Origin of the sequence: Pseudomonas sp. JQ170C (genome assembly GCF_035581345.1) — a bacterium.
Lineage (GTDB): Bacteria > Pseudomonadota > Gammaproteobacteria > Pseudomonadales > Pseudomonadaceae > Aquipseudomonas.
In genome coordinates, this window is sequence record NZ_CP141608.1 from 924763 (window position 1) to 979148 (window position 54386).

Sequence of the window (54386 nt, forward strand, 5' to 3'; positions counted from 1 at the left end):
GTCGAGGGCGCCTACAAGGTGACCCGTGCGGCCTGGCCGCACCTGCGCGAGCAGAATGGCGGACGGGTGATTTTCACCTCGTCGACCTCGGGCATCTACGGCAACTTCGGCCAGGCCAACTACGGCATGGCCAAACTCGGCCTGTACGGCTTGACCCGGACCCTGGCCATCGAAGGACGCAAGCACGGCATCCTGGTCAACGCCATTGCGCCTACCGGCGGCACACGCATGACCGAAGGCCTGTTGCCGCCCCAGGTATTCGAGCAGCTCAAGCCTGAGCTGGTCAGCCCGTTGGTGGTGTACCTGGGCAGCGAGCAGTGCCAGGACAGCGGCGGCCTTTATGAGGTAGGGGGTGGTTGGATCGGAAAGGTGCGCTGGGAGCGCAGCCTGGGGGTAGGGTTCAACCCCCATGAAGGCTTCACCCCGGAGGATGTGGCCGCGAACTGGGAGCGAATCAGCGATTTTGCCGACGCGGTGCATCCCCATGACAGCCTGGAGGCATTGCAACAGATGATGGCCAACTTGCAGAAGTATCAATAGGGCCGATCGCCTGTGGTTGTGGTCGCCGGATGAAGTTGCCTATGCTGGACGGCCACGATCGATACAGGAGTACAGGGAATGTACGAGTCCAGGAACGACGCCGTCATTTCGCCCCGCCAGTTTCGCTCGCGCCTGATCTGGCATGCCCTGGCGGCTTGCCTGCTGCTGATCGGCTCGATCCTGTTCGGGGTGGTGGGGCATCTGTACTTCGAGCCGCACATTCCCCTGCATGACGCCATCTTCAACGCCACCTTGCTGCTGGGCGGGGTGGGGCCGGTGATCTTGCCGGAGAGTATCGGCGGCAAGCTGTTCTTTGCCGGTTACGGCCTGTATGTGGGGTTGGTGTTCGTTGCCAGTATCGGCCTGATCCTGGCGCCCATCGCGCACCGGCTGCTGCACCGGTTTCATTTCGATGACAGTGACGACGACTGACGTGGCGGCATAAAAAAGGCCGCTACAAACGTAGCGGCCAAGTAAGACGCAGATCAAGGAGCTTCAAAATCAACGTCGGTGAACCTGTTGCCGGAGGGGCGGGGTGTACACGCCTTGAATGTCCGGTCTAGAGGGCTTGCTGTTGCAGCGCCGTCCTGGTGCAAACAGAATAAGTCGCTGACCCTCAAGGAAAAATAGCAGTTGGTGACAATCACTGTTACACACTTGGCAACAGTCCCGTATCACCCACGTTAGCCCAGGCACCTGTTAATGACTGTGATCCTTTGTAATGAGTTCACGGGGTTTCTTCGTAGCCCATGCGCCAGCTGATTTGCCTGGCCGCTGCCAGCAACTGCTGTGCGGCCGGGCCTTGCTCGTCGGCATGGAAGATCGAGGTCGGGCCGACCACGGTGAGCACGGCGGCAATCTTGCCGACCGCATTGAACACCGGAGCCGAGAGTGCATCGACACCCGGCATCAACAAACCGTGAACATGGTGCAGGCCACGCTCACGGATGCTGGCGAACAGCGCCTCGTATTCGCTGGCGCTGTGGTCCAGGGCAGACAGCTCCTGATCACGCAGCTCGATGGTTTCGCGCTCCGGCAGGTAGGCGCCAAACACCAGCCCCGTCGATGAACTGAGCAGCGGCAGCACCGAACCGATCTGAGTCACCACGGTCACGGCGCGGACCGCAGGCTCGATGTTGACCACGGTCGCGCCCTGGTTGCCCCACACGGCGATAAAGCAGCTTTCGTTCAGGTCGTCGCGCAACTGCGACAGCGGCATCGCCGCGACTTTCAGCACATCCATCCCCCCCAGGGCCGCAAGCCCCACGCGCAGGGCTTCGCGGCCCAGGCCGTAGTGGTTGGTGGCCGGGTTCTGCTCGGCAAAGCCACTGGCGATCAAGGCTTGCAGGTAGCGATGGACCTTGCTGGCCGGCATGTCGACATGCTCGGCCAAGCGTGAAAGGGAGGTGGAAGGCGACAACTGGGCCAGGGCCTTGAGGATGTCGGTGCCGACTTCGGCCGAGCGGACCTTCTGTTTGCCGGCGCTGTCGGCGGTGGAGCTGGCTTTGGCCATGGTGCGTTCGATCCGGGTTGTCGAGGTGGGCGTCTTTATAGCTTGACGGTCTTCGCCAATCAAATTACGTTATGCGTAATGTAATTACGATAAAAATAACGCAGAAGCGCTGCCACGGTGAACGACTCGCAGCCAACTGCCTTCAACCGGCCTGCATTGGGCCCGGAGGCTCGATGAACCTCGATAGCACCCCCGTCCTCGACTACCTGAGTGGATTTGGCAACGAATTCGCCAGCGAAGCCTTGCCTGGCGCCTTGCCGGTGGGGCAGAACTCGCCGCAAAAAGCGCCCTACGGCCTGTATGCCGAGTTGTTCTCCGGTACCGCCTTCACCATGACCCGCAGCGAGATGCGCCGCACCTGGATGTACCGTATCCGGCCGTCGGCCCTGCATCCGCGCTTCGAGCGCCTGGAACGCCAACTGGCCGGTGGCCCGCTGGGGCAGGTAACGCCGAACCGCTTGCGCTGGAACCCGCAGGAACTGCCGAGCGAGCCGACCGACTTCATCGACGGCTGGGTGGCCATGGCGGCGAACTCGGCGAGCGAGAAGCCCGCCGGTATCAGCATCTACACCTACAGCGCCAACCGCTCCATGGAGCGGGTGTTCTTCAATGCCGACGGTGAGCTGCTGCTGGTGCCGGAACTGGGGCGCCTGCGCATCGTCACCGAACTGGGCATCCTGGACGTCGAACCGCTGGAAATCGCCGTGCTGCCGCGTGGCCTGAAGTTCCGCGTCGAGCTGCTCGACAAACAGGCCCGTGGTTACCTCGCCGAGAACCATGGCGCGCCGTTGCGCATTCCGGACCTGGGCCCGATCGGCAGCAACGGCCTGGCCAACCCGCGGGATTTCCTCGCGCCGGTAGCGCACTACGAGGACCATCAGGGGCCGGTGCAACTGGTGCAGAAGTTCCTGGGCGAACTGTGGGGCTGTCAGCTCAATCATTCGCCGCTGGACGTGGTGGCCTGGCATGGCAACAACGTGCCGTACAAGTACGACCTGCGTCGCTTCAACACCATCGGCACGGTCAGTTTCGATCACCCGGACCCCTCGATCTTCACCGTGCTCACCTCGCCGACCAGCGTGCCGGGCATGGCCAACCTTGATTTCGTCATCTTCCCGCCGCGCTGGATGGTGGCCGAGAACACCTTCCGTCCACCCTGGTTCCACCGCAACCTGATGAACGAGTTCATGGGCCTGATCCAGGGCGCCTACGATGCCAAGGCCGAAGGCTTCCTGCCCGGCGGCGCGTCCCTGCACAGCTGCATGAGCGCCCACGGCCCGGATGCAGAGACCTGCGCCAAGGCCATCGCCGTCGACCTTGCGCCGAGCAAGATCGACAACACCATGGCCTTCATGTTCGAGACCAGCCAGGTGCTGCGTCCGAGCCGCCATGCTCTTGAGTGCCCGCAACTGCAGGCCGACTACGATAGTTGCTGGGCCACGTTGCCGAGCACCTTCACCCCGAATCGGAGATAACCCATGAATCAGTCCGCCATTGCCCGCAGTTGGGTCGAACACGCCAACGGGCATCGCGATTTTCCGCTGCAGAACCTGCCGCTGGGGATCTTCACCCACAAGGGCCAGGCCAAACGCTGCGGCGTGGCCATTGGCGACGCCATTCTGGACCTGGAAGGCGCCCTGGCTGCCGGCGTGTTCGAGGGTCAGGCCCGCGCTGCGGTAGAGGCTACCCGTGGCGGTTCGCTGAACGCCTTCTTCGCCCTGGGCCGTGATGCCCGTGTGGCCCTGCGCGAGCGTCTGCTGGAACTGCTGGGCGAGCACAGCGAACATCAGGCTGCGCTCAAGCCACTGCTGCTGGCCAGCGCTGACTGCCAACTGCACCTGCCGGCGCAGATCGGCGACTACACCGACTTTTATGTGGGAATCGAGCACGCCAAGAACGTTGGCAAGCTGTTCCGTCCCGACAATCCGCTGCTGCCCAACTACAAGTATGTGCCGATCGGTTACCACGGCCGTGCCTCGACCATTCGCCCGTCGGGCACCGACGTGCGCCGTCCCAAGGGCCAGACCCTGCCGGCCGGGCAGGCCGAGCCGAGCTTCGGCCCGTGCGCGCGCCTGGACTATGAGCTGGAGTTGGGGATCTGGATTGGCCAGGGCAACGAGATGGGCGAGTCGATCCCTGTGTCGGAGGCTGCCGAGCATATCGCCGGTTTCTGCCTGCTCAACGACTGGTCGGCCCGTGACATCCAGGCCTGGGAATACCAGCCGCTGGGTCCGTTCCTGTCCAAGAGCTTCATCTCGACCGTTTCCCCCTGGGTGGTGACCGCCGAGGCGCTGGAGCCGTTCCGTTGTGCGCAGCCTGCGCGTCCGGAAGGTGATCCGCAGCCGTTGTCGTACCTGCTGGACAAGCGTGACCAGGCTGGCGGCGCCTTCGATATCGAACTGGAAGTGCTGCTGCTGACCGAACGCATGCGCGAGCAAAACCTGCCCGCCCATCGTCTGACCTTGAGCAATACTCTAAGCATGTACTGGACTGTGGCGCAGATGGTTGCCCACCACAGTGTCAACGGTTGCCAGCTGCAGCCAGGCGACCTGTTCGGCTCGGGTACGCTTTCGGGTGCCCAGCCTGGCCAGTTCGGCAGCCTGCTGGAGATCACTCAGGGCGGCAAGGAGCCTGTGCAATTGGCGTCTGGCGAGGTGCGCAAGTTCCTCGAAGACGGCGACGAAATCATTCTGCGTGCCCGTTGCGTGCGCGACGGCGTGGCGTCGATCGGTTTCGGCGAATGCCGCGGCAAGATCCTTCCGGCACATTGAGAGGGCAGGGCCATGGATCTGTTCAACTATTACCGCTCGACCTCTTCCTACCGGGTGCGCATCGCCCTGGCGCTCAAGCAGCTTGAGTACCAGTACGTGCCGGTCAACCTGCTCAAGGGCGAGCAAGGGCAGCCTGACTTCCTGGCGCTCAACCCCCAGGGGCGGGTGCCGGCCCTGCGGATCGACTCCGGTGAGCTGCTGGTGCAGTCACCGGCGATCATCGAGTACCTGGAGGAGGTTTATCCACAGCCGGCGCTGTTGCCCGAGGACCCTGTAGTGCGTGCCCAGGTGAGAGGCGTGGCAGCGCTGATCGGTTGCGATGTGCATCCGCTGCATAACGTCAGCGTGCTCAAGCAACTGCGCGAACTGGGGCATGAGGAAGAGCAGGTCAACCAATGGATTGCCCACTGGATCAGCCAGGGCCTGGCGGCGGTGGAGCAGTTGATCGGCGACGAAGGCTTCTGCTTTGGCGAGGAACCGGGGCTGGCGGATGTCTACCTGATTCCTCAGCTGTATGCTGCCGAGCGCTTCAACATCGGCCTGGGTGACTATCCGCGGATTCGCCGTGTGGCGGCGCTGGCCGAGCAACACTCGGCGTTCATTCAGGCCCATCCCTCCCGCCAGCCTGACAACCCTTGAGTTAGTGCAGCGATGATGTCAGCGGCGGCAGTTGGCCAAGGCGCTCGGTCAGGCGCAGGCGCTGGATCGGGTCATCGCTGAGCAGCAGGGCGTACTCCAGGTCGAAGCGTTCGGCCTGGGGGCAGTCCAGGTGCTGGTACAGGGTGGCGCGGGCCAGGTAGTCGCTGGCGGTCGCCGGCCCCAGTTGCAGGACGCGTTCGGCATCCTTGAGGGCCGCCAGGTCATCGTCGTGGGTGGAGTGCAGTTGGCGCAGGTTGCGTGACAGGCGCTGCAGCATCTGCTGCGGGCTGGCGGTCAGCATATGCTCGGCATTGAGCTGCATCTGCGGGCCGAACTGGCGCCCCAGCAACTCGCGGCAGTCTGCGGGGTAGAGCCTGCGACCCCCGCAGGGGTCGAGCAGGTGATCGGCACCGGGTACGCGCAACAGGAAATGCCCGGGAAAATTCACCCCTTCCAAGGGGATCGACAGGCCTCGGGCCAGTTCCAGGGTCAGTAGCGCCAATGCCAGCGGTTGGCCGCGACGACGCTCCAGTACTTTATCGAGCAGGGCCGCCTGCGGGCGCAGCGGGTGATACTCATCCTGCTGGAAGCCCATCGCATTGAGCTCACGCAGCAAGGGCTGTGCAAGCTCGCCAAGCGGCAACATGGGCAGGTGGTTGCTGACTTCGATCTGCAGCTCGCGGACCTTGCGCATTTGCTGGGCGGGGTCGACGCCGCCATCGTGTTCGACAGCTATCCACAACGCCGCTTCCAACACGGCGACAGGGTCACGTTCGAGGCAGGCCATACAGGCTTGGCGTGGGGTCATGACAATCTCCGCTCAAGCTTCTGTTGTAGCGCTGGCTAACGCGTTCGTCCAGTGGTCCGGGCATTGTCATCATTCGGCAAACGGCGACCTATACTGGGATCAGCACCTCACTGAGGAGCCCGCTGATGTTCGCACTCATGCAAAGCACCCGTACGCAATCGCTGCACCTGTGCATTGACCCGCCGACAGGCCTGAAGGCTGTGGTCGCCATTCACAGCGAGCACCTGGGACCGGCGATGGGCGGGTGTCGTTACCTGGCTTATCCGGACGACGACAGCGCCATGATCGATGCAATTCGCCTGGCCCAAGGCATGAGCTACAAGGCGGCGCTGGCCGGCCTGCCGCTCGGGGGCGGCAAGGCCGTGATCATTCGCAACCCGCATGTGGAAAACCGCGCGGCGCTGTTCGAGGCTTTCGGTCGCTTCGTCGATACCCTGCAAGGGCGCTTTATCACTGCCGTGGACAGCGGCACTTCGACCCTGGACATGGACTGCATCGCCCAGACTACCCAGCACGTCACCAGTACCACGTCAGCGGGCGATCCTTCGCCCCATGCAGCCATGGGGGTGTTCGCCGGTATCCGCGCCACGTCCATGGCCCGCCTGGGCAGCGACAACCTGGAAGGCTTGCGGGTGGCAGTGCAGGGGCTGGGCAATGTCGGCTATGCCCTGGCCGAACAACTGCATGCCGCCGGTGCCGAACTGTTGGTCAGCGACCATGATCCGGGACGGGTGCAGTTGGCAATCGAACAGTTCAATGCGCGGCCGGTGGCCAACGAGATGCTGATCAGCACACCGTGCGACATTTTCGCGCCATGCGGGGTAGGGCCGGTGCTCAATGGCCAGAGTGTGATGCAACTGCGTTGTGCCGCCGTGGCGGGGGCGGCGAACAACCAGCTGACCACCTTGCAGGTGGCCGATCAACTGGAGAGCCGCGGGATACTTTATGCACCCGACTATGTGATCAACGCTGGTGGCCTGATCTACGTGGCGCTCAAGCACCGTGGCGAAGACCTGGGCACCATCACCGGCCATCTGGCGCGCATACCTTCGCGCCTGACCGAGGTGTTCGCCCACGCCCAGGCGGAAAAGCGCTCGCCGGCGCGGGTGGCACAAATGCTGGCCGAACGCTTGATCTATGGCTGAGCGTTATTCGGCCGGGGTGTCCGAAAGCAGCTCGGACAGGGCATCGGGCTGGCTCTTGAACGCCTTGGCAAAGACGTCACGGTTTTTTGCCATATAGATGCCGGCATCCTCGACCTGCTGTTCGCTGAGCGACGGCACGGCTTTTTTCAGGACCTCGGCAAGCAGCTCGGCCAGTTCGAGCATTTTGCTTTCTACAGCAGAGTGAGGCTAAATCCTGTCAATGATCGATTCTTCTTGAAGGCAGATGTGACACCTCCTTATCCACGTTCAGCAACGGGTAAGCTAGCGCCGGGATGTTTGGTTACTCATTTGTCTGGGCGAGTTGGGGACCGCAACGACCCCGTATCGGTCGGCGACTGGGCCGGTGGATCCTACCAATAGAAGATGAGCGTCGAGATTGAAATTGCCACTGGAGCAGCGAGTGAACTCATTTTTTTTTTCAGAGTTAAGCTTCGGAATCCCACATCTCTCGAAATTTAGCGCAGACAGCGTCAATGTCAGTCTTTAGAGATGGCGCATCTGTAACGTCCAGCTAGCAAGAGAACTAGAAGGTCGCTGATCCCACAGGCATTGGCTCTTACGGGAGTAGGGTTTTCTCGACCGCTTCTGCGTTGGTCTTCGGACGTTCATGGGGAGGCAGCCCCAGCGCCTGTACAGCAGGCTACTTTCACGGCAATAGGGTTCGTGGATGACAGCCTAACTGCTGGGCGATTCTATAGAGCTTTTCGACAGTGACGTTCATTTCACCTCGCTCGATGCGGCCCATATAGCTCCGGTCCAATTGGCAGGCTAGCGCCAGAGCCTCTTGGGACAATTCTATGGCCTTTCTCCGTTCCCGGATTCGTCTGCCCAACTCCTTCGCCAACTCTTGCATGACCGCCTCGAACAATTCAAGGCGGAACTTTCCGTCGTTTACGGATGCAGAGGCCACGGTTTATAATCCGCATTTCACTGCTGTTTGAACCTTTCAGGTGCCTGTATGAAATCGGCTACGTTTAGGCTCGACAGGCGCATCTTTGAGTTATTTCAGGACGAAGCACTCTTGCGTTTCACGACGCGTGAGTTACGAGATGCCTACGTTCGAGAGCTCGCTTCACCTCCCAAGTCCATGGTCGAGTGCTGGCGATACATCCATGATCAGATACGCCGTCTGATTCGTGTCGGATGGGTGCGCGCAGAGGATAGTCGTGCGGGTCGTGGTAAAACCTATCGAGTACTCACCCAACCCGAACATCTCACTCTCGACTTGGTGGATCGGTGTAGCTCGGAGCAGCCCGCTCGGGCCGATACGGCATATGGGGAGGAGCCAGTAGAGGAGTCGGCTGTACGCCGCCTACAAGAATTGGCCAAGGAGATACGGCTGGATCTGCTGTCATCCATGGGCGAAGCCGAACGATATAAGCAGTTGATGCAAGAGATGCCGCAGTTGAAAGAGCAGGTAGAAGACGAATTCCTTGAAGCACGCGACCGCGGCTCCCGACTTCTCGGGCATCTAAAGGCCGTAGAGAAAACACTCAAATTTTTGAGCATTGTATGAGTTCGCTTCGAAAATGGCAGAGTGATTGCGTAGACGCGGCCTTGGAGCACTACGCAAAATTCCCACATTTCTTTTGCCAGGCGACACCTGGGGCGGGTAAGACGCGGATGGCGGCTGAGGTCGCTCGGCGTCTCTTGCTCAGCGATAAAATTGACTTGATCCTTTGCTTCGCGCCGTCTTGTCAGACCGTAGAGGGCTTCAGGGGCACGTTCGAATCTCACCTAGGACTCCGTTTCGATGGCCGTATTGGCGCTGTCGGTGCGGTTTCGACCTATCAAGGGATGGATTATCAAGATCAAAGCTTCTGGGCTCTCCTTGATCAGTATCGTGTTTTTGCGGTGTTCGATGAGATACATCACTGCGCTGGAGCGGAACTTTCGCTCGGGAACACTTGGGGGCAGCTGATTATTGAGAGAGTTCAAGGGCGGGCTACGTATACTCTTGCCTTGTCAGGCACTCCCTGGCGTTCTGATGAAAGGTCGATTGTGCTCGCCAGATACTCCAATCCGGATGGGCGCATACTCTGTGACTTCAAATATGGACTCAAGGCAGCTATAAACGATCTTGTATGCCGATCCCCCCGGATTGTCCTCATCGATAACGGTGCGGTGAAGGTAACGACTCGGAGCGGGAAAAGCTCCACGGTCAACACTTATTCGAGTATCGCTGAACTGCTCGGCGATTCGCCGGTGACGTTTGAATATTTGCTGTCGCAACGAGAGTTGGTCAGTCAAATTCTCGAGCTTGGGTGCAGAAAACTGGATGAGATCCGACTAGAAACTCTTGATGCCGGTGGCCTTATTGTAGCTGCCAGTATCAGACATGCTCATCTCATAGCTGATGAACTAAGTCGGTTAGGGGAAAGTTGTCAAGTGGTAACCAATCAAACACCAGATGCTCAGGAAGCTATCGACGAGTTCCGAATCGGGACGGGACGCTGGATTGTGGCGGTGGGAATGATCAGCGAAGGGACAGATATTCCTCGTCTGCAGGTATGCTGTTACCTCAGTCGTATCCGTACGGAGTTGCACTATCGCCAAGTTTTGGGACGAATTCTTCGCCGAATCGGTCCTCAGGATGCCATGGCCTGGCTTTACGTCCTTGCAGAGCCCTCATTGAAAGCGTTCTCGGAGCGCCTATCGTTAGATCTTCCGGAAGATCTAGCGGTGATTCATCATGTTCATCGCGGGCGTATCGAGGTCGAGTTAACCCCTGAGTATTGCGGTTTTGAGTGCCTCGAAGACCAAGCCACAATCAGCGTTTCGTCGCCTTTACCGACTACAGCAGCGAGAGACGTAGGGGTTGAGTGGTCGACTATTGAAGACTCGTGCAGCCTACACTTCTTGCCGACGTTTCGTACGGAGTTGCTAGAAATCTACTAAGCCTTTTGACGATGTTATTCATAGGCTCTGAGTAGGAGGCGAAAACTGAGCATTGTTTTTAGATAGTTAAAACGTAAGCGTCCGGGCAATACGTCTTGCTTAATAAAAAAGCTGATAATTTCAACGCTTGGGTCGTTCACGCTTCCTTGACGCAGTCACGCGAGCCCTCTTGGAAAACTTCAAGTTTTCTGAGTCACGCCAGTAAGATTGGCGCGTCTGTTCGCGATTAGATGCCATATGATCGCCAACGCAGCGCAACCCAACCACGGCAGCAAAAACGCATTCAACACTTGCCATCCAAAATTATTCAGTAAGCCTCCGGCTCCAAACGAGCAAGAGAGCCCTACCGCAAAAATGACCATGTCATTGGTGGCTTGAGCGCGACTTTTTACCGACGTCGCACTCCCCAAGGCTCCTCAATTCGGAGAGGCCGGATGGGAATCACTACTCATCAGCAGTGCCACCGGCCGATAAATGAACGCTACCAGTCATCCTGCCGGCGACGATGTGCAGCGGCCAATGGAGTAAGGTAAACGTGACCAAAAAGCGCATGGTGGTGGCGGAAGCTATATGGCAGCGATCATCCTTATAGGACCCTGTTTTCCTTCGCTAGCCGGTTGTTGGAGCACCCCGCACCGGTGCTTCGTGGCGCGTCGAAGTCAGGTCATGAACCAGGCGGCCTACGTCTTGGGCAGTTACCGGTTAGCATCCGAATGGTTGTCGCGGCCAGCTCTTGGTTTGGACATGCGCACGCCCTGTAGTCTGCTGGCAGATGCTGATCGCTACCGACAAGTCGTCGACCACCTGGTGAGGCTTGAGTATGGCGTCTATTGACGCACTCGAGACATCATGAAATCCGAGAATCGAAGCGAATTGGGGGTGGAGCTCTGCCGGATAGAGGCTCTATCCCGGCTGGCCGCACGCACCGAAAAACGAAGCCACTTCCGGGACATTGCCCTCGTGAGCGGCGCGGATACGGAACCTGTTGATCGCCTTGCCGGAGGATCACTCAACATCATTCGCAAGGCGATGAAATAATGACATCCCAGTGTGCTTGGGGCATCCCATACTGCAGATTGCCGTTGTCCAGACGGGTGAGCCGTCGCACACATCGCAACGCACATCAGTCACCGCCTCAGTTTCCACACGGCCAGTGATTTTCATTCGAACCGAGCCTAGTTTTTTATCTGCCTCTTCAGCGTAGCGGTTTGGCCTGCCCCAGCTGGTCATCGCTCGCCAGGGAAGGATCGATCCATTTCCATCCACACAGCGCTGAAACTCCCATTTTTATCTGACGCACTGTCCTATTGCACATTTCATCTCGAATAATATTTCATCCGTAAAAACAAGGATGGAGACCTTCATGTACCTCGCTGAGCTGACCATCAAGAACTTCCGCAAGCTGCGCGAAGCCACGCTGAAATTTCAGCCTGGTTTGAATGTGCTGGTAGGGCCAAACAACGTAGGCAAAAGCGCGGTAGTGGATGCGCTCCGGACGCTTCTCGCGGGACATGATGAACCCTATCCCCGTCTCGATGTTTCGGACCGACATCGCCCGGTTGAAGGCGAACCGACTGGCGATATTAACTTCCATTTTGTCTTCAGAGATCTCAGCCACGAGGATGAAGCGGACTTTATTGCAGCGCTCAAGCCGTGCGCTGACAAGACTATGGAGGCGCATGTTCACGTCAGGTACACCGATGCGGATCAGACGGGTCGCTTCAGAGTAAAACGCTGGTGCGGCGATCACCAGGAGGTTGCACTTACCTCCGATATGATGGAAAACCTTCGTGGTGTCTATTTGCAGCCTTTGCGAGATGCCGCGCAGGGGCTTCGACCTAGCCGTAACAGCCAGCTGGCACGTTTGCTGCATTTGCTTACGGATGATGAAGGTCGTGAAGCAATCAACGCGGCGCTGAAAGAACTGGATGAAAAACTCCAGCAGAACGAGTCAATCCAAAGCACCCATACCGCGATATCGTCTCGACATGGCTTAATGATGGGAGAGCAGCTGGCACAGACGCTCGCTGTTGGGCTTAGCGCAACAGATTTCCAGCGTCTTTCTGCTCGGCTTTCCCTCACCGCTGAAGCTTTGGAGATTGAGCAGAACGGACTGGGCTTCAACAACCTGATTTTCATGGCGGTAGTGCTCAGCGAGCTGGCCAAAAACCCTGACGCAGCCTATCGAAGCTTGATTGTCGAGGAGCCAGAGGCGCATCTGCATCCTCAATTGCAGCGTGTGCTGTTGCGGTATCTCGCAGGCGTGCCGACGAATGAAGGCGAAAAGTCAGTGCAACTGTTCGTCACCAGCCACTCCCCAAATTTTGCCAGCAATTCAAAGCTCGAGTCTCTGGTATGCCTGGTAGAGAGCGATGCCGGCGTGGAGACTTTCTTCCCCCGTGACATCAAATTTGCCAAGGGTAAACGGGAAAAGCTTGAGCGTTATCTGGACGTGACCAGAGCCGAGTTGTTTTTTGCCCGCCGGGTCATTTTCGTCGAAGGTGCTGCGGAGCTCATGCTTGTCGATGCGCTCGCCAAGCTTATGAATCTTGATCTCCGGGAGTACGGTGTCAGTCTGATCAGTGTCGAGGGGCTCAATTTCGATTCCTTCTTGCCGCTGTTTGGTGAGAAAGGCCTACGAATTCCGGTCGCTGTCGTGACCGACGCTGATCCTTTCGAAGAAGAAGAGGTACAGGGCCCTGCAGAGGGCGAGCTGGATGCGGAAGGGATTGAGGATCTGCTTGCCGAGGCTGCCTACATGGAAGAAACGGATGCGCCTGAAGAGGAAGTTCCGGTCGCCGAACCGGTGAAGAAGAAAAAGGTTAAAAGGAAAGAGGTCTATCCATCGTTTGGAGACGATGTGAGATTGTCTAGCAACACCGTCAAGATGAAGGAGTCCGAAGACGCTTTTGTGAAGGTCTTCCACGGTCTGAAAACCTTGGAATACGATCTGGCACTGCTTGAGGCGAATCGCGGTCCCATGCTTACTGCGTTAGCCGACCCCCACCCACGTATCTCAAAAGCACTACGCAAGATCGTGGATGCTCAACCAGACAACACTGCAAAGGCCAAGGCGCTGTTTTGCGGGATGTTCGAGCGCAAAGACAGTAGTAGCAATGTGCAAAAGGGCCGATTCGGTCAGGCATTTGCTGAGCAGATCGCCAAAACGCCTGATTGCGCAGTCCCTGACTATCTTCAGAAAGCCATCCAGCATGTCTGCCAGGGAGCGGCCAAACCATGAAGCTCTCCGAAGAGCAGAAGGACATAATCAATGCGCCGTTGGGGCCTATCGCTGTCACGGCGTGCGCTGGGAGCGGCAAAACGGCTACGGCAATCAGGCGCCTGATTGCCATCCGGCAGAAGATGGACAACAGCCGTGGTCGGGTCGTGCTTTTGTCTTTCTCCAATGTTGCGGTCAATACGTTCAACAAGGGGTACGCACAGCTCGCTTCGGCCCTGCCGGATGACGCCAATCGCAAACGCGTGGAGGTGGACACGCTTGATGGGTTTTTCACCCAGCATGTATTGCGTCCCCATGCTTACCGAACAATGGCTGCGGCTCAAGCAGCATACCTGGTGTCAGGCTCAGAGCCTTTCTTGGCCAGTTTTCAATATTGGCCAGAGGAGGGCCGCCCTCTGCCGGTCAAAGACATCAAAGTCGGCATGCAGAATGGCAATCACTACTTCTTCACCGATACACGTGACGGCGTGGAAAAACTCGATGCTGGAAAGGCTCTAAACACGGTCAATCGCCTTGGCCGCACAGGTGCCTACACTCATGAACTCGGCCGGTACTGGGTGTATCGGACCTTGGTCCACCAGCCTGCAGTTCTACGTGCTCTGGCAGGCCGGTATCCGCAGCTTCTGGTTGATGAGTCCCAGGACCTGGGCACTGTGCATCAGGCTATCTTGGAGTTGCTCATCGGTGCTGGGGTACAAGTCTCCCTCATTGGTGATGTAAACCAGGGCATCTACGGCTTCGCTGGCGCTGACGGCGCCTTCCTGAACACCTATACGGATCGTATTGGGGTGACTGGCTACAAGCTCACTCGTAACTACCGCTCACTGCCCCCGATCATCAATATCGCCAATTTGCTCTGCGGCCGGGACGATGAGCCAGATCGGCAGCCCGAACAAGGCGGAGCATATTTCGTAGGGTACAAGGAATCGGAACTGCCCAAGCTGTTCGATGCTTTCAAGGCTCATATCGATGAACTGGGTATGCAGTACAAGGATGCGGTAATTCTCAGCCGAGGGACGGGGCGCGCCGCGGTGTTGGCCGGGAACGTCGCCCCTCCTGGGAAAGGTACGATCGCAATGCTCGCAGAAGCGTCTTTGCTTCGAGACCAGCAAGGTCGATACCAAGAGTGCTTTAAATTTGTATGCCGGGCTGTCGTGGGATTGCTGAACAACCCCCCAAATGGGCTTAGCTCAAACCTGCAAGGAGCACCCCATGAAGGGTGGATGCTCAGGCTCAGACGATTGCTATGGGCTTTCATTCGCAACGCCGAGACAGGACTGCCATCATCGTTGCTGTTAGCCAAAACTGAGTGGCATCCGAAGCTCATGATGAATATCAGGATTCTTCTCGCAGCCATCGAGAAACAGTCTGGGTTGAAAGCTGTAGGCACTCTAGGCAACAAACTGGCGAAGACCGGGTTGCTGGAACTTTCGCTCACCGGCGCTGCGGGGCCTCAAGAGGGCGGCCATGGAATCAGAGTCGAGACTGTACACCAGGTGAAAGGCGAATCCATTGGCGCGGTTCTGTATGTAGCGAAGAAGCCGAACGTTGAAGCGTTATTGGCGGGCACGGTTACCGAGGAAGGGCGTATTGGATACGTAGCAGTCACGAGAGCCAGGAACCTGTTTTGGTTGGCCGTGCCCAACTCAAGCCTAAAAGCGTTACGCGGGGATTTGATCGCAGCTGGATTTGAAGAACTCCCGGCTCGCAAGTAGACCAACCTCGCTATGGGCTAGCTAACCTATGACCCGATTGCTAGTTCATTTTGACGGTCCGCGACGCTTGGATTACCGCCCATCACTTCAACTCTGCTTGCCGGTGTCTCCTTCATTGTGAGTCTTGTCATGGCTGAGGTGTTGGAGCAGCAACCTCAGCTTGTCCAGAAGTTCATCGAAGGTGACGACTTCCACATCCTTGCAAGCGTGTCGAAAGATATCGAAGCAGCGCCGCGGTTCGGGTTCAGTCGGCGTGGTGCCGCAGATGACTATGCATTTGATCGTATCTGGTTGGGAGCCCTGCAAACTGCTTTGGTGAAACAGCCAATTACTGCGCAACGCGGTTTGCTGGTAGAGAACCTGTGTAACCGCGCCGCTGAGTTCCGCATGCGGTCCGAACACTTTGTCGTTGCGATAAGCACTTGATTGCATGAGGGGGCTGGACGGTTTTTTGATCTCAACAATCGCCAGCGGCTGCCCTAGCTCTCGAAAAAGAAAGTCCCCGATTTGAGCACCGGAGCCATCGATACCGGACATTTGCGCATGGAACTGAGTGTGAAGCAGCTTTACCGGTCGGGCGAACAGCAGTGACAAGATGAACGTGTTGTCTTCAAAAAAACGCTGCCAATGAGCTTCGGTGAGCTGTTGCTGAAGCTTCTTCTCGAAGAGCTCGATCATGTTAGCGAGCGTCACTCGCTCAATTTCAGCGTGTAGATTGAGTAGCTCATGCGGGGCGTCTTTGGCAATCTGTCTGGCATTCTGCCTAACGGTTCTCACCGATGCCTGTCGTTGCTGTTTCTCCATGGCTGGAGAGGGCTTGGTGCTGGCCATTCGGTACTCGACCATTTCACCGGTGCTAGTCACTTGGACCAAGGCAGGGAATTGCGAGGGTGCTAGTTTTGCCAGCAGCGCGTTGCGAACATGCCACTGCTTGGCTACGCGGATGCGTTCCTTCAGTCTGCGATTGGCCTTATCGAACGTGCGCCTCAAGTCATCCAACTGCCGCTCTGGAATGCGCGCGCAATTGCGATCAATCTTTATCTGATCGTCGTGGGTCACTACCAAGGTATTTAGGTCGGGCACACGCATCAGGCCAGCACATATGGGTTCCAGATCTTTGATCAAGCCAAGACCAAAGTTACTGCTATTCCATATCCGCGACGTTAAGTACATGTCGATCAGCGTGAGAGCTGCATCCGAAGACTCAGGTAAACCCTGGACATATTTCATTTCATAAACAATGGTCTTGATTCGGCCGTGTCTACAAGTGAGGTAGCGTTGTGCATGCGGATTGGTGAATACCGGATAAGTGACGATACGGTCTGGGAAAATGCGGGCAAGGCGGTGCCAGCGATTCTCAGGGTACGGGTACCAAGCGTCCGGCTCTTCTAGATTGAAGAAGGTTTCCATGTAGAGGTCTCTACTTAGTTCTTCATTTGGCAGGCTAGGAACAAGGCGGAAACTTGGATTGAAAACTGATTCTGCGTCATACATAACGCCCACTTCTCCTTGGCACGCCACAGCAGCACGAGGCTGCTTTGAGATGGGGAAGTATACTGCTATGCGTTAGCGAAAGAGAGAAGTCGCCGCACACCCACATTTCTAGGCAGTAGCTCCGAAATGGCGGTTAATGCCGTTCTCCCGAGAGAACCGCGGATGCCTCATTGCCGTCCCGAGAACGTACTCGCACAGTATTTGCCACCCTTGAGTTTTAAATCGAGCTCTCGAAAATGGGGCACTACCCGACCAGGTGCGCCGCAATGCTAAATTCTTGCTGCGGCACTTTCCGTGGTCGAGGCACGTGAACGGGGCGTATTGCACGTTGTATGCCCCTTCGTGCGCTTCACACCTCATGGTGTGGTCTGGGCCGATGGTTCGGAGACGGCAGTCGATGCAGTGATCTGGTGCACCGGATTCAAACCGGCTTAAGGGCATCTAGCCAGCCTTGGGGTGGTTACCGAGGAAGGGCGAGTGGCGGTCGAGGGACTCGTGCTGTGAGCGAACCCAGGCGTTGGCTGGTGGCCTATGGCGAGTGGACGGGATCGACGTCAGCGACTTTGATCGGGGTTACCCGTACAGCCCGCAGCACTGTCGCTGAAATCGAGCAGTTACTGGTAAAGGCGGAGGCATGAGAGCCCCTGCCTGATGGTCGCTGTTCAGCTTGGCTGCTGTGGAGTCTCGTCGTGCCTGGGCAAGGCGATTGAGATGAGAGCGGCAGCCAGTACAAAACCGCTCGATACCCACAAGCAAGCCTCCAGGCCATAAGTTTGGAACACCCAGCCGGAAAGCAGGGTGCCGAGCAGTCGTCCCAGAGCGTTGGACATGTAGTAGAAGCCCACGTCCAGTGAGACCCCGTCTTCCTTGGCATAGCTAACGATCAGGTAGCTGTGCAGCGATGAATTCACGGCAAACAGCACGCCGAACAGCATCAGCCCACCAAGCAATACCACCTGACCCGACCAGCCTGCGCTCAGCCCCAGAGCAATGAGTGCGGGCAGTCCGGCCAGCGCGATAGCCCAGGTGAAGGCTACTCGGCCGTCTGGCACATGGCCACGCTGCTTGCCGGTGATGCTGGGGGCAAAAGACTGCACGATGCCGTAGCCGATGATCCAGGCGGCAAGAAAGCCGCCGACCAACCAGAAGTCCCAACCAAATGTGGTGCTCAGGTAGACCGGCAGCGCTACGACGAACCAGACGTCGCGAGCGCCAAAGAGAAACAATCGTGCGGCCGAGAGGATGTTGATCGCCCGGCTTTTGGACAGCATGTCGCGGAATTTTGGTTTGGCCTTGGCCTTGCCCAGGTCTTTTTTCAGCAGCAGCAAGCTGCCTATCCAGATCAATGCCAGCACCGCCGCCATGGCCAGCACCGCCATGGAGAAGCCGAGCAGCGCGAGCAGTGCACCGCCGAGGAAGAAGCCCACGCCTTTGAGCGCGTTTTTCGAGCCGGTGAGGATGGCTACCCACTTGTAGAGGGTGCCTTGCTGGCTATCTGGCACCAAGAGCTTGATAGAGCTCTTGGCACTCATCTTGTTGAGGTCCTTGGCGATGCCGGACAAGGCTTGGGCTGCCATCACCCAAGGCAGCGTCAGCCAGGCCGCCGGAACCGTGAGCATCAGCAAGGCCAGCACCTGCATGCCCAGGCCAATGTTCATGGTGCGATTGAGCCCCAGGCGAGCGCCGAGGTAGCCGCCCACCAGGTTGGTGATCACGCCGAAAATTTCGTAGAACAGGAACAGCGCGGCGATCTGCAGCGGCGTGTAGCCCAGCGTATGGAAGTGCAAAACCACCAACATGCGCAACGCGCCGTCGGTGAGGGTGAAGGCCCAGTAGTTGCCGGTAACCAGCAGGTACTGGCGCACTTGTGTGGACAGGGCTGACAACGCCTTCATGATCGCCGTTTACTCCGCCGCGCCGACCAGTCGGGCCAGCTCCGCTGCACGATTGGCGTAGCCCCACTCGTTGTCGTACCAGGCGTAGATTTTTACCTGGGTACCATTGACCACCAGGGTCGACAGCGCATCGATGATCGAAGACCGCGGATCGGTGCGGTAGTCGATGGACACCAGTGGGCGTTCTTCGTAACCCAAGATGTCCTTCAACGGGCCTTCGGCAGCCGCCTTCAGCAGCAAGTTGACCTCTTCAGCCGTAGTTTCACGCGCCACTTCGAACACGCAGTCGGTCAGCGAGGCGTTGGCCAGCGGTACGCGCACGGCGTGACCATTCAGCTTGCCGCGCAGTTCGGGGAAAATCTCGGCGATCGCTGTGGCCGAACCGGTGGTGGTCGGGATCAGGCTCATGCCTGAGGCACGGGCGCGGCGCAGGTCCTTGTGCGGGGTATCGAGGATGCTCTGGGTATTGGTCAGGTCGTGGATGGTGGTGATCGAGCCGTGGCGGATGCCCAGGTTCTCGTGAATCACTTTGACCACCGGAGCCAGGCAGTTGGTGGTGCAGGAAGCGGCGGTGACAATGCGGTGCTGGGCCGGGTCGAACAGGTGCTGGTTTACGCCCATCACCACGTTCAGCGCGCCTTTTTCCTTCACCGGGGCACAGACCACCACGCGTTTGACGCCCTGATCCAGGTAGGCCTGGAGCACGGCTACCGACTTCATCTTGCCGCTGGCCTCGATGACCAGGTCGCAGCCCGACCAGTCGGTGTCGGCGATGGTCTTGTTCGCTGTGACCTTGATGCGTTTGCCATCGATCACCACCGAGTCGCCTTCTGCACCTGCTTCGCGTTGCCAGCGTCCGTGGATCGAGTCGAAGTTGATCAGGTGGGCGTGGGTCTCAGCGTCCCCGGCCGCGTCATTGATCTGTACGAATTCGAATTCCGGCCAGTCCCAGGACGCGCGCAGCGCCAAGCGACCGATACGTCCAAACCCATTGATGCCTACTTTGATTGCCATTTTCTTGTTCTCGAGTCGCGGTTCGCGAGCGGTCAGAGGGTATTGGTGAACTGATTGATGTAGTTGACGTGTGCAGGGTTTTGAATCGCTCGCGGGCGCAGGGCCTGAACCTGAGCGATGGCCTCGTGCACAGGGATACCGCACTCGATCATCAGGCGGGCTGCGAACAAGCCGGTACGACCCGAGCCACCCTTGCAGTGAATAGCGATCGATTTGCCAGCCATCACCAGCTCTTTTAGGCGCTCCCGATGGGTTTCCCAGGCGACAGCAAAGGGCTCACCGGGAGCCTGATCATCCTCCACCGGCAGGTGGAACCATTCGAGGCCCAACAGCTGGCATTCCTCAGGCAGTAGATCGACCTCGTTCTGCAGCAACTCTTCATCCGGCATCAGGGTTACCAGTGCGCTCGCGCCGGCATCGCGCAGTGTTGCCAGAGCCTGGGAGACCGACGTGTCCTTGGTACCAGGGCACGGGGTGAAGATTAGTTGGCCGATCAACTGTGGAGTAGTCAGCACGGAATACGGGTGCAGTTGCATGCTCAAAAGCCTCAGATGGAGCGTTGATTGACGCGTTTCGACAGTTCTTCAGCGGACTCTTTACGTTCGGAATAGCGATCAACCATGTAGTCGGCACGATCACGCAGAAGCAGGGTGAACTTCACCAGCTCCTCCATCACGTCGACGACGCGGTCATAGTACGCAGAAGGCTTCATGCGGCCCGCTTCGTCGAACTCCAGATAGGCCTTCGGCACTGACGACTGGTTAGGGATAGTGAACATGCGCATCCAGCGGCCGAGCACGCGCAGCTGGTTGACCACGTTGAACGACTGCGAGCCACCGCAGACCTGCATCACCGCGAGGGTTTTGCCCTGCGTCGGCCGCACGGCACCCATGCTCAGCGGAATCCAGTCGATCTGCGACTTGAACACGCCGGTCATCGCACCGTGGCGTTCTGGCGAACACCAGACCATGCCTTCCGACCAGAGCACCAGGTCGCGCAGCTCTTTGACCATGGGGTGGTCGTCGGGTACGTCATCCGGCAGCGGCAGGCCGGACGGATTGAAGATCCGCGTCTCGGCGCCGAAGTGCTCCAGCAGGCGAGCCGCTTCCTCAGTCAGAAGGCGGCTGAAAGAGCGTTCGCGGGTCGATCCATACAACAGCAGGATGCGCGGTTTGTGAGTGGACTGCTGCTCGATCGCCAGCTTTTCGGAGGACGGCAGATCGATCAGTTCACTGTCGATGTTGGGGATATGGTGTTCGGTCATGATTTCACTCCTGGGACAAGGCACCAGATGGCTGATCGAACCAGCGACGCTTGAGCCACAAGGCAACGCCAACTAGAGAGATCAGTACCGGTACTTCCACCAAAGGCCCGATGACGGTGGCAAAGGCTACCGGCGAGGCAAGGCCGAAAGTGGCAATGGCCACGGCAATGGCCAGTTCGAAGTTGTTACTGGCAGCGGTAAATGCCAGCGCAGTGGTGCGTGGGTAGTCGGCTTCCAGCAGCTTGCCCATCCAGAAGCTGATGAAGAACATCACCACGAAGTAGATGGTCAGTGGGATGGCGATGCGCAGCACATCCAGAGGCAGTTGCAGCACCATGTCGCCTTTCAGGCTGAACATGGCGACGATGGTCAGCAGCAACGCTACGAGCGTCAGCGGGCTGATCTTCGGAATGAAGCGCTCCTCGTACCACGCGGAGCCCTTACGGCTGATCAGGATCTTGCGGGTCAGGAAGCCAGCCAGGAATGGGATACCCAGATAGATCAGTACCGATTGGGCAATTTCGAGGAAGCTGGTTTCGATGACGCTACCTTCCAGGCCGAACAGCGGCGGCAGAAGGCCCAGGAAGATCCAGGCATACACGCTGAAGAACAGGATCTGGAAAATGCTGTTGAAGGCGACCAAGCCAGCAACGTACTGGTTGTTGCCGCCCGCGATCTGGTTCCACACCAGCACCATGGCGATGCAGCGTGCCAAGCCGATGAGGATCAGGCCGGTCATGTACTCGGGCTTGTCGGAGAGGAATACGACAGCCAGCCCGAACATCAGCACCGGGCCAATCACCCAGTTCTGAATCAGCGACAAGGCGAGGATGCGCTTGTCTTTGAAGACCTGTGGCAGCTCCTCGTATTTCACCTTCGCCAATGGCGGGTACATCATGACGATCAGGCCAATGGCAATGGGGATGTTTGTCGAGCCAACCGACAGGCTGTTCAGCCATGCAGGCAGTCCCTGGAAGAGACTGCCGAGGCCAATGCCAAGGCCCATGGCCAAAAAGATCCAGACCGTTAGGTAGCGATCGAGGAATGAAAGGCGGCTCTTGCTCATGGTGAATCTCCCTTAACGTCAGAGCGTTCCGATGCGCGCCAGCTCGGCCTTGAGCTGGGCGGCATCCAGTTGTTCGAAAGGCAATGCGAGAAATGCCGTAATGCGGCGCTTGATGTGTTCAAGCGTGGCGTCGAAAGCCTCGTCCAGTTCGGCGGCACTACCTTGCAGGTCCGACGGATCGGAAAGCCCCCAATGAGCTTTTACTGCCGGCCCGAAGAACACGGGGCATGCTTCGCCAGCGGCCTTGTCGCAGACGGTGATGACAAAATCCGGGGCTAACTCGGCGTGTGAATCACTGGACTTGCTGCTGAGACCATCGGTGGAAATACCGGCGCGCTGCAACGCGGCGATGGACAACGGATGTACCTCGCCCTTGGGCTGGCTGCCGGCGCTGAAGGCCTTCATACCGGTCGGGGCCAGGTGGTTGAACATGGCTTCGGACAGGATGCTGCGGCAGCTATTGGCGGTGCAGAGGAACAGAGCTTTCATCGGCTTTTCTCGGCAGTGATCAGCAGCAGGAGGCCACGCGCTGTGGGCGGCCACCCATGGTGTCCAGTCGTTTGGAGCTGGTACTCAGCCATTCGTGATTGGCCTCCAGCGTCGTTGCCAAGACCTCGCGTACCCAGGCGGGCAGTTCGGGATGTAGCCGGTAGTAAACCCATTGACCCTGCCGGCGGTCTTCCAGCAGGTCACACGTACGCAATTGCGCTAGGTGGCGGGAAACCTTGGGCTGGCTTTCTTCCAGCGCACAGGTCAGTTCACAGACGCAGAGCTCTTCCTCGCGAGCGATCAGCAACATCATCCGAATGCGTGTCTCGTCGGCGAGGCATTTGAAAACCTTGGTAGGGGTCAGCGAGTCAGTCATAGCGGTTCTCAGTGTTTGGTTTTCACGAGGACGAACATCTTGATGCGTTCATGAATCTCGTGAAGCGTGTGGCGGAAGGCGTCGTGTTTGTCGCTGGTGACAGGGTCTTCGAAGCTCCATACCAGCTGCTCGCCAAAAGCCGGAAGCGCTTGGCATTCCTGGGCGGCCTTGTCACAGAGGGTAATGACGTAGTCGAAGTGTTCACTGGCGAACTCGTCGATGGATTTGCTACGCAGGGCGCTGGAGTCGATGGCGAGGTGCTCAAGGGCGGCATAGGTTCGCGGGTCGACTACGCCAGGCTGAGTGCCTGCGCTGAAAGCTTCGAAGCGCACAGGGTCTGTGTGCCGGAGCAATGCTTCGGCGAGCTGGGAGCGAGCAGCGTTGGCGGTGCAAACAAACAGGACGCGGATCTTGCCAGTCATCACTAGATGCTCTGCTAATATATGGTTTTTCAAATATACGCTTTTCCAAATGTATCGCAAGCTTGTGATGATGGGTGGCTTTACATGTGCGTCTTCATGCACATATATTGCTCTCATGACGACTACTGACAATCTCCGCGCCCAAGCCATCGATGCTGCCATTGAGTCGCTGGATGAAGCCTTCTTCAAAGCTCTCTGCGAACCCTCTAGGGTCGCGGTGTTCAAGCGCGTGCTTCAGTTAGGGAGGGCGGATGTCGGCGAAATAGCCAAAGCTTTGCCGCAGGAGCGCTCTGTGATCTCAAGGCACTTACAGGTGCTGCACGACGCTCACATCGTGAAAGCCACCAAAGTGGGCAGACAGGTTTTCTATGAAGTGAATGGCGGGGCGATCGTCGAGCGTTTGGAGGGCCTCCTCCAGCGAACCAAGGGTCTGGTTTCGCTGTGCTGCCCGTAGCGTGGCTTTTTTTCTCTTGATATATGCATGAGTGTGCACATATGAATGAATTGAGTCGTACTTTGGATGTGGTTGTCATTGGGGGAGGCCAAGCAGGTTTGGCGCTTGGTTGGCACTTGCAGCATCACGGCTTGGATTTTCTCATCATTGATGAGCAGATACGCCCAGGCGGAAACTGGCGTAACTACTACGACAGCCTGCAGCTGTTCTCACCGGCTGAACACTCAGCGCTGCCGGGGCTGCCGTTTCCTGGTGACCCCAAGAGCTATCCGCTACGGGACGAGGTGGTGAAGTACTTGGAGGCCTACGCTGCCGAGTTTCGACTGCCTTTTCAGGGCGGCATCCGAGTGGTGGGCGTAGCGCAGAAGGAAAAGGTGTTTGAGGTTCGCTGCGACACCGGAGCGATCCTCACCGCACGTTCTGTGGTCGTAGCATCGGGAGGATTTAGCCGGCCGTTCACGCCCAGCGTTCCTGGGTTGGAGGGCTTCTCAGGGACATGTCTGCATATCTCAGCATATCGAACGCCAGAGCCCTTTACTGGCCAGCGCGTCGTAGTGGTTGGAGCCGCGAACTCAGCTGTCCAGATCGCTTATGAGCTTGCAGGCGTCGCCGAGGTAGTGCTGGCAACCCGCGAGAAAATCCGTTTCTTCCCGCAGCGAATCCTCGGGCTCGATTTTCATGCTTGGCTGAAATTCACCAGGCTGGAGCAAACACGATGGTTGAGTGACCAGAGCACTCCCGTGCTCGACACTGGCAAGTACCGGAAGGCCCTCAACGCCGGTCGATTCCGGCGTAGGGCAATGTTCCAGCAAGTGCTATCCGATGCTGTTGTCTGGCCGGACAGAAGCACGACCCAAGTCGATGCGCTGATCTTTGCGACGGGCTTCCAGCCAAACCTTGATTTCCTGTCAGGCCTCCCGGTCGCAGACCGGAGTGGACGTGTGCTGCAACACAACGGTGTAGCCAGCAAGGTGCCTGGCTTGTACTTCGTAGGCTTGCCGAAGCAACGTAACTTCGCCTCGGCAACACTCAGGGGCGTGGGTGCTGACGCCAGTTACCTAATGCCTCGACTGCTTCATCATCTGGGCAAGGATTACCCGTCTCAGCTATCAGCTTCACCCCGCCAAGCCTGATCTTTGGCGGGACAACGGATCGAAACTGGAAGTTGCAGACGCCTGTTTCGTGACGCAGTCAGCGACTGAGCGACGCTGTGGTCGTCGATCGATCCCGGCAAAGGAGCGATGGAATCGCTCGAACATAGATCAACTCGAAAACCAGCTCAACGAGGGTCTGGGTGATGACTGCGGCGGCAGCGAGTCCGCGCAGTTCTTCGGGCAAGGCCAGGGCGAGCGGCAGGACCACCAGCGAATTGCGCGTCGAGGTACTGAATGTCACCGCCCTGGCCGCTCCGACGGGCAGTTTAAACATCTTCGCGACCAAGGCGCCGATCATCGGGGCCAGGAAAGCGAAGGCGATATATACAGGCAGCACCGGTGCGAGCTTTTCGATCTGGTTCACCACAGGGGCGATCTGGGAGCCGACTACAGCGATCAGTACTGCCGCCATCGCCGGTACCGGCAACCAGGCCCAGGCATCGGCCCAGACTTTTACTACTGTGGAGCGTTTGACCAGGGCCTCGGTCAACAGGGCCAGGATCAGGGGACCCACGATCAGCGCCAAGAAGGCTTCGAGGAATGGGCCGACCTGCATCTCAACCCCGGAGTTACCGCTAAGCATAAGACTGAGGTAGAGCGGCAGCAACGCGAGCTGGAGTAGCAGCAGGATGGGGGTAGCTGAAAGAATCAAGCGTGAGTCGCCCCGGCCAATGTGGGTGAACACCACCACATAGTCGATGCAGGGCGTCAGCAGGACAAGTAGCGCACCAATCAGAATGGCTGGCTGGCCTTCCAGAAAGCGGGTCAGCCCCCAGACCAGCAGCGGGATCAGGATGAAGTTGGTGACCATGAGCGCTGCCATAAAGGGCTTGTTGCGCAGTCCTTCTCGCAGATTCAGGAAGGGAATCTGCAGGAACATCGCGTACATCAGTATGGCGATGCTAGGGGTAGTCAAGGCCGACAACCCCTGTGCAGAGGATGGAGCCAGAAGCCCACCGAGTGCGGCGACTATCACCGCGACGAAGTAGATAGGTATCTGGTTTTGCTCAAGGGTATCTCTGTTCATGGGGCTCTCAAGTTTAAGACGTCGCATACTGATCCACATAATGGCGCTTCGAGCATCCTCTACTCGCGCCATCGGTCCGGCTCCAGTATTTTACAGGGCAGGCACCGTACATAAGTGGGGCAGCTATGAGCGCCATCATCCTTGAATCCGTGTTGACCTGCCCGCATTGCGGCTTCGCCAAGCAGGAGGTCATGCCCACGGACGCCTGCCAGTTCTTCTACGAGTGTGACAGCTGCAAGACCCTGCTACGCCCGAATCCTGGTGACTGTTGTGTGTTCTGTTCGTTTGGCTCGGTGAAGTGCCCACCGATCCAGGAGCAGCGCGGTTGCTGTGGTTTAGACGCACCTAAAGTGCCCCGCCAGATCTGATCTCTGGCAGGGCGATGGACCGAGACTGTTCACCGAGTCCCTAACTCGTCGAGACCATGCGGGCGAACGGTGCCGAAGCTGTATTCGTTTGGATCGATCAATGGAGCCAACTGAGCAGGGCTTTGAGTGGTTTGGTCAATTGCCAGCCGCAGCTCACTTAGGGGCTGCAGATTGGGATGTAAACCCGTGGCCACGATGATCTCATCCGCCTCAGGCAGCGGCCGGCCATTGCTGCGCACAACGACTCCCTCGCCAGTCGCGTCGATTTGGCTACGTCACCACAAACGGGTGACACAGGGTACTTGTTGGAAAAGGGCGCCTACTTCAGGCGCATGAAACCATCCTTCAAACCCAAGGAGTCAATCAAGAGGATGGTGGAGCAATCAACTCTTCACTATCCCGTGGGGCTGCCGACCTTTCGCTGACCTGTACGCCCAAGAATGGTGGATGGCAGGTTCGATAACTGCTTGTGAAGGTCGAATCAGCCATCCATGCCATTGTTATTTCAGGGGCTTGATCGACACTATGGTGGCTGCCATACCCTCGGCACGAAACTCAAACGCTACTTGATCCCCAGCTTTCAGGCCTGCCAGTTGCTCGGTTGTTGCATTGAATGCCATGGTCATGGCGGGCCACTGCAGGGCCGGCACGGCGCCATGCGCAATCGTCACTGTGTGCTTCGTAGTATCGATAGCCTTGATCGTTCCCTCCGCTTTGGCCACTGGAGCCTGTTTGGTCTCTTGCTTCATCTGCATGCCCTCCATGGGCATAGCCTCCTTCTTCATTCCCGGCATGTCCTCCGCCTGTGCGGAAAGAGACAGTGCGACAACGGTGCTTGCAACGGCAATCAGGGTCAGTTTCATACGGCTTTACCTTGAGGGTTGGTGGATACAACGGGGAGGTGCCGACGGCGCATCAAGCGATAGGCCGCCGGAATGACAAAGAGAGAAAGCAAGGGAGCCGTGACCATGCCACCGACCATCGGTGCAGCGATGCGACTCATCACTTCACTACCGGTCCCGCTGCCCCAGAGTATCGGCAATAGGCCGGCGATAATGACGGCGACGGTCATGGCCTTGGGTCGAACACGCAGCACCGCACCTTCGCGAATCGCCTCGACCAGCCCACGCTCTGTGTTGTCACCGAGGTCTTCACGTTCGGCCCAGGCCTTCTTCAGGTACAGCAGCATGATCACTCCAAATTCGGCAGACACACCGGCCAGGGCGATAAAGCCAACGCCGGTGGCCACCGACAAATTGAAGCCCAGCAGATAGAGGAACCATGCTCCGCCGGTCAGAGCGAATGGCAGCGTGGCCATGATCAACAAGGCCTCGTCGAGGCGAGCAAAGGTCAGATAGAGCAGGACGAAAATGATAAGCAGAGTGGCCGGCACTACCAGCTTGAGTCGGGCATTGGCCCTTTCGAGAAACTCGAACTGCCCCGAGTAGCTCAAGCTCATCCCTGGCTGCAACTTGACCTGCTCACTGACGACACGGCGCAAGTCGGCGACCACCGAGGCAATATCCCGCCCCCGCACGTCGATATACACCCATCCGGAAGGCCTTGCATTCTCGCTCTTGAGCATCGGCGGACCGTCGCTGACCTTGATCCTAGCCACCGTGCCAAGGGTGATTTGGTTTCCTAGTGGGGTGTAGATCGGCAGTTGCTCCAGGGCGCCGAGCGAATCACGCCACTCGCGCGGATATCGCACATTGATTGGGAAGCGTGCCAGTCCCTCAATGGTCTCCCCGATGTTTTCACCGCCGATTGCGCCGGCGACGATTGACTGCACATCGGCGATGTTCAGCCCATAGCGGGCAGCGGCTTTGCGGTCGATATCCACGTCGATGTAACGGCCACCGGTTAGGCGCTCAGCCAGCGCAGAACTGACCCCAGGTACGTCCTTGGCCACGCGCTCAACCGCCTGAGTGGCTGCATCAATCTCTGTCAGGTTGCTACCGGCAATTTTCACCCCGATCGGGCTCTTGATCCCAGTGGCGAGCATATCGATGCGATTGCGAATCGGCGGGATCCAGATATTGGTTAATCCCGGCACACGGACCACCCGATCCAGTTCCTCCACCAACTTTTCCTGGGTCAGGCCGGGTCGCCATTGCTCACGCGGCTTGAACTGAATGGTGGTTTCGAACATCTCCAGTGGCGCCGGGTCGGTAGCGGTTTCGGCGCGGCCTGCTTTACCGAAGACGTGTTCGACTTCGGGCACCGTCTTGATCAGACGGTCAGTCTGCTGCAGCAATTGCGCCGCTTTCTGCGCCGACAACCCTGGCAGCGCCGAAGGCATGTAGAGCAGATCGCCCTCGTCCAGTGGAGGAAGGAACTCACCCCCCAACCGGGACATCGGCCATAGTGTGCTGAGAAACACCAGCAGGGCGACCAGCATAGTGGCTTTGGGCCGACGCAGCACTGCGTCCAAGGCGGGTTGATAGAGCCTGATCAACCAGCGATTCAGCGGGTTCTGTTCCTCATTGGGAATTCGTCCGCGAATCCAGTAGCCCATCAGCACCGGCACTAGTGTCACCGATAATCCGGCTGCCGCCGCCATGGCGTAGGTTTTGGTGAACGCCAGGGGCCCGAACAGCCGCCCCTCCTGTGCTTCCAGAGTGAACACTGGGATGAACGACAAAGTGATGATCAACAGGCAGAAAAACAGCGCTGGCCCTACCTCGGTCGCAGCTTCAGTCATTACAAGCCAATGATGTTCACCCTTGAGCTCTTGCCCGGGATGGGCCGCGTGCCATGCCTCGATCTTCTTGTGAGCATTCTCGATCATCACCACTGCGGCGTCGACCATGGCACCGATGGCGATGGCGATCCCGCCCAGGGACATGATGTTGGCGTTAATTCCCTGGTAGCGCATGACAATGAAGGCCATCAATACCCCGACCGGCAGCGAGATAATGGCCACCAGGGATGAGCGCAGATGCCACAGAAATATCCCGCAGACCAAGGCGACGACGATGAACTCTTCGAGCAACTTGTGGCTGAGGTTTTTCACGGCGCGGTCGATCAGCTTACTGCGATCGTAGGTAGTGACGATTTCCACCCCGGTCGGTAGGCTTTTCTTCAATTCGTCGAGCTTGGCTTTGACTGCTGCGATGGTCTCGCGAGCGTTCTTGCCGCTGCGCAGAATCACCACGCCGCCGACGGTCTCGCCTTCGCCGTCGAGTTCAGTGATACCGCGACGCATCTCTGGACCCAACTGGATCGTTGCGACTTCGCCGAGAGTTACTGGTACGCCACCGGCACCTAGCTTGAGTGGAATTGCTCGAAAGTCATTCAATGTCTTCAGGTAGCCTGACGCACGAACCATAAACTCGGTTTCCGCCATCTCCAACACGGCGCCGCCGGTTTCCTGGTTGGCCTTGCCAATCGCCTCGGTGACCTGCGCCTGGGTGATGCCGAGGCTGGCCAGTTTGAGCGGATCGAGCTGCACTTGGTACTGCTTGACCATGCCGCCCACGGTGGCCACTTCCGCCACATTGGGCAGGGTCTTCAGTTCAAATTTGAGAAACCAGTCTTGAAGTGCACGGAGTTGCGCTAGGTCGTGTCCACCGGTGCGATCCACCAGGGCGTACTGATAGATCCAGCCCACCCCAGTGGCATCTGGCCCCAATGCCGGCTTGGCACTGGCGGGCAGGCGACTTTGTATCTGGCTTAGGTACTCCAGCACCCGGGAGCGAGCCCAATACATATCGGTACCGTCTTCAAACAGCACGTACACAAAGCTGTCGCCGAAAAAGGAATAACCGCGCACGGTTTTCGCCCCTGGCACCGAGAGCATGGTGGTGGCCAACGGGTAGGTCACCTGGTTCTCGACGATCTGCGGTGCCTGGCCCGGATACGGGGTGCGAATGATCACCTGCACATCGGACAGATCTGGCAGCGCATCGATGGGCGTGCTCTGCACCGACCAGACGCCCCAGGCCGTGACAAACAGCGTGGCCAATAGCACCAGGAAGCGGTTAGCCACTGACCAGCGGATAAGAGCCGCAATCATGGCTGATCCCCTAGTTTTTCCAGGCGCTCAACGCGCAAACCATCATCGGTTTGACTGACGGATACACGAACCTTGTCGCCCGACTTGAGCCCCTGCATGAGCGCAGGGGTTGCTAACGGAAAGGTCATGGTCATGCCTGGCATACCCAATGTTTTGAACGGACCGTGGGCAAGCGTGACATCTTGGCTATTGATCTGCAGGACTTGCCCCTCTGACTCATGAAGGGCGGAGGCGGCAGTGGGTGGTGCTGGTACTTCCAGCGTGGTTGCGACAATGCCCTTGAGGCTGGCTTCGGAGTCGAGCAAGAACTGTCCGGAGCTGACTACCTGTTCACCTTCCTGCAAGCCTTTCAATATTACCGTCTTGCCGTCGTTTTCCAGTCCGAGTTGCACTTCTACCGGACGGTAGCGACCCGCGTCTTCGGCGAGCATCACCAGCGTGCGCCGGCCAGTACGGATGACTGCCTCGCTCGGCACCCACAACGTACTTTGCTCGGTCGTACGGTTCAGACGCACTTGCGCTGTCATTCCCGGTCTGAGTCGCCCGTCAGCGTTGGGGAGCTCGACTCGCACACGGACAGTGCGGCTGTCCGGATTGGTTTCCGGCAGAATCGCACTGACCGTGCCGTTGAGCACTGTCCCCGGGAAGGCTGGCAGGCGTGCTTCTACCGTCTGTCCGACGATGATTGATCCAGTTTCCGACTCTGGAACGGCCACCGCCAGCCAGACGCTGCTCAAACCATTGACCCGGGCCAGCGTCTCGCCAGCCGCCACGGTCATGCCCGTACGGACATTCAACTCTTGCAGCACACCGCCAATGGGGCTGGTAAGGGTCAAGTTCGGCTGGACCTTGCCGCTGCGCTCTACCTGAGTAATCAGTGCCGCGGGCATTCCCGTGAGGCGGAGTCGTTGGCGGGCCGCTGCCAGCAAGTCGGCATCGCCATTATGTTTAAGTGCGAGGAATTCTTCCTGGGCAGCAGCCCACTCCGGTACCAGGATATCCGCCAATGGTGCATTCACCGTGAGCAGGTCGCCTGGGGCGCGGGCATAGACCCGTTCCACAAAGCCAGCGGTACGTGCCTGAATCACCGCAACTTCCCGCTCGTTGAATGCCAGCACGCCGACAACGTCCAGGCTAGAAGCGAGGACGCCACGGGTGACGTTTGCCAGGCGCATGCCCAGATTCTGAGTCAGGTCGGGGTCGATGCTGATGGCGGCACCGGTGGTTGTGCCATCCGCGTATTGTGGTACCAGCTGCATGTCCATAAAGGGCGATTTGCCCGGTTTATCGAACTTCTGCTGCGGCACCATCGGGTCGTACCAATACAGCACCTTGCGTTCGTCTTGCGTTTTGGGAGCCTGCTGTGTGAGCGCATCAGGCATTGTGTTCATGCGTTGCTGAGCGAACCAGTAGCCGCCACCAAGGCCTATGGCCACCGAGAAGCCTGCCAGCAAACCCCCTTTCCAGATTCGAGTGCTCATCGGCTGGTGTCCCCGTAGTTGAAATACAAGCGAGCATTCGTCAGCGCTCGCTGTTCTTCGACGTCAATTTGTTTAAGGCGAGCCTCGATGAGTTCACGTCGGGCCGCGATAACAGACGCCAGGTCGCCTTTCCCTGCGCGGTAGCTGGCCATGCTCAGTCCAACCTTTTCCTTGGCCAGGGGGACCAGGGTTTCCCGGCTGCGGCTCACGGCACGGTTTAGACGCTCGTAGTCAGCCAAATCAGCTTCCAGTTGCTGGGTATGCTCGCGTGTAAGAGCTTCGCGCTCGGCTTCCAATTGATTCAGCTCGGCGTGTTTGGCGGCGATCCTGGGATTTTGTCGGGAGCCGGGGAACAACGGCAGGTCCCATGAGAGTTGCACGCTGACCATATCGCCAAACTCCCGCCCGCGGCGCTGATAATCGACTTCCCAGCTCCAGTCGGACTGCTTTTCCGCTTCGGCTTCGCGCACTTTGGCTTCAGCCTCGCGGGTCATCGGTGCAAACGCTGCCAGTTCAGGATGATGTTGCAACTTGTGGGAATAGCTCGAGCTATCGACAGGCCATTCCGGCAGACGGCCCACAGGCTGGTCATTGGCGGCGGCGCCAATCCAGCGCTTGAGAGCCGCTCGAGCTTGTGCTCGCTGGCGAATCAGATCGTCCTGTTGCTCTGCCAATTGCGCCGCTTCCTGCCTGGGTGTGATCGCATCGGCAGGCTGGGCTCGGCCACCGGCGATCTGCGCCAGGACGGTATCGCTCAACAGACGATTTTCTTTGTAAAAATCCTGGAACAGCACCTCTTTACGCTCGACTGAATAGCTGCTGATCCAGGCCGATGCCGTGGCCTGCCGGACATTCAATCGCTCGACTTGACCTTCAGCCGCGGCTCGATCAACGGCCGCTTCGGCGACCGCGGTACGCGCCCGGCGCTTGTCGCGGTTGGGCACCTCCTGCATGACCCCAACCATTTGCATGGTCATGAAGTCCTGGTCAAGGCTCCAGCGATCGGGACCGCCAATCGGGTAGTTCTGTACCCCCAGCAGCAACTTGGGATCGGGTAATTCCCCTGCGGGGATTGCGGCACTGCTGGCAGCTTGCAGCTTGGCCGCTTGGGCCGTCAGTGAGGGGGCGTTGTTTTCGGCTAGCCGCAGGGCTTCATCGAGGGTCAGCGGGGCGGCGACGCTCGACAATGCCAGTACGCTTGCCAGCAGACCGGCCACGAGGGACCAACCTGTGCAATAGCACTTAGAGTTCATGTTCACGATTCCTGTGATGAATCACCGCGCGCCTCTTCAGACATGCACGCAGGTATGCCATCGCATCAATGGCCGATGGGACTCAGTGTGGTACAGGAATCAGGCGCAGGGCGGTCGCCATACCCCTGAAAGGGGCTGCGTAGGTAGGAAATCGCCGAAGACGGACGTCACGACGGGGCTGGACAAGGTAACAGGAGGCTTGATGATCGAGACTTGCAGCATGCCGCCAGTCTTGCATTCCTGGCCCGGCTTGCAGGGCTTGCCGTGTTCGGCAGGGCTTTTCATATCGTTGCAGCAGTCCATGCCCATGTCGTCCATCATCGCCATGCCCATGGTCTTCATCGGGCAGGGTTCAGTCGGTGCCTCGATACCCGCCATCCCACTGAGGGGAAGCGCCAGGCTAACCAGGAAAATGAGGCAACACCGTATGTAGCGTTTCATGTTGGGGAGTCTAGTCGCTGCTCACGCACCGGACAATTACAAATCTCTTAGGAAGAGTGAACCGTTCCGAGTTTCGCAGACATCACAATGCCTCAGAATGAGGCCAACTAGGCGGTTCCATGAGCAGTCGGCTTTTTCCCGAAGAGTTCAAGATCCAGGCTGTAAATTGAGTGACTGAAAACTGTTACCCGTAGCAGACGAGGTGTCACGCTTGGCTGCACAGTGGTGACAAACGGGTCATGTGGGTGAGTGTTGGTGAAATTGGTTAGCGCAACATTGATGGCACAAGAGTTCGCTACCCGGCCGCTTCCTGTTGATCGGCGGGAAAAGCAAAGTGAAAGGCGGTCAAACCTTCAGATGAGGTGCACCAGACTCTACCTTTGTGTGCTTCTACAATGGAACGGGTGATCGCAAGACCGAGCCCTGCATTGTTGGGACCACCCTCCCGCCTCGCAGGGTCGGCACGGTAGAAACGATCAAAGATCTTGTTGATGTGCTGCGAATCAATTGTGGCTCCGCTATTTCGGATGGTGAGTGTCACCTGGTCTGCGGAATGCTGGATCTCCACCGCGATCTCCTTTCCTTCCGGCGTGTATCGCATGGCGTTCGAGAGGATATTGGAGACAGCTCGATCAATCATCAGACGGTCTCCAGTGATGATTCCCCTTCCATGAAGGCTTAGCCGTACTCCTCGATCCTCAGCCAGTAATTGGTAGTACTCGAAAAGCTTGGACACGAGATCTTCAAGTTTGATGTCGACCTGCTCAGGAATGATGAGCCCGTTGTCGGCCTTGGCGAGGAAGAGCATGTCATCGATCATGCGGGACATCCGCTTCAGGTCCTCCAGATTCGAGTACAGGTTCTCCTCATACGCGTCCAAATCGCGTTTCCTGGTCAGCACGACCTCGGTGTGCGTTAGCAGGTTACTCACCGGGGTTCTTAACTCGTGTGCGATGTCGGCCGAAAAGTTGGATAGGCGAACGAATGCGTCATCCAAGCGTGCGAGCATTCCGTTGAAGGACAAGATCAGTTCTTGAAGTTCAAGTGGCACAGGTTCCAGAGGGATGCGTTCTTGGAGTGACCTAGCAGACATGGACGTCGCAACCTTCGTGATCTGCTCGACGGGACGCAGCCCACTTTTCGCGACTAGCCAACCCAAGCCTGCGCTGACCAACGCGCTGATAACCAAACCGACTCCGAACCACCGTTGCAGGGTTTCAAAGAAATGCGCATGGCTGGTGATATCCAGCATCAGCATGACGGTGCCGGGGGCTAGGTCGCCTGGGATCTTGACGTGAGACGTGACGCCGCGGAAGTTATGGGATTCGTCCTGCCATTCCCACATGGTTTCTTTTTCAGCACGCTTGTAACGATCGGGGATCTGCACGGTTTTGAGATCTGAAAACAGTACAGCACCGTCTGAGTTGAGGATCTCCGCCGTCAGATCCTGGTGGGCGCCTAATAATGCGCTTAGTTGCGGTCGTAGCCCTTCAAGCCTTGCTCCCGGTGCCTGGATCGACAGGATGTGTCTTGTCGACTCCAGCTTCTCGAATAGCGCTTGTTCATCGAGCATTCGGAAGTGATGTTGGCTCAGCATGTTGAAGCTGATGCCTGCGACCGCCAGTACAGCGATGACCGCGAACATGATCATCAAGGTCAGACGTTTGACGAGTGAGGACTGTGACAGCATCACTCAGTTGTATCCATCATGTAGCCCATGCCTCGGGCTGTGTGAATGAGCTTCGGAGCAAAGTCGTCATCAATCTTTGCCCGCAGCCGCCGAATCGCCACCTCGATCACATTGGTGTCGCTGTCGAAATTCATGTCCCACACTTGGGATGCAATTAGGGATTTGGGCAGCACTTCACCGCGACGCCGCATCAGAAGCTCTAGAAGTGAAAACTCCTTTGCTGTCAGATCAATTCGCTTGCCGTTTCGAGTGGCACGCCGCTTGAGAAGGTCAACCTCAAGATCCGCCATTTTCATGGTGGTTTGAGCTGACGAGCTGATGCCCCGGCGCAGTAGCGTACGGACCCGAGCGAGTAGCTCTGAGAATGCGAATGGTTTTATGAGGTAATCGTCGGCCCCTAGCTCAAGGCCTTTCACTCTATCGTCTACGCCATCACGAGCCGTCAGGAACAAGACAGGGACGTCTTTACCTGCCGCGCGAACCATCCGCAGGACTTCCCAGCCATCTAGCCCCGGCATCATCACATCGAGAATCAGTAGGTCGTAGCTTTCGCTCAGTGCATGTTGAAGGGCGTCGGTACCCGAGAGGACACGATCAACAGTAAAACCTGCCTCTGCGAGGCCCTGCTGCAAGTAGGCTCCGGCTTTTGGCTCATCCTCAGCTACGAGTAGTTTCATGTGCTTTGACCCCAATGGTGTACATGTCCAGTTTGCAGCAAAAAAGCCGCCCAACCAGAACCTGACGCAAAAGTAATGTAGGCATCAGGCAGCTGTCAGGGAGTCCTGTCTACGGTCTGTTATGACAGGCATCGCAATCGTGCCTGCCGTTAGCGGTAGCAGTGACCCTGACAACCTGGTGGAGATCGTCCTGTGAAATCGCTCAAACCAGTGCTTCTTGCTACAGCTATGCTGCTGTCTTCAACTGTGTTCGCTGAAGGTGGAAGCGACCGTGCGCTCGAAAGAATCCAGTTACTTCGGGACCAGGCCGAGGCCGTACTGGTAAAAGCGGAGAAAGCTGACCTCGGCCAACGGCATGTACACATGAAAGAGCACATGGCCATGTTGCAGGACTTGATGAGCCAGCTGCATCAAGACCATCCCAAAGCAGGCATGACAAAGGATGAACATCTAGCGTGGATGGAGAAACACGACAAGATGGTGGATGAGGTCCTTGGTCAAATGGTCCGTGAGCACAAGCTAATGATGGCGGACAAGGAGTGTCATCCATAACCCCGAATTCACGGCCGTTCCCCTCTGCTCCTTTGGCCTAGCGGCGCCCAAACGGCGCCGTTTTTTTGGGGCCAGATTCAGTCATTTCGTTTCAGTCTCCGCAGCAGACGTTTGGCCGGGTGGAATGATCAGTCGCAAGAACCTGACAGAACTGTAATACCCAGCTCAGCTTTCTGAAAGCGCAGGCTAGCTAATGTGACCCTAAGCCTGAAGCCCTTGGGGCTCACCGTAACCCGCTGAGGCACAACTGATGAACTTGATCAAAACGCTCGTGATGATGGTCACCTTTGGCATGTCTAGCCTTGCTCTGGCTGAAGGCGGTGCCGACCGCATCTTTGCAAGGATGGAGGCAGCCCGGCAGACCTCCGTGAGTACGAATCAGCTTGCACAGCAGAAGAAGGACCAGGCGCCGGTAGCAGCTGAGATTCACAAACAAGCGAAGCATGAGAGCTGCTGAGTCGAGCTTACAGAAATGTAATCACTCGGGAATCTGTTATGTGGCAGTTTCAGATTGCTCTTTCCCACCGCGGCTTGTGCTTTCTGAAAAGTCTACAAGGCTTGTGGGAATCCTAAGGAAATCGGGACCTTCGACCTCGAACAGCCCGAATATCAGCGAATTACCTGACTGACTGGACACTACGGCATGCAAAGCAAAACCACGAGACGATCCTTCGTCAAAGGCCTGGCCGCTACTGGACTACTTGGTGGATTGGGCATGTGGCGCACGCCGGTCTGGGCCGTGACCAGCCCTGGCCAACCTAATGTGCTGACAGGCACCGATTTTGATCTGTACATCGGTGAGCTGCCGGTCAACATCACCGGAGCGGCTCGTACGGCAATGGCGATCAACGGCTCGCTGCCTGGACCAATTCTTCGGTGGCGCGAAGGTGACACTGTCACGCTCCGAGTTCGCAACCGCTTGAAGCAGGATACTTCCATCCATTGGCACGGCATCATCCTGCCGGCGAACATGGATGGTGTGCCTGGCCTGAGCTTCCATGGCATCGCACCTGATGGCATGTATGAGTACAAGTTCAAGGTCCATCAGAACGGGACCTACTGGTACCACAGCCATTCTGGGCTACAGGAACAAGTCGGGGTGTACGGTGCATTGGTCATCGATGCAAAGGAGCCCGAGCCGTTCACCTATGAACGGGATTACGTGGTCATGCTTAGCGACTGGACCGATGAGGACCCTGCCAGAGTTCTGTCCAAGCTCAAGAAGCAGTCGGACTATTACAACTACCACAAACGCACGGTTGGCGATTTCGTCAACGACGTAAGCGAGATGGGATGGTCAGCTGCCGTGGCGGACCGGAAAATGTGGGCTGAGATGAACATGAGCCCAACCGATCTGGCTGATGTGAGCGGCTATACCTACACCTATCTCATGAATGGCCACGCCCCGGGCAGCAACTGGACGGGCATCTTCAAGCCGGGCGAAAAGATCCGGTTGCGCTTTATCAACGCCTCGGCCATGACGTACTTCGATGTGCGGATTCCCGGTTTGAAAATGACTGTGGTCGCAGCCGACGGACAGCATGTCAAACCGGTGAAGGTCGATGAGTTTCGAATAGCGGTTGCAGAAACTTACGATGTAATCGTCGAGCCGGATGACGCGCAGGCTTATACCATTTTCGCGCAAACCATGGATCGCACAGGGTACTCCAGGGGCACATTGGCCGTACGTGAAGGTTTGCAAGCTCCCGTGCCAGCAGTTGATCCGCGTCCTCTCATCTCGATGAGCGATATGGGCATGGATCACGGCGATATGGGCGGAATGGATCACGGGTCAACGCAGGGCGGTATGCCTGGCATGGCCGGCATGGATCACAGCAAGATGGCTGGGATGGACCATAGCAGCATGGCCGGCATGGATCACAGCAAGATGGCTGGGATGGACCATAGCAGCATGGCCGGCATGGATCACAGCAAGATGGCTGGGATGGACCATAGCAGCATGGCCGGCATGGACCACAGCAAGATGGCCGACATGGATCACAGCAGCATGTCTGGAATGCGCGGAGCCATGCAGACTCACCCAGATTCGGAGACCAACAACCCCTTGGTCGACATGCAGACGATGTCGCCGACGCCTAAGTTGAGCGATCCAGGAATCGGACTGCGCAACAATGGACGCCGTGTCCTGACGTATGCGGATCTGCGAAGCACTTTCATTGATCCAGACGGCCGAGAGCCTGGTCGCACTATCGAACTACACCTCACCGGACATATGGAAAAGTTCTCATGGTCTTTTGATGGGATTAAGTTTTCTGATGCAGAGCCCCTGCGCCTCAAGTATGGCGAGCGTCTTCGCCTCACTTTGGTCAACGACACCATGATGACTCATCCCATCCATCTCCACGGCATGTGGAGCGACCTGGAGGACGAGGACGGTAACTTCATGGTGCGCAAACACACTATCGACATGCCTCCTGGCTCAAAACGAAGTTATCGCGTGACTGCCGATGCTTTAGGGCGATGGGCCTATCACTGCCACTTACTGCTCCACATGGAAATGGGCATGTTCCGAGAAGTCCGTGTGGACGAATAATCTGGAGATCTGAGATGAGCAAACCAATGAAACGTAGCGCCTTTTTCTTCTCTGCCGCCATGGTAGGTCTTCTGGCTGTTTATGCCCCTTCCTCGTGGTCCAGTGAAAATCATGAGCAACATACCCAGAAGTCTGCTGACGCCCCGAGTTCAGCTAAATCCAACGCCGGAACCAAGGGCGCACAGGGTAAGCAAGCCGAAGGAATGGATCATGGCTCTATGAAAGGCATGGACCATGGATCTATGAAGGGTATGGATCATGGGTCGATGGAAGGCATGGATCACAGCGAAATGATGGATTCGCACGGCGGCGACAAAGCTAAGGCAGGGAAAGATGACCAATAGGCTGGCACGACCATCGCTCTTGGCATTGGCTGTGTCCCTCAGCGCACTGAATGGTGCGCCTAGCTTTGCGGCTGAAGAAATGGACCATTCAGCGATGGGGCATGGGTCTATGCAAACGGATCCAGCCTCTTCACAAAGCGCGATGCAGGGAATGGACCACAGCCAGATGGGGGCAAGCAAGCAGCCGAAAAAGGCCACTTCTGTTGATCACAGCAAGATGGATCATAGCTCCATGCAGGGAAGCAAGGACTCCATGGACCATAGCAAGATGGGCCATGGGAGCATGGAAGGTATGGATCACGGAGCCATGGATCATTCGAAGATGGACCACGGTTCTGCTAATGCCCCCACGGCGACCAGTCGTACTCCGATTCCTGTACTGACTGATGCGGACCGAAACGCGGCGTTTCCTCCACTGGGCGGTCATGAAGTTCACGATAGCGGTATCAACAGCTTCTTCTTGTTGGATCAGCTTGAGTACCAGGACGCAGACGAAGGCAGCACGCTGGCTTGGGATGCTTCGGGATGGGTTGGGGGCGACATCAACCGGCTATGGATCCGTTCTGAGGGCGAGCGCACAAATGGCGTTACCGAGGATGCCGAGCTCCAGCTTTTATACGGGCGCTCAATCGGTCCTTGGTGGGATGTGGTTGCTGGGGTTCGCCAGGATTTCAAACCAGAATCTCCCCAGACATGGGCAGCTTTCGGTATTCAGGGCATGGCGCTGTACGAATTCGAAGCTGAAGCTACCGCTTTCATTGGTGAGAATGGTCAGAGCGCCGCACGGCTGGAAGGCGAATACGACATCCTCCTGACTAATCGCCTGATCCTGCAGCCTACCGCAGAAGCTAATTTCTATGGCAAAAACGATCCTGCGCGTGGCGTAGGTTCCGGTCTCGCCAACACCGAAGTTGGACTGCGCTTACGATATGAGCTCGTTCGCCAATTTGCACCCTACATAGGCGTCACCTGGAGCCGCTCCTACGGCAAAACTGCAGACCTGATTCGCGAAGAAGATGGGGATGTGGATGAAGCCCGATTCGTTGCTGGCATTCGGATGTGGTTTTGAGCACCTGACATGAAGAAAACAATTACAACGCTTGTGGCAGCAGGCGCCTTGGGTAGTGCGGCTGTTCTGGGGGTCGCGTATTTCGGCCTGGTCAACGTTGGTGCTGATGATCCTCACTTTCCGGCAGTCCATGCATTCCTCTCCATGGCGCGGGATCGCTCTATCGAGGTTCGCGCACGAGATATCGAGGTACCGAATCTAAAGGATGAAACCCTGATTCGTACTGGCGCCGGGAACTACAATGCCATGTGTATTGGCTGTCATCTCGCCCCAGGGGTTGATAAGACTGAGCTCAGCCAAGCACTGTATCCGTCTCCTCCCAACCTCACCAAGATTGGCCTAGACGATGGTCCCGCCGCTGCGTTCTGGACCATTAAACATGGTATCAAGGCCACCGGCATGCCTGCTTGGGGCAAGAGCATGGGTGATCAATATATCTGGGGCATTGTCGCATTTCTGGACCAACTACCGCAGATGAACGCTGAGCAGTACAAAGCGCTGGTAGCAACCAGTGGCGGGCACCAGCACGGCGGTGGGGAAAGTGAGATGCACAATCATGAAGGTCAGCATGGCGGGAATAAGCCTGGCCACCACAGCAAGCCTGCCTCCACAGGAGGCCATCACGATATGGGGCAAGCAGAGGCGCATCATTCACCTTCCGCTGATCCCGCCAGCGCCAAGCCTGACACCGACCATCACGGCGGTCATGACGCGGCCGAAGCTGATAGTGATCATCACTCCAAGCCGACTCCGAAGACTCATACGCACAGTGATGGAAAGGAGCATCCCCATGAAAGTTAAAAGCCGCTTCCTGAGGTTGACCGCCCTTGCTGCATTTCTCACGCTACCGCCAGTTTACGCAGCCGTGCCAACCGCGATCGATGTGCACCGAGATGCAAACTGCGGGTGCTGTACAAAGTGGGTTGCATACATGGAACAGAATGGTTTCAAGGTCATCGATCACGTTGAAACCGATATGAGTGCTGTAAAGCAGAATCTCGGGGTCGTGCCACGTTTAGCGTCCTGTCACACCGCAGTGATCGACGGAAAGTTTGTTGAGGGGCATGTCCCAGCTGAACAAGTTCGAGAGCTGGCAAAGCGAAGTGACCTGCTTGGCATTGCCGTGCCAGGGATGCCCGCAGGCTCTCCAGGGATGGAAGTGGATGGTGTTACGCATGCTTATCAGGTCATCGGCCTCACCAAGAGCGGAGGTGATGAAGTGGTTGCAGAATATCCAGGCCACTAACCCTTCCTTAGACCAATAAAAACGGCGCCTTGTAGGCGCCGTTTTTATTGTGGGGAGGGCATCCTGATCAGTCAACTCTGACCGCGGCAACCTATGCCGGCTGTGCGGTACTCAAGAATGTTGAGCTTTCCAGTCGAGTCTTCATAGGTCATTTGCGCCGGCATCACGTCACAGGTACCCCGGTTCGAGGTCATACTGATCACTTTCGCAATGTCGAGTTTCATCCCGTAGCGATAGTGGGTTACCTCTGGTGGTTTTTTTCCATTGGCAGCGGCATAAGCGCGCATAGCTTGTTCATTCGCCTGAATCATCTTTCCGTGCAATCGGTCGGATCCGCCCTCAGCCAATGCGGTCGAGGATGCGGTCAGGATCAGCAAAGCGGCAATTCCTTTAAAAATTCTCATGTTCATCACTCCTATTTGACGTGACTGAATCTTAAGGGAATGGACCTGTCGTTCGAATGATGGGCCGATTACATCTTCGTAAGTCGGGCTCAGGCATAGCTGAAGGGTACCCACATCACGCACAAGATACCGACAACCTTAGCAAGGCCGCTGATCAAGCCATGTACGAAGCCAAGCAGCGCGGCAGAAACGAAGTGATGCTGTTCAGCAGTGAGAGCTGATCTGCTCACCTGCGCCCAGATTGACATCCCTTCTCTGCCGGTAGCAATCAGCGCTCCGTTTCAGGGGGTGACTTAGGGAGGTCTGCTTTGGGGGTGGAAAGCAGTCGCTCATGATTGACCGCTCTCGACTCAGAAAGTGGGGCTCAAAGGGATCAGACTTGAGGTCAGAGGGGCGGCGGTGAGTAAGTCTCAGCTTATGACGTTCAAGGCCAATCGATTACCAGAGGGACGGGAACAGGAACTCGATAGAGTAAGGGGAGAGGCTTAGAGAAACCGACTTGAGTCCCTCCCATTTGATCAACCCCTCGTCGGCCATCTGCGAAAGAAGGGTTCGGGTTGTACTTTCGCTTAAGCCCATTTTGATTTGGATAGCGTCGTTCGACTGATCACCGTGGCACAGCAAATCCTTGTAGAGTTCGCAAGCCTTGATGCTGAACTCCGGCAACACCTCACCTTTTATGGTGTAGAAAGCTTCCTGATGCCGCTGTTGGAAGTAGTTGTCGATCCGCTGATTCAGCATCCGTGGTTCTAGTATGGAGCTGAAATAATTCACCTGATCGAGAGCGGTCTCGACGAAGTAGCGAGTGAATTTCAGCAACCCTGCATCGGAGAGCTCGCCACGTCCGTCGAAATCGCCTTTGCGAACATGGTCAGCAGCATTCAGCGCTGCATAGTACGCCTCGGCGTTGCGGCCGAAGCCACGGGACATTGACCACAAGTCTGAACCACCCAGACCACTGGCCTTGAGATACTGGTCGGTGAATAGGCGACCTGTGCGGCCATTACCATCCACGAATGGGTGAATCCACATCAGTCGGTGATGCGCAGCTGCAGCAGCCAGAATTGGTGAGATGCCGTGGTGCCGGTCCAACCGGTAGGCGGTTTCGAACCAATTCATGTAGGACATAAGTTTCTCGGCAGTTGGCGGGATGTGCTTGCCGACCCTAACACCCCGATCCCTGAACTGCCCCGGGACCATACGGATGCTCTCACCATCGTCGTTGACTTTCATGTCCAGTAGCACGTCGGGTATGCCTTTGTAGAGCTCCCGGTGCATACGTGCGACTGCGTCCCTGGTACAGATTAGCGAATCTGCGATCGGGTCATCCGCCAGGCGTTTCTGCGCTTCAATGTGGCATTTAATCTTCTCTAACTCATTTGCGACTTTGACGTCGGTTGGCATTTCATGGGTGCTTAACACGTCTGCCGGTAGAGCGGAGTTGCCCTCAATTTTGTTGCTGTAATACGAGTTTACCTTATGAAGATGCTCCATCAGAGGGAGCCGTAGCGGTGGGGGGACGTTGATGCGAAGTGCTGCGTCGAGCCGCATGATCTCAACGACCACATCCTGTAGGTCACCTGGGATACGGTCTTGAGTGATGAGGGGAGTAAGTGCCATTTGCCGGATGATTACTTTGTCGTAAGCCTAGGCTCTGTTCGAAAGAGATTTTGCAGACATTGTGAATCGCACGGATGGGGTGTGCTCACATACCAGACCGAAGGTCTCGAAATTCTGTAGATCCTATTCATTGTGGACAGGCGTAGCGATGGAGTCTATGAGTTCGAGAATAGGTCTTGCTCCCTGGGAGCAGCGCAGCTGGGAACTTCATAAGATTCTTTTCCTAAGGGAAGTGATGAAGCGCGCCCCAACGATTCGTTGGAGCGCGGTATCAGCGGGTTACTTTTTGACAGAGAGATAGTCGCCAGAGGTTTTCAACGAGACGGTCACCTCGCTGTTGGTGCGGTTACGCCAGAACCAACCATGGGTGCCGTCAAATAGAGCAGTGATCTCTCCTGTGTCGCCCTTTACCTGCTTGGCTTTGCTGTAGCTGTGGAAGTCGCCTTGGGCTGCGTTGTAGGTCTCTCCATGAGTGTCATGGTTGACCGGGCCAGTCGCGGTCCACTCGTAGCTGGCTGTACTGCCTTTGCGCATCTCCAGCTTGATTTCTCGGCCTTCGCCTGGCTTGAGCGTCAAGGTCATGTAGTCCGTTTTTGCCGCAGGTGCTGCTGTGGTGGGTTGTGCAGTCGGGGTGGCCATAGGCTGCACTTGAGCCACTGGTTGCGGCGCTGGGGCGACCACGGACGTGGAAATAGCAGCGGTTGGTTGTGGCGGCGCAGCATCGGCCAATGCCTCTTGCGCCAAGCTGATTTTCAGCTCACCCATTTGTGTCAGCCCCAAAGCTCGACCGACCCCAGTGGGATCAATGGCGTATTCCGAAGGCATCACCACCGTCACCAGCAGACCCAAGGCAGTTGCCAAAGCGATCACGGTGGAACGGACGAGCTGACGGCTGCTGGGCAGTTCACTTGCAGTTGGAAGCGGGGTATTGAACATAGTCAGAATTCCTTACGAGGAAACAAGCAGGCCGGTTAACTGGTAACCCATAAGTAGGAAGCCGGCACTCATCATGGCGACATTGGCGATGTAGGCATGGCGCCAGAAGCTGGCTGTCCGCCGCCAATAGCCGATCAGGATGAGAATGCTGCCAAGCGCCAACAGCTGACCGATTTCAACGCCAACGTTGAAGGCAATCAGATTGGGAATCAGGCCATCTGAAGAGATCTCGTACTCCTGGATCTTAGTCGCCAGGCCGAAACCATGCAGCAGGCCAAACACCAGCGTGGCTACCTTGGTGTTCGGCTGGAAGCCAAACCAGCGTTGAAACGCGCCCAGGTTGTCGAGCGCCTTGTACACCACGGAGAAACCGATGATGGCGTCGATGACATACGAGCTGATGTTGATTTCCGTGAGCACGCCTAGTAACAGGGTGACCGAATGCCCGGCGGCAAACAGCGTTACGTAGAGCCCGACATCCTTCATTCGGTACAGGAAGAAGATCACCCCGAACAGAAACAACAGGTGGTCGTACCCCGTCATCATGTGCTTGGCGCCCATGTAGATGAACGGCAAGAGCATCACGCCCGAGCTTTCCTGAATAAAGCCTTTATCCCCCTCGGCGACGGCATGAGCCAACGCCTCGGGCATGCCTAAACAAAGCGATGCGACAAGTAAAAAGAGCAGCAATAGCGGTCGATGTGGGCGCATAGCGAACACATCCCCGCCACTTGTTGGGTGCAAGTGCATGGATCAATCCTACGTTGCAATGATCTTGAGCCGCTGTGCGGCAATGGTCAGGAAGCAATCGGAGGACGGGGGGGGCGCTCGATCAGGAATATTGGAGATCGGGGAAGTGAATGCCCTGGTGCGGTGAGCCGCACGAGAGGCTTCTGCTGTGCACAAAGCTGCACCGTAGAGCTCAGCTGAGGGGTCTCGTGCTGGTGATCAGGGGTTAATGGCGAGTGGTAATGGTCGGAGCACTGTGTACAAGTTGATGCTCCATGGCTGTGATCATACTCAGCTCCTTGCACCACCTCTGCTACAGGATGTTTACCGGGCACTGACAACGTATAGGCATGCCCCGTCCACGCCGAGATAACGGCCAGAGCGAGAGCAAGAATCACCATCGTTGATAGAGAACGACTAAACATCACAGGTGCCTTTCAGGCCTATTCCAAAGAATCTGAAGCGTGCTTGAAGTATCCCCCCGGGGGGGATACGATGCCAGCGTAATTCATCGAAACCAGAGACTCAAGTCATGACTGAGCATGTGCACCTCGATGCCCATGACCACCCACATGGTCATACACATATCCATCAAAGCCACGAAGCGATCATCAAGCGCCTCAAGCGTGCGGACGGCCACTTGCGAAGCATCATTGCGATGATCGAGGAGGGCCGTGAGTGCGTCGACATCGCACAGCAGCTGCATGCGGTTGAAAAAGCGGTTTGCCAAGCCAAGCGGACGCTCATTCAGGATCACATCGACCACTGCCTGGAAGACACCGTCGTGGCATTGAGTAACGGGGATCGCTCATCGCTTGAAGAATTCAAGCAAATCACCAAGTACCTTTAGGTTCCCCATGCCGAACTTCGCAGATTTGCTACAGCAGGGTGGAGCCCACGCCTGGCTGTATTTTCCCAGTGCCATCTTGCTGGGTGCTCTCCACGGGCTTGAGCCTGGTCATTCCAAAACCATGATGGCTGCATTCATCGTTGCGATTCGTGGCTCTGTGAAGCAGGCAATCCTGTTGGGCCTTGCCGCCACGATTTCCCACACGCTGGTGGTCTGGCTGGTCGCAATCGGTGGCATGTACCTGGGTAAGGGGCTGGATGCTCAGACTACAGAGCCTTACTTCCAGCTCGCATCTTCTGCCCTGATCATTGTGATTGCCCTGTGGATGCTTTGGCGGACGTGGCGTGGCGAGCAGATGTTCAAGTTCGAGCAAGGCGATGATCACCATCATAGTGATCATGACCACGGGCTTCACGATGAGACTCACCGTATTGATACCGGCCATGGCCGGATCGAGCTTTCAATCTTCGAAGACGGTATGCCCCCGCACTGGAGGATGAAAGTGCTGAGTGGCCATGCCTGGCCGGCTGCTCAAGTTCTATTGACCACCACCAGGTCCGACGGGAAGAGCCAGCAATTCGCGTTTGTCGAGCGGGAAGGGTATCTCCAATCCACGGTTGATATTCCTGAACCCCATGAATTCAGCGCTCGGCTCAGTCTCGGGCATGCTGGCCATTCGCATGACTATGATCTCGATTACCGCGAGCACGATCATGGCCACATACATTCCGAGCGGGAGGGCTTGGAGCTGTCCGTCGATGACTACCAGGACGCGCATGAGCGTGCTCATGCCAACGACATCCGTAAGCGCTTTACCAATCGGGAAGTGACAACGGGGCAGATCATCATGTTTGGCCTGACCGGTGGCCTTATTCCATGCCCTGCAGCCATCACGGTATTGCTGCTCTGCCTCCAGGTTAAAGAAGTCGCACTTGGCGCCATATTGGTTCTGTGCTTCAGCATTGGCTTGGCGCTTACCCTAGTGGCAGTAGGGAGCGCAGCAGCGATTGGTGCAAGACAAGCGTCCAATCGCTGGCCATGGCTGGGTACCGTGGCGCGGCGTGCGCCCTACCTCTCCAGCGTCCTGATTATCGGTGTCGGCCTCTATGTAGGCTTCCATGGCTGGATCGGACTGAACAGCTGAGGGGCCTGCTCAGTGTTCGAACTGACCAGCTACATCGGCCTATTTCTGGCGGCACTCGGTGCCGCCACCTTGCTGCCCATGCAGTCAGAGGCAGTACTCGCCGGCATGCTGGTCTCCGAGAAATATTTGCCCCTTACTCTGCTACTGGTGGCCACAACCGGCAACGTTTTGGGCTCGTTGGTTAACTGGGTGCTTGGGCGCAGCATCGAGCACTTCCGGCACAAACGTTGGTTTCCGGTTAGTGAGAGCAAGCTCGAAAAAGCCCAGCAGTCCTATCAACGCTACGGCCACTGGTCCTTGCTACTCAGCTGGGCTCCGATCATTGGCGATCCTCTAACCCTGGTCGCGGGCATTATGCGTGAGCCCCTGTGGCGCTTCTTTTTGATCGTCACCCTGGCCAAGGGGGGACGTTATCTACTGCTCACAGTGCTCGTCCTGGGAGGCTCGTGATGAGCGCGTATGAGCTAACAGCACCGGTCATCAAGAATCGCAATGCCGGCCAGGACCTGATCAAGTGGTTAGCCATGATCACAATGTTCATCGATCACCTGCGCTTGGTGTGGCCCGAAATGGGCGACCTGTTTATCGTTGGACGGCTCGCCTTTCCGCTGTTTTGCGTAGCGATTGCCGCCAATGTGGCGCGTACGGGCCCCGGCGAGCTACTGACAGCCGCCAATGGTCGATACCTCATCTTGATGATCCTGTTCGCGATCATTTCCGAGGTTCCCTATCGCTACATCAGCACTTCTGGACTATTCAATGTCTTGGTGACTCTGACACTGGGGCTGCTGGTCACGTGGGGGATTCATCATCGCACGTGGTTGGCTGGGGCCCTTGCAATCACCGCAGGGGCGCTTGCCTATCTGCTCAACGATACGCTGATGTACGGGTTCTATGGCGTCCTTGTACCAGCGACAGTGCTTATTGCGATCAAGCGGCCAGGCATACTGTGGTTACTGCCTGCACTCCTGTGCGTATTGATCAATACTCGCAGCAGCATCGTCGCCCGGGCTCTGGATCTAAACACTCCGTCGATCCTAGCCTTGGGCACTGCCTGCGCCGCTCCGCTTCTAGGCTTGTGGCTCCTGCGCCAGAGCCTGCATTTCAATGTACAACCGGTACGTCAGTGGGGGTATTGGTTCTATCCAGGCCACTTGGTCGCATTGCTAGCTCTCCGCTTGTGTCTGTGAGGCATAGAATGCCTTTCATCGGCTTACCCACAACTGAACCCGCAAGCTCTTGTTTGATGAAGGCAAATAGCCATACTCTGTGCGTGGTGGAAGATTCCGCCTATAAAAACTACGCATGGAGTTAGCCTGATGAAAGTTGTTTCTCTCGTTATTGCTGCTGTCCTTTCGTTCTCTTCGGTTGCTGCGTTTGCGCACAGTGGTGGTACCGATTCCAAGGGTTGCCACACCAACCACAAAACTGGCGGCTACCACTGTCACTAAGCGGCAAAGCCCAGCGGTTGCTGGGCCATTCCCAATGGTGGTCATCAGGACCACAGTTGAAAGAATGCTCCCCAATGTCCATTGCGCACCACGTACACCAGCAAACCGACTATACCGCAGCTGAGTAGTACCTGAATGACACCGCGCTTGAAGTGAAACAGTGCAATGGCAGCGGCTATCGCAATTACCAGCGACGGCCAGTCCAGACCTGCTCCAAATCCATTGGGCCAGAGTACGTGGTAACCGAAAAACATCGCCAGGTTCAGGATCACTCCGACCACGGCAGCTGTGATGCCGATGAGTGGCGCAGTGAATTTCAGTTCGTTATGGGTCGACTCGACCAAGGGCCCACCGACCAGAATGAACAGGAAGGAAGGCAGAAAAGTGAACCAGGTCACCAAGCTCGCCGCTACGGCACCGGCTAGGAACGTCTGCTCAGGACCAAAAACCTGCTGGACATAAGCGCCGACGAAGCCAACGAACGCCACGACCATGATCAACGGACCAGGTGTGGTTTCACCTAAGGCCAGGCCATCGATCATTTGGGTCGGGGTCAGCCAGCCGTAGTGCCCCACAGCGCCTTGATAGACATAGGGCAGCACCGCATACGCACCACCGAACGTCAGTAACGCTGCCTTGGTAAAGAACCAGCTCATTTGGGTGAACGTCCCGTTCCAGCCAAACATCGCGGTCAGGAGGCCCATGGGTAACAACCACAGCAGGACGCCTACCAGTATCAGCAGCATTAGCCGAGACCAGCGAAACCGGGCGTGTGCAGGCGTTGGGGTGTCATCATCGATCAGAGCCGTGCCATAGGATTTCTTCGCGGTACCGTGGCCACCAGTGCGAAATTTTTCTGGGGCAAGGCGGCCGCCCAGATAACCCAGCAGTGCCGCGACCAGGACAATGACGGGGAAAGGAACATTCAAGGCGAAAATCGCGACGAACGAAGCGGCAGAAATGGCCCACAGCCATCCGTTTTTGAGTGCTCTTGAACCGATTCTATGAGCGGCATGGACCACGATGGCGGTGACTGCAGGCTTGATGCCATAGAACAGTCCAGCCACGATGGGAACGTCACCGAAGGCAATATAGACCCATGACAGCACAATTAGAATGAACAGCGAAGGGAGCACAAACAGCCCACCCGCAATCACCCCACCCCAAGTGCGATGCATCAGCCAGCCGATATAGGTCGCCAACTGCTGTGCCTCTGGCCCAGGAAGCAGCATGCAGTAATTCAATGCATGGAGAAAACGCCGTTCTGATATCCAACGCCGACGTTCTACCAGCTCCTGGTGCATGATCGAGATCTGACCCGCAGGCCCGCCGAAGCTGATAAAGCCGAGCTTCAGCCAGAACCACAGTGCTTGTGCCAAGCTAACAGGCGCTGGTCGCACCAAGTCAGGCGCATCCACCGGTAGGGTGTCCTTAGTCATCGGTGTTGCCCTCCGATGGGCGCTCGAGCGAGCAGCTGGCGAAAGTACATGCTCATGAAACGATTGTCTCGTGATGTTCGGACTTTGGTGTTTTGGTGGTACTCGCGAAGCAGCTTGCGATCATTAGCTTTTTATAGGGGCGCAAAACTGAACTTCAAATCCAGCGGCGAACACGAGCGCAATACTTATCCAGATCGTCACCAAACAACCGACGCAAGGCACGTTCTTCCGGCAGGATCTGAAAACGATTGATGTACAGGACGAACGCCGCAACTCCCAGCAAAGCGAAGGGTGAAGCAAGAAACACCGCCCACGCCGCCAAGGCCAATGCAAAGCCCAGGTACATGGGGTTTCGAGTCACGCGATAGATACCTGAAGTAACCAGGGCTGAAGCCGATGCTGGTTTCAACGGATTGACCGTTGTTTTGGCCTGATGGAAGCAAATTACGCCTGCCAAACAAACACCGGCGCCAATCACTGATAACACAAGGGAGCCGACAAGGCGCCAACTCAGAGGCGCCTCTACGGCCGGCCATTGCGCTGCACTGAGCCACATCAACAAAGCGCAAATCGCCGCTACCAAGGGGGGCGGGACACGGTTCTCGAACCAGTGCATGACATTACTCCTTGGTTTTGGCGACCTCATCACGGACCAATTGACGCAGTGCCTGCGGGCTGAACTCGTTCAGGCTTTGACCATTTACGAAGAACGTCGGAGTGCCCTGTACGGCTAAGGCTTTAACATCCTGCATGTCGACTTTAAGCGCCGCATCAACCCCCGCAGACCGCATGTCTGAACGGGCTTTATCCAGATCGAGACCGACCTCTTGCGCAGCCTCCCACGCCTTGGCTACTTGAGGATCATCATGCCAACCTGGTTGGGCCTCCAAAACCGCCTCCAGCACTTGCTGGTAGAGATTCTGCTTTCGCGATGCCTCGAGCAGACGGGCAACCTCTTCTGAACCTTGGTGTAAAAGCGTATAGCGCAAGACCAGACGAACATCGTCAGGATGCTCCGCGAGAATCTTTTTGACGTAGGGATAGAAAGCCCGGCACGCCTCACAAGAAGGATCAAAGAATTCGACAATGGTGACCGGGGCGTTTGCCTTACCGAACGCAGGTGAATGGAAGCGCACCAGATTGGCCGTAGCCCTGACAGGCGGTTCGGCAGGGGGCATCGTTGAAGTTTGAGCTGGTGGGGTCGGTGTTGGTTGATACAACATGACAGCCGCACCAAAGGCAGCCAGCACCAGAATGCTGATGGTCAGGACCAGGGTACGACGATTCATGTGGTAGAGCTCCGACGGATGATAAGCAGCAGGACAGAAATGGACATAAAGGCAGCTAGTGCTAACAGAGGCAGCGGAACAACGCCAAACAGCGTCATGCCAGCGTCAGTGCAGGATGGACCGGTCGCAGTACAGGGCACAATTGGCTGCGGAAGCAGGCCTGCATAGAGCAGGCTGTGCCCCAGCGCAACCAACCCACCACCGATCGCGAGTGGTAACGCATAGCGCCAGACCGCAAAATCTGAGCGATAGCAAGCAATAGCCAAAATGATCGCAAGCGGGAACATAAAGGCTCGCTGGAACCAGCACAGCACACAAGGCTCCTGGCCCATCACCTCTCCAACAAATAGCACCGCTAGTGTGGAAGCTAGCGCGAGCAGCCAGGCCAGCAGTAACAACATCCAAGAGCTGGGGGTAACGCCGTGGTTCATATGCGTTCCTCAGTTAGCGCCTGGAGGCACTGCAGTAAAGGTCACCGGGAGCGTCTGACCATCAGCAAATTGAAGCGTTATCGCAATCTGATCACCGAGGGCCAGCGGCTTCTGGCGCTGCATCAGCATCAAGTGATAACCACCGGGAGCAAAGGCCAAGGTGCCTGACGCAGGTACCTGTACCTGATCAATATGCTGCATTCTGGCCATGCCATTTTCCTGGATACTTCGATGAATCATGACTTGGCCGAACAGGTCGCTTTGCGCACCATTCAGCGCAACCGGCTCAGCACCGGTGTTCGTCAACGTAAAGTAACCGGCGGCCGGTAAGTCACCGGGTAGCAGCCGAAGCTGCGCGTTCTGTACTTGCACTTGGGCCATTGCAGCATTTGCTGTTAGCAGCAATAGCACAGCAGCCAGCTGTCGTCCGATCCGTTGCATCATGACTATCCTTGTGTTGAAGCCAGTTAGTTGGAGTGTTTGGGCCCACAGCACGACTTGACCTCAGTCGGCTCTGCCGGGGATTGTCCGGGCTCACAGAGGCTTACCAGCATAGGCTTTGACCCTTCGCGCGTTGAGACCGCATTGGATACCGGGGCGCAGCAGGAAGCAGCAGGTTTAGTAGACTCCACTGCGCAACATTCAGCAGGTTCAGCGACCACCTCCGGCTGCGGATTGAGCTTCCACTCATGCCAGGCTTCGCGAAGGACCTGTCCAGCGGAATGCAGGAACAGTGCAGCAATCGCCAGACCCACCGCGATATCAGGCCACAGGCTGCCAGTTAGAGCCACCAAACCAGCCGCGATAATCACACTGGTATTGGCAATCAGGTCGTTACGTGAACACAGCCAGGTCGAGCGCATGTTCAAGTCATCACTGCGGTGGCTAAACAGCAGATAGAAGCAGATGCCATTGGCAGCCAATGCGATAAACCCGACCACCCCCATCCAATCCGCTTCAGGCACTTCTTGCATGATCAACTTGCGAGCAGCGTCGGCGACCACCACAAGCCCGAAGAGCAGCATAAAGCCGCCTTTGAACAAGGCCGCCCCGGCGCGCGCTCGGACGCTTCGGTGCAGTACAAACAGCGTCACCGCGTAAACCGAGGCGTCCCCAAACATGTCCAGCGAGTCGCCCAGCAATGCGGTAGAGCTCGCAATCAAACCGGCGGCAAACTCCACCACGAACATCACCGCATTGATGGCCAGAACGATGTAGAGAATGCGGCTTTGTCGGGCGCGCAACTGCGCTAGTTCGCCGGCTTTGTTTTCGCAGCAGCTGTCCATTTTCCCATCCTCACGCATGACCGATTGCGATAGCATGAAGGTTCTAGCAACTATAAGGTCAAGCACCATGACTGTACCGAACTACACCGTAGGTCAGTTGGCCAAGGCCACAGACACCAAGGCCGTGACCATCCGTTATTACGAGCAGCAGGGGTTGCTACCTTCAGCCACCAGAACTCCCGCGGGCTACCGCCTCTACACGGAAATCGAGCGCGATCGCCTGCTGTTTATTCGACGCAGCCGTGGGCTGGGTTTCAGCCTTGATGATGTACGCGAACTGCTCGGCCTGGCGGATCGGAAGGAACACTCCTGCGCAGCAGTCGATGCCAAAGTCGAACTACAGCTTGCTCAAGTGAGAGAGCGCATCCGTGATCTACAAGGCCTGGAAAGCGAGCTGACACGGTTGATCGCGTGCTGCCAAGGCGGCGTGATTGAAGAGTGCCGGATTATCGAATCCCTATCGAATCGATCTGCTGTGCGTCCGGAGTCGACTGACACGGTTTCACGGTAAGAGATCAGCTCGCGACTTTGAAACAGAGACAAACACTGGTCCCCGCCTGCTCTTGGCTACTGAGACTGACTTCCCCGCCAAAGCGCTCCATGATCTGCTTGACCATGATCAAACCGATACCCAACCCACCCAGTTTGGTGGTGTAGAAGGATTTGAACGCCATCATCTCTTGCTGGCGGGTCATGCCTTTACCGGTATCGTTGATCGAGAGTGGAGCTTTAGCCCATCGGCAGACAGTGTGGTACTGATATCTAGCCGGCCACCCTCCGGCATCGCTTCAATGGCGTTGGCAATCACACTTTGATTCATTTTTGCAATACGTGTGGTGTCCGTGTCTCAACTGCTTTCCCTGACATGGGTAGAAATAATATAAGATCAGTGGTGAGGCATATTGTTTCATCTGTGAGGGCTGAGAATCCCTGCCTCGAAAAAGAACGTTCACTTGAAGGTTCTAGCTTGCAGAAGATGATCAATCGTATCGCTGAAGCGCTATGACAGCTCATCTAGTTATAGCGATATATCAGCTGGTGTGTTATTAAATTTTGAAAGTGGGTGTCCGAAAAATACCCACAAATATAGAATTTTTGAAGATGCTGTTGGTGAAGTTGTAGGCGAAATTAAGCTTTGAATAGAGCATTATAAGCTGCGAGATTTCTC

Annotated in this window: 60 protein-coding genes and 2 pseudogenes (1 of these 62 running past the window's edge); 30 read left to right on the plus strand and 32 right to left on the minus strand. The window is 57.1% G+C overall.

From position 1 onward, the window contains the following. Together U9R80_RS04110 and U9R80_RS04115 are read left to right on the plus strand one after the other, a co-directional pair. Window positions 1-540: the 3' portion of an SDR family oxidoreductase gene (locus U9R80_RS04110; RefSeq protein WP_301840794.1), read on the plus strand. Its footprint begins 369 nt before the window's first position; 540 of the gene's 909 nt are visible here — the last part of the coding sequence; its start codon lies off the left edge, out of view; the stop codon is at window positions 538-540. Between the two features lie 78 nt (window positions 541-618). Continuing rightward, on the plus strand, window positions 619-972 hold the full coding sequence (locus tag U9R80_RS04115) for a hypothetical protein (RefSeq protein ID WP_301840793.1): 354 nt from the start codon (window positions 619-621) through the stop codon (window positions 970-972). A 295-nt stretch (window positions 973-1267) separates the two neighbouring features. On the opposite strand, the gene U9R80_RS04120 is transcribed toward U9R80_RS04115, so the two are convergent. Then, the gene (locus tag U9R80_RS04120) at window positions 1268-2053 is read right to left on the minus strand and encodes an IclR family transcriptional regulator (RefSeq protein WP_301840791.1); all 786 of its coding nucleotides are present in this window, start codon (window positions 2051-2053) and stop codon (window positions 1268-1270) included. A gap of 173 nt (window positions 2054-2226) precedes the next feature. On the opposite strand from U9R80_RS04120, the gene hmgA reads away from it, so the two are divergent. From hmgA to maiA, 3 genes are read left to right on the plus strand one after another with little or no spacing between them, the layout of a single operon-like run. Beyond that, window positions 2227-3528 (plus strand): homogentisate 1,2-dioxygenase, encoded by a 1302-nt coding sequence (hmgA, locus tag U9R80_RS04125; RefSeq protein WP_301840790.1) that lies wholly within the window; start codon window positions 2227-2229, stop codon window positions 3526-3528. Between the two features lie 3 nt (window positions 3529-3531). Continuing rightward, entirely contained in the window at window positions 3532-4824 is a 1293-nt protein-coding gene (fahA, locus tag U9R80_RS04130; protein ID WP_301840789.1) for a fumarylacetoacetase, read from the plus strand. A gap of 12 nt (window positions 4825-4836) precedes the next feature. Further along, the gene (gene maiA, locus U9R80_RS04135) at window positions 4837-5463 is read left to right on the plus strand and encodes a maleylacetoacetate isomerase (RefSeq protein WP_301840788.1); all 627 of its coding nucleotides are present in this window, start codon (window positions 4837-4839) and stop codon (window positions 5461-5463) included. A 1-nt stretch (window position 5464) separates the two neighbouring features. Here maiA and U9R80_RS04140 read toward each other — a convergent pair whose 3' ends face one another. After that, the gene (locus U9R80_RS04140) at window positions 5465-6271 is read right to left on the minus strand and encodes a SirB1 family protein (protein WP_301840787.1); all 807 of its coding nucleotides are present in this window, start codon (window positions 6269-6271) and stop codon (window positions 5465-5467) included. Between the two features lie 125 nt (window positions 6272-6396). Between U9R80_RS04140 and U9R80_RS04145 the strand changes: the two genes are divergently transcribed. After that, on the plus strand, window positions 6397-7416 hold the full coding sequence (locus U9R80_RS04145) for a Leu/Phe/Val dehydrogenase (protein ID WP_301840786.1): 1020 nt from the start codon (window positions 6397-6399) through the stop codon (window positions 7414-7416). A gap of 3 nt (window positions 7417-7419) precedes the next feature. On the opposite strand, the gene U9R80_RS04150 is transcribed toward U9R80_RS04145, so the two are convergent. Together U9R80_RS04150 and U9R80_RS04155 are read right to left on the minus strand one after the other, a co-directional pair. Further along, window positions 7420-7599, minus strand: coding sequence for a YebG family protein (locus tag U9R80_RS04150; RefSeq protein WP_301840785.1), 180 nt, complete (start codon window positions 7597-7599; stop codon window positions 7420-7422). 484 nt (window positions 7600-8083) lie between these two features. Next, window positions 8084-8290: a helix-turn-helix domain-containing protein gene (locus U9R80_RS04155; protein WP_038616969.1), complete on the minus strand. Its 207-nt coding sequence runs from the start codon at window positions 8288-8290 to the stop codon at window positions 8084-8086. Between the two features lie 105 nt (window positions 8291-8395). Between U9R80_RS04155 and U9R80_RS04160 the strand changes: the two genes are divergently transcribed. From U9R80_RS04160 to U9R80_RS04180, 6 genes are all read left to right on the plus strand, one after another. Then, a complete protein-coding gene (locus U9R80_RS04160; RefSeq protein ID WP_191833614.1) occupies window positions 8396-8953 on the plus strand; it encodes a hypothetical protein in 558 nt (185 codons plus the stop codon). Continuing rightward, window positions 8950-10335 carry a DEAD/DEAH box helicase gene (locus tag U9R80_RS04165; protein WP_191833613.1) on the plus strand — a complete coding sequence of 462 codons (1386 nt, stop codon included), beginning with the start codon at window positions 8950-8952 and terminating at the stop codon, window positions 10333-10335. Before U9R80_RS04160 ends, U9R80_RS04165 begins: the two co-directional genes overlap by 4 nt. Before the next feature lie 666 nt (window positions 10336-11001). Next, a complete protein-coding gene (locus U9R80_RS27275) occupies window positions 11002-11169 on the plus strand; it encodes an antitoxin Xre/MbcA/ParS toxin-binding domain-containing protein (RefSeq protein WP_191833611.1) in 168 nt (55 codons plus the stop codon). 15 nt (window positions 11170-11184) lie between these two features. Then, window positions 11185-11373, plus strand: a complete 189-nt coding sequence (locus U9R80_RS04170; RefSeq protein ID WP_301840784.1) for a hypothetical protein — start codon at window positions 11185-11187, stop codon at window positions 11371-11373. Window positions 11374-11698: 325 nt separating this feature from the next. Then, window positions 11699-13576, plus strand: a complete 1878-nt coding sequence (locus U9R80_RS04175; RefSeq protein ID WP_191833609.1) for an ATP-dependent nuclease — start codon at window positions 11699-11701, stop codon at window positions 13574-13576. Beyond that, the gene (locus U9R80_RS04180) at window positions 13573-15291 is read left to right on the plus strand and encodes a UvrD-helicase domain-containing protein (protein ID WP_301840782.1); all 1719 of its coding nucleotides are present in this window, start codon (window positions 13573-13575) and stop codon (window positions 15289-15291) included. The genes U9R80_RS04175 and U9R80_RS04180 overlap by 4 nt, the downstream gene beginning before the upstream one ends. Before the next feature lie 87 nt (window positions 15292-15378). Here the strand turns inward: U9R80_RS04180 and U9R80_RS04185 are convergent, their stop codons facing one another. Further along, window positions 15379-16701 carry a Shedu immune nuclease family protein gene (locus U9R80_RS04185; RefSeq protein WP_301840781.1) on the minus strand — a complete coding sequence of 441 codons (1323 nt, stop codon included), beginning with the start codon at window positions 16699-16701 and terminating at the stop codon, window positions 15379-15381. A 378-nt stretch (window positions 16702-17079) separates the two neighbouring features. On the opposite strand from U9R80_RS04185, the pseudogene U9R80_RS04190 reads away from it, so the two are divergent. Continuing rightward, window positions 17080-17423 (plus strand): annotated as a pseudogene (locus U9R80_RS04190) (pyridine nucleotide-disulfide oxidoreductase); the annotation flags it as partial. Window positions 17424-17447: 24 nt separating this feature from the next. Here the strand turns inward: U9R80_RS04190 and arsJ are convergent. From arsJ to U9R80_RS04230, 8 genes are read right to left on the minus strand one after another with little or no spacing between them, the layout of a single operon-like run. Next, on the minus strand, window positions 17448-18680 hold the full coding sequence (gene arsJ, locus U9R80_RS04195) for an organoarsenical effux MFS transporter ArsJ (RefSeq protein WP_280042769.1): 1233 nt from the start codon (window positions 18678-18680) through the stop codon (window positions 17448-17450). A 9-nt stretch (window positions 18681-18689) separates the two neighbouring features. Continuing rightward, entirely contained in the window at window positions 18690-19694 is a 1005-nt protein-coding gene (locus U9R80_RS04200; protein WP_280042767.1) for an ArsJ-associated glyceraldehyde-3-phosphate dehydrogenase, read from the minus strand. A 32-nt stretch (window positions 19695-19726) separates the two neighbouring features. Further along, on the minus strand, window positions 19727-20230 hold the full coding sequence (locus tag U9R80_RS04205) for a cyclin-dependent kinase inhibitor 3 family protein (RefSeq protein WP_191832395.1): 504 nt from the start codon (window positions 20228-20230) through the stop codon (window positions 19727-19729). Window positions 20231-20241: 11 nt separating this feature from the next. Continuing rightward, window positions 20242-20958 (minus strand): arsenical resistance protein ArsH, encoded by a 717-nt coding sequence (gene arsH / locus U9R80_RS04210; protein ID WP_191832394.1) that lies wholly within the window; start codon window positions 20956-20958, stop codon window positions 20242-20244. 4 nt (window positions 20959-20962) lie between these two features. Beyond that, on the minus strand, window positions 20963-22024 hold the full coding sequence (arsB, locus tag U9R80_RS04215; protein WP_191832393.1) for an ACR3 family arsenite efflux transporter: 1062 nt from the start codon (window positions 22022-22024) through the stop codon (window positions 20963-20965). 18 nt (window positions 22025-22042) lie between these two features. After that, window positions 22043-22513, minus strand: coding sequence for an arsenate reductase ArsC (locus U9R80_RS04220; protein WP_191832392.1), 471 nt, complete (start codon window positions 22511-22513; stop codon window positions 22043-22045). 19 nt (window positions 22514-22532) lie between these two features. Beyond that, complete coding sequence (locus tag U9R80_RS04225; protein WP_191832391.1) at window positions 22533-22889, minus strand: metalloregulator ArsR/SmtB family transcription factor; 357 nt, start codon at window positions 22887-22889, stop codon at window positions 22533-22535. 8 nt (window positions 22890-22897) lie between these two features. Next, the gene (locus tag U9R80_RS04230; RefSeq protein ID WP_191832390.1) at window positions 22898-23311 is read right to left on the minus strand and encodes an arsenate reductase ArsC; all 414 of its coding nucleotides are present in this window, start codon (window positions 23309-23311) and stop codon (window positions 22898-22900) included. 115 nt (window positions 23312-23426) lie between these two features. Here U9R80_RS04230 and U9R80_RS04235 point away from each other — a divergent pair, with 115 nt between their 5' ends. Both U9R80_RS04235 and U9R80_RS04240 read left to right on the plus strand, forming a co-directional pair. Then, the gene (locus U9R80_RS04235) at window positions 23427-23765 is read left to right on the plus strand and encodes an ArsR/SmtB family transcription factor (RefSeq protein ID WP_191832403.1); all 339 of its coding nucleotides are present in this window, start codon (window positions 23427-23429) and stop codon (window positions 23763-23765) included. Between the two features lie 41 nt (window positions 23766-23806). Next, window positions 23807-24898 (plus strand): NAD(P)-binding domain-containing protein, encoded by a 1092-nt coding sequence (locus U9R80_RS04240; RefSeq protein ID WP_301840776.1) that lies wholly within the window; start codon window positions 23807-23809, stop codon window positions 24896-24898. A gap of 58 nt (window positions 24899-24956) precedes the next feature. Here the strand turns inward: U9R80_RS04240 and U9R80_RS04245 are convergent, their stop codons facing one another. After that, window positions 24957-25946 carry an arsenic resistance protein gene (locus U9R80_RS04245; protein WP_301840774.1) on the minus strand — a complete coding sequence of 330 codons (990 nt, stop codon included), beginning with the start codon at window positions 25944-25946 and terminating at the stop codon, window positions 24957-24959. A 125-nt stretch (window positions 25947-26071) separates the two neighbouring features. Here U9R80_RS04245 and U9R80_RS04250 point away from each other — a divergent pair, with 125 nt between their 5' ends. Beyond that, on the plus strand, window positions 26072-26314 hold the full coding sequence (locus tag U9R80_RS04250; RefSeq protein ID WP_191832387.1) for a GDCCVxC domain-containing (seleno)protein: 243 nt from the start codon (window positions 26072-26074) through the stop codon (window positions 26312-26314). A 500-nt stretch (window positions 26315-26814) separates the two neighbouring features. Here U9R80_RS04250 and U9R80_RS04255 read toward each other — a convergent pair whose 3' ends face one another. From U9R80_RS04255 to U9R80_RS04285, 7 genes are all read right to left on the minus strand, one after another. Next, window positions 26815-27177, minus strand: coding sequence for a copper-binding protein (locus tag U9R80_RS04255; RefSeq protein WP_191832386.1), 363 nt, complete (start codon window positions 27175-27177; stop codon window positions 26815-26817). After that, on the minus strand, window positions 27174-30332 hold the full coding sequence (locus tag U9R80_RS04260) for an efflux RND transporter permease subunit (protein WP_191832385.1): 3159 nt from the start codon (window positions 30330-30332) through the stop codon (window positions 27174-27176). Before U9R80_RS04260 ends, U9R80_RS04255 begins: the two co-directional genes overlap by 4 nt. After that, complete coding sequence (locus tag U9R80_RS04265) at window positions 30329-31813, minus strand: efflux RND transporter periplasmic adaptor subunit (RefSeq protein WP_301840770.1); 1485 nt, start codon at window positions 31811-31813, stop codon at window positions 30329-30331. The genes U9R80_RS04260 and U9R80_RS04265 overlap by 4 nt, the downstream gene beginning before the upstream one ends. Continuing rightward, window positions 31810-33066 (minus strand): TolC family protein, encoded by a 1257-nt coding sequence (locus U9R80_RS04270; RefSeq protein ID WP_301840768.1) that lies wholly within the window; start codon window positions 33064-33066, stop codon window positions 31810-31812. The genes U9R80_RS04265 and U9R80_RS04270 overlap by 4 nt, the downstream gene beginning before the upstream one ends. Before the next feature lie 99 nt (window positions 33067-33165). Further along, window positions 33166-33507, minus strand: coding sequence for a hypothetical protein (locus tag U9R80_RS04275; RefSeq protein ID WP_191832382.1), 342 nt, complete (start codon window positions 33505-33507; stop codon window positions 33166-33168). 295 nt (window positions 33508-33802) lie between these two features. Further along, on the minus strand, window positions 33803-35197 hold the full coding sequence (locus tag U9R80_RS04280; RefSeq protein ID WP_280043375.1) for a heavy metal sensor histidine kinase: 1395 nt from the start codon (window positions 35195-35197) through the stop codon (window positions 33803-33805). Next, on the minus strand, window positions 35197-35874 hold the full coding sequence (locus U9R80_RS04285) for a heavy metal response regulator transcription factor (RefSeq protein WP_191832381.1): 678 nt from the start codon (window positions 35872-35874) through the stop codon (window positions 35197-35199). Before U9R80_RS04285 ends, U9R80_RS04280 begins: the two co-directional genes overlap by 1 nt. Window positions 35875-36066: 192 nt before the next feature. On the opposite strand from U9R80_RS04285, the gene U9R80_RS04290 reads away from it, so the two are divergent. The 7 genes from U9R80_RS04290 to U9R80_RS04320 all read left to right on the plus strand — a co-directional run bounded on the left by U9R80_RS04290 (window position 36067) and on the right by U9R80_RS04320 (window position 41639). After that, window positions 36067-36426 carry a co-regulatory protein PtrA N-terminal domain-containing protein gene (locus U9R80_RS04290; RefSeq protein WP_301840765.1) on the plus strand — a complete coding sequence of 120 codons (360 nt, stop codon included), beginning with the start codon at window positions 36067-36069 and terminating at the stop codon, window positions 36424-36426. A 250-nt stretch (window positions 36427-36676) separates the two neighbouring features. After that, a complete protein-coding gene (locus tag U9R80_RS04295) occupies window positions 36677-36883 on the plus strand; it encodes a co-regulatory protein PtrA N-terminal domain-containing protein (protein ID WP_191832379.1) in 207 nt (68 codons plus the stop codon). A gap of 186 nt (window positions 36884-37069) precedes the next feature. Then, entirely contained in the window at window positions 37070-38980 is a 1911-nt protein-coding gene (locus U9R80_RS04300) for a copper resistance system multicopper oxidase (protein ID WP_324804805.1), read from the plus strand. Between the two features lie 14 nt (window positions 38981-38994). After that, the gene (locus U9R80_RS04305) at window positions 38995-39324 is read left to right on the plus strand and encodes a hypothetical protein (RefSeq protein WP_038614600.1); all 330 of its coding nucleotides are present in this window, start codon (window positions 38995-38997) and stop codon (window positions 39322-39324) included. After that, complete coding sequence (locus U9R80_RS04310; protein WP_280042754.1) at window positions 39314-40393, plus strand: copper resistance protein B; 1080 nt, start codon at window positions 39314-39316, stop codon at window positions 40391-40393. The genes U9R80_RS04305 and U9R80_RS04310 overlap by 11 nt, the downstream gene beginning before the upstream one ends. 9 nt (window positions 40394-40402) lie before the next feature. Next, the gene (locus tag U9R80_RS04315) at window positions 40403-41194 is read left to right on the plus strand and encodes a c-type cytochrome (protein ID WP_280042751.1); all 792 of its coding nucleotides are present in this window, start codon (window positions 40403-40405) and stop codon (window positions 41192-41194) included. After that, window positions 41184-41639 (plus strand): DUF411 domain-containing protein, encoded by a 456-nt coding sequence (locus U9R80_RS04320; RefSeq protein ID WP_191832375.1) that lies wholly within the window; start codon window positions 41184-41186, stop codon window positions 41637-41639. The genes U9R80_RS04315 and U9R80_RS04320 overlap by 11 nt, the downstream gene beginning before the upstream one ends. A gap of 71 nt (window positions 41640-41710) precedes the next feature. Here the strand turns inward: U9R80_RS04320 and U9R80_RS04325 are convergent, their stop codons facing one another. After that, complete coding sequence (locus U9R80_RS04325; protein ID WP_191832374.1) at window positions 41711-42043, minus strand: DUF2790 domain-containing protein; 333 nt, start codon at window positions 42041-42043, stop codon at window positions 41711-41713. 107 nt (window positions 42044-42150) lie between these two features. Here U9R80_RS04325 and U9R80_RS27280 point away from each other — a divergent pair. Beyond that, window positions 42151-42249 (plus strand): annotated as a pseudogene (locus U9R80_RS27280) (diguanylate cyclase domain-containing protein); the annotation flags it as partial. Between the two features lie 232 nt (window positions 42250-42481). On the opposite strand, the gene U9R80_RS04330 reads toward U9R80_RS27280, so the two are convergent. The 3 genes from U9R80_RS04330 to U9R80_RS04340 form a co-directional block, all read right to left on the minus strand. Beyond that, the gene (locus tag U9R80_RS04330) at window positions 42482-43663 is read right to left on the minus strand and encodes a Fic family protein (RefSeq protein ID WP_191832372.1); all 1182 of its coding nucleotides are present in this window, start codon (window positions 43661-43663) and stop codon (window positions 42482-42484) included. Window positions 43664-43942: 279 nt separating this feature from the next. Further along, window positions 43943-44599 carry a transmembrane anchor protein gene (locus U9R80_RS04335; protein WP_191832371.1) on the minus strand — a complete coding sequence of 219 codons (657 nt, stop codon included), beginning with the start codon at window positions 44597-44599 and terminating at the stop codon, window positions 43943-43945. Between the two features lie 12 nt (window positions 44600-44611). Beyond that, complete coding sequence (locus U9R80_RS04340; RefSeq protein ID WP_191832370.1) at window positions 44612-45349, minus strand: HupE/UreJ family protein; 738 nt, start codon at window positions 45347-45349, stop codon at window positions 44612-44614. Between the two features lie 511 nt (window positions 45350-45860). Here U9R80_RS04340 and U9R80_RS04345 point away from each other — a divergent pair. The 5 genes from U9R80_RS04345 (at window position 45861) to U9R80_RS04365 (ending at window position 48773) form a co-directional block, all read left to right on the plus strand. Continuing rightward, the gene (locus tag U9R80_RS04345; protein ID WP_191832369.1) at window positions 45861-46178 is read left to right on the plus strand and encodes a metal-sensing transcriptional repressor; all 318 of its coding nucleotides are present in this window, start codon (window positions 45861-45863) and stop codon (window positions 46176-46178) included. A gap of 7 nt (window positions 46179-46185) precedes the next feature. Then, the gene (locus tag U9R80_RS04350) at window positions 46186-47322 is read left to right on the plus strand and encodes a nickel/cobalt efflux protein RcnA (protein WP_191832368.1); all 1137 of its coding nucleotides are present in this window, start codon (window positions 46186-46188) and stop codon (window positions 47320-47322) included. A gap of 12 nt (window positions 47323-47334) precedes the next feature. Beyond that, complete coding sequence (locus tag U9R80_RS04355; RefSeq protein WP_191832367.1) at window positions 47335-47772, plus strand: YqaA family protein; 438 nt, start codon at window positions 47335-47337, stop codon at window positions 47770-47772. Continuing rightward, the gene (locus U9R80_RS04360; RefSeq protein ID WP_191832366.1) at window positions 47772-48512 is read left to right on the plus strand and encodes a TraX family protein; all 741 of its coding nucleotides are present in this window, start codon (window positions 47772-47774) and stop codon (window positions 48510-48512) included. The genes U9R80_RS04355 and U9R80_RS04360 overlap by 1 nt, the downstream gene beginning before the upstream one ends. 129 nt (window positions 48513-48641) lie before the next feature. Further along, a complete protein-coding gene (locus tag U9R80_RS04365) occupies window positions 48642-48773 on the plus strand; it encodes a YHYH domain-containing protein (protein WP_191832365.1) in 132 nt (43 codons plus the stop codon). A gap of 44 nt (window positions 48774-48817) precedes the next feature. Here the strand turns inward: U9R80_RS04365 and chrA are convergent, their stop codons facing one another. From chrA to U9R80_RS04395, 6 genes are all read right to left on the minus strand, one after another. Beyond that, on the minus strand, window positions 48818-50212 hold the full coding sequence (gene chrA, locus U9R80_RS04370) for a chromate efflux transporter (RefSeq protein WP_191832364.1): 1395 nt from the start codon (window positions 50210-50212) through the stop codon (window positions 48818-48820). A 154-nt stretch (window positions 50213-50366) separates the two neighbouring features. Further along, window positions 50367-50828: a methyltransferase family protein gene (locus tag U9R80_RS04375; protein ID WP_038614588.1), complete on the minus strand. Its 462-nt coding sequence runs from the start codon at window positions 50826-50828 to the stop codon at window positions 50367-50369. 4 nt (window positions 50829-50832) lie between these two features. Further along, window positions 50833-51501, minus strand: a complete 669-nt coding sequence (locus U9R80_RS04380) for a DsbA family protein (protein ID WP_038614587.1) — start codon at window positions 51499-51501, stop codon at window positions 50833-50835. After that, window positions 51498-51932 (minus strand): disulfide bond formation protein B, encoded by a 435-nt coding sequence (locus U9R80_RS04385; RefSeq protein WP_038614586.1) that lies wholly within the window; start codon window positions 51930-51932, stop codon window positions 51498-51500. The genes U9R80_RS04380 and U9R80_RS04385 overlap by 4 nt, the downstream gene beginning before the upstream one ends. A 9-nt stretch (window positions 51933-51941) precedes the next feature. Next, window positions 51942-52376: a copper chaperone PCu(A)C gene (locus U9R80_RS04390; RefSeq protein ID WP_301840757.1), complete on the minus strand. Its 435-nt coding sequence runs from the start codon at window positions 52374-52376 to the stop codon at window positions 51942-51944. Window positions 52377-52399: 23 nt separating this feature from the next. Next, window positions 52400-53254 carry a cation transporter gene (locus U9R80_RS04395; RefSeq protein WP_442964934.1) on the minus strand — a complete coding sequence of 285 codons (855 nt, stop codon included), beginning with the start codon at window positions 53252-53254 and terminating at the stop codon, window positions 52400-52402. A 31-nt stretch (window positions 53255-53285) separates the two neighbouring features. Here U9R80_RS04395 and U9R80_RS04400 point away from each other — a divergent pair, with 31 nt between their 5' ends. Continuing rightward, window positions 53286-53729: a MerR family transcriptional regulator gene (locus U9R80_RS04400; RefSeq protein ID WP_191832362.1), complete on the plus strand. Its 444-nt coding sequence runs from the start codon at window positions 53286-53288 to the stop codon at window positions 53727-53729. 4 nt (window positions 53730-53733) lie between these two features. Here U9R80_RS04400 and U9R80_RS04405 read toward each other — a convergent pair whose 3' ends face one another. Then, the gene (locus U9R80_RS04405) at window positions 53734-53913 is read right to left on the minus strand and encodes an ATP-binding protein (RefSeq protein ID WP_301840754.1); all 180 of its coding nucleotides are present in this window, start codon (window positions 53911-53913) and stop codon (window positions 53734-53736) included. Window positions 53914-54386: the final 473 nt, after the last annotated feature.

Excerpts from the sequence above, each read along its gene's own strand:
- U9R80_RS04115 (WP_301840793.1), top strand. The coding sequence starts at position 619 with ATGTACGAGTCCAGGAACGACGCCGTCATTTCGCCCCGCCAGTTTCGC.
- U9R80_RS04120 (WP_301840791.1), bottom strand. The coding sequence starts at position 2,053 with ATGGCCAAAGCCAGCTCCACCGCCGACAGCGCCGGCAAACAGAAGGTC.
- hmgA (WP_301840790.1), top strand. The coding sequence starts at position 2,227 with ATGAACCTCGATAGCACCCCCGTCCTCGACTACCTGAGTGGATTTGGC.
- fahA (WP_301840789.1), top strand. The coding sequence starts at position 3,532 with ATGAATCAGTCCGCCATTGCCCGCAGTTGGGTCGAACACGCCAACGGG.
- maiA (WP_301840788.1), top strand. The coding sequence starts at position 4,837 with ATGGATCTGTTCAACTATTACCGCTCGACCTCTTCCTACCGGGTGCGC.
- U9R80_RS04140 (WP_301840787.1), bottom strand. The coding sequence starts at position 6,271 with ATGACCCCACGCCAAGCCTGTATGGCCTGCCTCGAACGTGACCCTGTC.
- U9R80_RS04145 (WP_301840786.1), top strand. The coding sequence starts at position 6,397 with ATGTTCGCACTCATGCAAAGCACCCGTACGCAATCGCTGCACCTGTGC.
- U9R80_RS04150 (WP_301840785.1), bottom strand. The coding sequence starts at position 7,599 with ATGCTCGAACTGGCCGAGCTGCTTGCCGAGGTCCTGAAAAAAGCCGTG.
- U9R80_RS04155 (WP_038616969.1), bottom strand. The coding sequence starts at position 8,290 with ATGCAAGAGTTGGCGAAGGAGTTGGGCAGACGAATCCGGGAACGGAGA.
- U9R80_RS04160 (WP_191833614.1), top strand. The coding sequence starts at position 8,396 with ATGAAATCGGCTACGTTTAGGCTCGACAGGCGCATCTTTGAGTTATTT.
- U9R80_RS04165 (WP_191833613.1), top strand. The coding sequence starts at position 8,950 with ATGAGTTCGCTTCGAAAATGGCAGAGTGATTGCGTAGACGCGGCCTTG.
- U9R80_RS27275 (WP_191833611.1), top strand. The coding sequence starts at position 11,002 with ATGAACCAGGCGGCCTACGTCTTGGGCAGTTACCGGTTAGCATCCGAA.
- U9R80_RS04170 (WP_301840784.1), top strand. The coding sequence starts at position 11,185 with ATGAAATCCGAGAATCGAAGCGAATTGGGGGTGGAGCTCTGCCGGATA.
- U9R80_RS04175 (WP_191833609.1), top strand. The coding sequence starts at position 11,699 with ATGTACCTCGCTGAGCTGACCATCAAGAACTTCCGCAAGCTGCGCGAA.
- U9R80_RS04180 (WP_301840782.1), top strand. The coding sequence starts at position 13,573 with ATGAAGCTCTCCGAAGAGCAGAAGGACATAATCAATGCGCCGTTGGGG.
- U9R80_RS04185 (WP_301840781.1), bottom strand. The coding sequence starts at position 16,701 with ATGGAAACCTTCTTCAATCTAGAAGAGCCGGACGCTTGGTACCCGTAC.
- arsJ (WP_280042769.1), bottom strand. The coding sequence starts at position 18,680 with ATGAAGGCGTTGTCAGCCCTGTCCACACAAGTGCGCCAGTACCTGCTG.
- U9R80_RS04200 (WP_280042767.1), bottom strand. The coding sequence starts at position 19,694 with ATGGCAATCAAAGTAGGCATCAATGGGTTTGGACGTATCGGTCGCTTG.
- U9R80_RS04205 (WP_191832395.1), bottom strand. The coding sequence starts at position 20,230 with ATGCAACTGCACCCGTATTCCGTGCTGACTACTCCACAGTTGATCGGC.
- arsH (WP_191832394.1), bottom strand. The coding sequence starts at position 20,958 with ATGACCGAACACCATATCCCCAACATCGACAGTGAACTGATCGATCTG.
- arsB (WP_191832393.1), bottom strand. The coding sequence starts at position 22,024 with ATGAGCAAGAGCCGCCTTTCATTCCTCGATCGCTACCTAACGGTCTGG.
- U9R80_RS04220 (WP_191832392.1), bottom strand. The coding sequence starts at position 22,513 with ATGAAAGCTCTGTTCCTCTGCACCGCCAATAGCTGCCGCAGCATCCTG.
- U9R80_RS04225 (WP_191832391.1), bottom strand. The coding sequence starts at position 22,889 with ATGACTGACTCGCTGACCCCTACCAAGGTTTTCAAATGCCTCGCCGAC.
- U9R80_RS04230 (WP_191832390.1), bottom strand. The coding sequence starts at position 23,311 with ATGACTGGCAAGATCCGCGTCCTGTTTGTTTGCACCGCCAACGCTGCT.
- U9R80_RS04235 (WP_191832403.1), top strand. The coding sequence starts at position 23,427 with ATGACGACTACTGACAATCTCCGCGCCCAAGCCATCGATGCTGCCATT.
- U9R80_RS04240 (WP_301840776.1), top strand. The coding sequence starts at position 23,807 with ATGAATGAATTGAGTCGTACTTTGGATGTGGTTGTCATTGGGGGAGGC.
- U9R80_RS04245 (WP_301840774.1), bottom strand. The coding sequence starts at position 25,946 with ATGAACAGAGATACCCTTGAGCAAAACCAGATACCTATCTACTTCGTC.
- U9R80_RS04250 (WP_191832387.1), top strand. The coding sequence starts at position 26,072 with ATGAGCGCCATCATCCTTGAATCCGTGTTGACCTGCCCGCATTGCGGC.
- U9R80_RS04255 (WP_191832386.1), bottom strand. The coding sequence starts at position 27,177 with ATGAAACTGACCCTGATTGCCGTTGCAAGCACCGTTGTCGCACTGTCT.
- U9R80_RS04260 (WP_191832385.1), bottom strand. The coding sequence starts at position 30,332 with ATGATTGCGGCTCTTATCCGCTGGTCAGTGGCTAACCGCTTCCTGGTG.
- U9R80_RS04265 (WP_301840770.1), bottom strand. The coding sequence starts at position 31,813 with ATGAGCACTCGAATCTGGAAAGGGGGTTTGCTGGCAGGCTTCTCGGTG.
- U9R80_RS04270 (WP_301840768.1), bottom strand. The coding sequence starts at position 33,066 with ATGAACTCTAAGTGCTATTGCACAGGTTGGTCCCTCGTGGCCGGTCTG.
- U9R80_RS04275 (WP_191832382.1), bottom strand. The coding sequence starts at position 33,507 with ATGAAACGCTACATACGGTGTTGCCTCATTTTCCTGGTTAGCCTGGCG.
- U9R80_RS04280 (WP_280043375.1), bottom strand. The coding sequence starts at position 35,197 with ATGCTGTCACAGTCCTCACTCGTCAAACGTCTGACCTTGATGATCATG.
- U9R80_RS04285 (WP_191832381.1), bottom strand. The coding sequence starts at position 35,874 with ATGAAACTACTCGTAGCTGAGGATGAGCCAAAAGCCGGAGCCTACTTG.
- U9R80_RS04295 (WP_191832379.1), top strand. The coding sequence starts at position 36,677 with ATGAACTTGATCAAAACGCTCGTGATGATGGTCACCTTTGGCATGTCT.
- U9R80_RS04300 (WP_324804805.1), top strand. The coding sequence starts at position 37,070 with ATGCAAAGCAAAACCACGAGACGATCCTTCGTCAAAGGCCTGGCCGCT.
- U9R80_RS04305 (WP_038614600.1), top strand. The coding sequence starts at position 38,995 with ATGAGCAAACCAATGAAACGTAGCGCCTTTTTCTTCTCTGCCGCCATG.
- U9R80_RS04310 (WP_280042754.1), top strand. The coding sequence starts at position 39,314 with ATGACCAATAGGCTGGCACGACCATCGCTCTTGGCATTGGCTGTGTCC.
- U9R80_RS04315 (WP_280042751.1), top strand. The coding sequence starts at position 40,403 with ATGAAGAAAACAATTACAACGCTTGTGGCAGCAGGCGCCTTGGGTAGT.
- U9R80_RS04320 (WP_191832375.1), top strand. The coding sequence starts at position 41,184 with ATGAAAGTTAAAAGCCGCTTCCTGAGGTTGACCGCCCTTGCTGCATTT.
- U9R80_RS04325 (WP_191832374.1), bottom strand. The coding sequence starts at position 42,043 with ATGAGAATTTTTAAAGGAATTGCCGCTTTGCTGATCCTGACCGCATCC.
- U9R80_RS04330 (WP_191832372.1), bottom strand. The coding sequence starts at position 43,663 with ATGGCACTTACTCCCCTCATCACTCAAGACCGTATCCCAGGTGACCTA.
- U9R80_RS04335 (WP_191832371.1), bottom strand. The coding sequence starts at position 44,599 with ATGTTCAATACCCCGCTTCCAACTGCAAGTGAACTGCCCAGCAGCCGT.
- U9R80_RS04340 (WP_191832370.1), bottom strand. The coding sequence starts at position 45,349 with ATGCACTTGCACCCAACAAGTGGCGGGGATGTGTTCGCTATGCGCCCA.
- U9R80_RS04345 (WP_191832369.1), top strand. The coding sequence starts at position 45,861 with ATGACTGAGCATGTGCACCTCGATGCCCATGACCACCCACATGGTCAT.
- U9R80_RS04350 (WP_191832368.1), top strand. The coding sequence starts at position 46,186 with ATGCCGAACTTCGCAGATTTGCTACAGCAGGGTGGAGCCCACGCCTGG.
- U9R80_RS04360 (WP_191832366.1), top strand. The coding sequence starts at position 47,772 with ATGAGCGCGTATGAGCTAACAGCACCGGTCATCAAGAATCGCAATGCC.
- U9R80_RS04365 (WP_191832365.1), top strand. The coding sequence starts at position 48,642 with ATGAAAGTTGTTTCTCTCGTTATTGCTGCTGTCCTTTCGTTCTCTTCG.
- chrA (WP_191832364.1), bottom strand. The coding sequence starts at position 50,212 with ATGACTAAGGACACCCTACCGGTGGATGCGCCTGACTTGGTGCGACCA.
- U9R80_RS04375 (WP_038614588.1), bottom strand. The coding sequence starts at position 50,828 with ATGCACTGGTTCGAGAACCGTGTCCCGCCCCCCTTGGTAGCGGCGATT.
- U9R80_RS04380 (WP_038614587.1), bottom strand. The coding sequence starts at position 51,501 with ATGAATCGTCGTACCCTGGTCCTGACCATCAGCATTCTGGTGCTGGCT.
- U9R80_RS04385 (WP_038614586.1), bottom strand. The coding sequence starts at position 51,932 with ATGAACCACGGCGTTACCCCCAGCTCTTGGATGTTGTTACTGCTGGCC.
- U9R80_RS04390 (WP_301840757.1), bottom strand. The coding sequence starts at position 52,376 with ATGATGCAACGGATCGGACGACAGCTGGCTGCTGTGCTATTGCTGCTA.
- U9R80_RS04395 (WP_442964934.1), bottom strand. The coding sequence starts at position 53,254 with ATGCTATCGCAATCGGTCATGCGTGAGGATGGGAAAATGGACAGCTGC.
- U9R80_RS04400 (WP_191832362.1), top strand. The coding sequence starts at position 53,286 with ATGACTGTACCGAACTACACCGTAGGTCAGTTGGCCAAGGCCACAGAC.
- U9R80_RS04405 (WP_301840754.1), bottom strand. The coding sequence starts at position 53,913 with ATGACCCGCCAGCAAGAGATGATGGCGTTCAAATCCTTCTACACCACC.